This window comes from Ensifer sp. Root31, from assembly GCF_001424825.1.
Lineage (GTDB): Bacteria > Pseudomonadota > Alphaproteobacteria > Rhizobiales > Rhizobiaceae > Ensifer > Ensifer canadensis.
In genome coordinates this window covers 1-56,681 of the sequence record NZ_LMCO01000067.1, presented here as the reverse complement: position 1 = coordinate 56,681, position 56,681 = coordinate 1, and the positions used below count along the sequence as shown (strand labels likewise).

Sequence of the window (56,681 nt, the reverse complement as noted above, 5' to 3'; positions counted from 1 at the left end):
CCGGGTCAATACCCGCTGCTCCTTCGCCTCGAACGGCGTGACCGTGAACAGTTTCTGCATCACATCATCGGTGGGGTAGATGGCGGTGTCTTCGAGAACCGCCTTGTCCAGGAACTGCTGCGAGGCCTTGTTGCCGTTGGCGTAGAAGACATAGTTCGACGCCTTGGCGACGACCTCCGGCTTCATCATGTAGTTGAGGAATTCATGCGCTTCGGCGACATGCGGAGCGTCCGCCGGAATGGCGAGCATGTCGAACCACATCTGCGCGCCCTGCGACGGGATCGCATAATCGACGGTTACGCCAGCCTTGGCTTCGGCGGCGCGGTCACGGGCCTGAAAGACATCGCCGGAAAAGCCGACCGCGAGGCAGATATCGCCATTGGCAAGCGCGTTGATGTATTCCGACGAGTGAAACTTGCGGATATTCGGACGAACGCTGGCAAGCAGTTCGGCAGCCTTTTCAAGATCGGCCGCTTCGTGGCTATCAGGATTGAGGCCGAGATAGGTGAGCGCCGACGGCATCACATCCGTCGGGGAATCGAGAACATGGATGCCGCAATCCTTGAACTTGGCGGCTAGTTCCGGCTTGAAGATGACGTCCCAGTTGGGCTTCTCGTCGGTGCCGAGAATTTCCTTCATCTTGTCGACGTTGTAGCCGATGCCGGTGGTGCCCCACATGTAGTCGATGGCGTATTCGTTGCCCGGATCGTACTTGGCCGTACGCTCCATGATCACGTCCCACATATTGGTGAGGTTCGGGAGCTTGGACTTGTCGAGCTTCTGGAACACGCCGGCCGCGATCTGGCGCTGCAGGAAGGTCGCCGTCGGGACGACGACGTCGTAGCCCGAGCCGCCTGCGAGCAATTTGGTTTCGAGGATCTCGTTGGAATCGAAGACGTCGTAGACGACCTTGATGCCCGTTTCCTTGGTGAAGTCTTCCAGAATGCTGCTGTCGATATAATCCGACCAGTTATAGACGTTGACCACCCGCTCCTGCGCCGAAGCGAGCATGGTCGAACCGGCCAGTATGACCGTCGCCATGGTTGTAACGATGAATTTGGACATGCAGTTCCCTCGTTATTATCGGTCCGGACAAGGCCGCCCCGTGACACGGATCCAGGCCCATTCTGGATCGCTCCGGGGCGAGGTTAGGCATGTTTCTCGACAACCTCAAGCGGTTTTGTGCTGGAAAGAGGCGGACCTCTTCAGCCACCCCAGTTTTCGCAAGCCAAGGAAAATCGGGCACTTATGGCGAAGGGCGCGATCCCGCCATCGGCAGGTACCAAGCGGCCGACGTTAACCATGGCGGCAACCAGCCAGAACACGCGTTCGTTTACGATTGATTAACCATAAGGCGCATGCGATTTTTCCCCTCGGTTGTGTATCAGCGTCTGGGTAGTGTCATGAGTGGACGGAACCGCAGGATCGATCCGAGAGAGTTGAAGCGCCTTTCGATACTCGAGCCACAGAAATCCCTTGCGGCGATCGCGGTCGACTGGGCGATCATCGCCACCGCCATCGCCGTCAGCGAATATACCGGCAATATCCTCGTCTACCTCATGACCGTGATCGTGATTGCCGGTCGCATGCATGCGTTCGGTTGTCTCGTTCATGAGGCGGCGCACTACCGCATCATCAAGAACCGCAAGCTCAGCGACTGGATGAGCGACCTGTTGCTCGCCTGGCCGATGCTGGCGACCGTCGATGGCTACCGGCAGAACCACCTGGCACACCACCAGCATGCCAACACCGACGACGACCCGGACTGGACGGCAAAGCTCGGCATGGCGCAGTTCACCTTTCCGCAGAAGATCGCGCGTGGCGTGATGCAACTGCTCGGCTATCTCGTCGCCGTCAACTCGATCCGCGACATGGTGCACATGGCCAAGCGCATGTCGAAGAACGACCGGTCGACGCGGAGCTACAAGATGCTGCGCCTTTGCTTCTATATCGCTGCCGCCGCCATTTTCAGCCTTCTCGGCATCTGGCGCGAATTCGCGCTCTACTGGCTCGTGCCGTTCTTCACCTTCTTCTGCCTGTTCCTTTACGTGCGCAGCGTTGCGGAGCATTTCGGCAACATGGACTATAGCGACGAGCTGACGAGTTCACGCACGGTCTATCCGCATGCCTGGGAAAGACTGTTCTTTGCTCCGCACCACATCAACTATCATCTGGAGCACCACCTCTATCCCGGCGTGCCGTTCTATAACCTGCCCGAACTGCACGCGATCCTGATGCGCGACAAAGCCTATGCGGACAAGGCGCACATTACCCGCGGCTATACGACCGGACTACCGGCCGAATGCTTCGCCGCCAGTGCGCCGCTGCTGCCGAGCCATCACCCCGTCAGCTACTGAAAGTCCCAGCGCCTACTGAAAATCGAAGACGCTGAGGCCTGTTGCCATCTCGTCGAGCCCAAGCGGGCGCGTCACCGGAGGCTCGGCGCGCGCAAGACAGCCCTGCCGCTCGCAGAGCCGACAGGCCGCCCCGATCGCAACCGCGGGCGAGCGTAGCGTGCCATAGACCACCTCATCGGCAAAAGAGGCCTCACAACTGATCAGCAACGCGGTGCGGCGAACCCGCTCTTCAAAGCCCGCCTGCGGACCATCGAGCGTGCGCGACACGGTAAGGAACGCCAGTCCCTCTGTTGTCTCTACGCGGTCCACCAGGATTTGCCCCGGCACCGAGAAGGCGGCATGGATATTGAGCTTCGGACAGCCGCCGCCGAACCTCGCTTGCGGGAAACCCGATGCGCCGGAACGACGGAGCCGATGCCCGGCATTGTCGATCTCCATCAGGAAAAACGGAACGCCGGTCGCGCCGGGCCGCTGCAGCATGGTCAGCCGGTTGGCGACCTGCTCGAACGACACTTGGAAACGCGCCCTGAGCACGTCGATATCGTATCTCGCCCGGACGGCTGCCGCATGAAATGCCGCATAGGGCATCATCAATGCGTGGGCGGCATAGCGGGCGAGTTCGAAGCGGCCGATGCGGCGCGCTTCGGCGGTCGACAGGCGCAGCGTCTCCAACTCCCGGACGATCGCTTCGTGACAGGCAATCGAGGCAACCTCCATGGCGATCTCGCGCAACTGGTCATAGGGCGATAGGCGCTCGGAGATGAAGAGCCGCATGGAATGGCGATCGAAGCGGCGACGCAGATTGGGCATGGCATGAACGGGCAGATTGCGCACGACCAGGCCGTGTTCCTTCTTCAGCCAGGCTTTCAGTGCGCCGATCAGATCATCGCCCGGCGAAAGCGCCTCGTGAAAGGCCTCCGCCATTTCTTCGATCCGGGCGAAATGATTGGGTCTCGCCTCCAGCGTCTCGCGCACCTCGTCCATCGGTAGGCGGGTGCCCGACAGCGCCTCCATGTGCCCCTGCCCCGCCAGGAGGTCGGCAAGGTCCTTTAGCCGCGCCGCCTGCTCGCGATAGGCGCGGTAAAGCTTGACGACGCCGCCGGCGGCATTGGGCGCCGCTTCGGCAACTTCGATCAATTCCTGATCCCCCGGCAGTTCCGCCGCCAGCAGCGGATCGGCAAAGACCTCGCGCAATTGCGCCAGTCCACCGCCAGTTTCACCCTGCAGTTCCTCGAGGTCGACCTTGTAGACCGATGCGAGTTTCAGAAGCAGCTGGACGGTCAGCGGACGCTGATTGCGCTCGATCAGGTTGAGGTAGGACGGCGAGATGCCAAGCGCTTCGGCCATCGCCGTCTGCGTCAGCGAGAGCCCGTTGCGGATCCGCCGGACACGAGGACCGGCAAAGATCTTGTTCTCAGCCATTTGTCACTACCTTTACAACTCTGACGACGACCACACATTTACATAATTTACAAATTTACCGTGCACGCCTGTCAAAGGCAAGACAAGATAACCCTTTTGAAAGGCCATGAACTTCGATTTCCATAGCCCTATTGCGCAGCGCAATGTAAAAACTGTCACATCAACTAGAGACGAGGAAAGCCATACGACAAAAGTCGAATGGTGGATGAGTTCCAGCAGGAGGAAATGATGACTGATTTTTACAAGCTTGTTCCCAGTGCCCAGCAAGGCCGCTTTGATGGCATCGAACGCCCCTACACCGCTGAAACCGTGAAGCGGCTGCGTGGTTCGGTCGAGATCCGTTACTCCCTGGCCGAAATGGGTGCCAACCGCTTGTGGAAGCTCATTCACGAAGAGGACTTCGTCAACGCGCTCGGCGCGCTCTCGGGCAATCAGGCCATGCAGATGGTTCGCGCCGGCCTGAAAGCAATCTACCTCTCCGGCTGGCAGGTCGCGGCCGACGCCAACACCGCATCAGCGATGTATCCGGACCAATCGCTCTATCCGGCAAATGCCGCTCCGGAGCTGGCAAAGCGCATCAACCGCACGCTCCAGCGCGCCGACCAGATCGAGACCTCGGAAGGCAAGGGGCTATCGGTCGACACCTGGTTCGCACCGATCGTTGCCGACGCCGAAGCCGGTTTCGGCGGCCCGCTCAATGCCTTCGAGATCATGAAGGCCTTCATCGAGGCCGGAGCTGCGGGCGTTCACTACGAGGACCAGCTGGCGTCCGAAAAGAAGTGCGGCCATCTCGGCGGCAAGGTCCTGATCCCGACGGCCGCGCATATCCGCAATCTCAACGCGGCACGGCTTGCAGCCGACGTCATGGGTACGCCGACGCTCGTCATCGCCCGCACCGATGCGGAAGCGGCCAAGCTGTTGACGTCGGATATCGACGAACGCGATCGCCCCTTCGTCGATTATGACGCCGGACGCACGGTCGAAGGCTTCTACCAGGTGAAGAACGGCATCGAGCCGTGCATCGCGCGCGCCATCGCCTATGCGCCGCATTGCGACCTGATCTGGTGCGAAACCTCCAAGCCGGACCTGGAGCAGGCCCGCAAGTTTGCCGAGGGCGTGCACAAGGCGCATCCGGGCAAGCTGCTCGCCTACAACTGCTCGCCGTCGTTCAACTGGAAGAAAAACCTCGACGACGCGACGATCGCCAAGTTCCAGCGGGAACTCGGTGCGATGGGCTACAAGTTCCAGTTCATCACGCTTGCCGGCTTCCACCAGCTGAACTTCGGCATGTTCGAGTTGGCGCGCGGCTACAAGGCCCGGCAGATGGCGGCCTATTCGGAGCTTCAGGAGGCGGAGTTCGCCGCCGAGGTCAATGGCTACACCGCGACCAAGCACCAGCGCGAAGTCGGCACCGGCTATTTCGACGCCGTGTCGCTGGCCATCACCGGCGGCCAGTCATCGACGACAGCCATGAAGGAATCGACCGAGCACGACCAGTTCCGCCCGGCCGCAGAGTGAAGGACCGGGGAGCGTGGCAATCCCTGCCCGCCGCGCTCCCCATGCAATCGACGAGAAACCGCTGACACCAAGGAGAACTCCAATGACAGTTCAGACACGCGTCAAGGAAAGGGCCGAGGAACAGTCTTCGGCCATGACCCCGGATCAGCAGGCGGCGATCCGCATGGTCGCCAACGACCTGCACCGCCTTAACCAGGCCGTCATGAAAGCCGTCGACGCCGGCGTATCGGTCGAGCTGGTACGTTCGGCCCGCCATCATGGCGGCGAAGGCAACTGGGGCGACCTGTTGATCCCTGTTATCGTCACTCAGGGACGCGCGTGATGACGGTGCTGACGGCCGCAGCCTTGCTGCTTCTGGCGGCTTGGTCGAGCATACCCAAACCACAGACGGCAACCGCGACCGTCCGCCGCCCCGTTTAGCACCCCACAGACCGACAACCCTGACGCGAAAACGGCCGGCAGCAACGCCGGCCTGCCGCGTTTCACGCCGGTCTTGCAAGCAGATATACCATTTCAAGTTGCTTATTGCCGAGGCTCCTGCCTATACTAACTCGGTCTAGTGCGAGCGGGGGCACGCATGTTCCGGACAGGAACGGCGAATACGGAAGAACTGATCGATCTGATCTATGGCGCTGCGTTCGGCGAATGCAGCTGGGAGGATTTTCTGAGCCGGTTGGCGGGCACTGTGCCAAACGGTAAGTCCGCGCTCCACTATCATGACCTCGCGGCACCCGCGTCGCATGTCCCCTATGTCTCCGGATTTACGGCCGACGACCTCGATCAATTCAACAACCATTTCGCCGCGGTGAACCCGTGGATCCCGAGAACCGTTGTGGTACCCGTCGGCCGGGGCCTATGTGGCGAGCATATCGTTTCGCGGGAAGATCTGGTCAAATCCGAATTCTACAACGACTGGCTAAAGCGACAAACCGGATGCGAGACCAGCGTCGGCGTGACGATCATAAGAGATGCGACACGCACATTCATTCTATCGACATGTACGACATCAACCGACGCAGAGTTCAACCATCACGCCGCCGATCAATATACGAGCCTTGCACCGCATCTCAAACGCGCGTTCGAGTTTGTCCGGAAGCGCGATGTGATGACGGTCGAGCGCCAGCAAGGGCAATCTTTGCTCGATTCGATCGGCGTTGGCCTGATGTATGTCGGCGAGAATCTCCGTGTCCGCTCCATGAATGAACACGCGCAACGCATATCGGCGACAGGCGCGCCAATTCGTATCGCTACAGGCGGGCGCTTGACGTTAAGCTGTCCGCAGACAAGCGCAGCGCTGGAAGCGCTGACATTACGTGGCTGCACGGATACGCGCCCACATGTCTCCATTGTCAAGGGCGCCGGTGGGACGGCATATCGCATCACGCTCTTGAAGTTGAATTCCGATGCCTTCACCGAACTCCTTAGCGGCCCAACCGTTGCTGTCGTCATTGAACCGACCACGTCGCTGCTTCCGGAAGTGCGGAGCAGGCACTTGGAGGACATCTACGGATTGACTCCCGCCGAAATCAGAATCGCCTCCGGCCTCGCTGCAGGACTGTCGTTAAGGGAAATCGCCCTGGCGAACAGCGTCAGCTACGAAACGATCCGCACCCAGCTGAAGAGCATCTATTCCAGGACCCAGGTGAACTCGCAGGCGGCACTCGTCAGCCTCTTGATGCGCTGACCGCTTCAGCTGCGGCGGGGTCGTTTGCCGGCGAAGATGTCGGCGTGGCTTTTCAGTAATTTTGTCATGCGATCGACGACCGTGCGGATTTCCGTGCGATGGCGGTCCTCGTTGTTCATCACGATCCATTGCCGATGCATAAGCGCAGGGATCTCCTCGCCCGCCCGCTCCAGCAGAGGGTCGAGGTCGCCGACGAAACAGGGCAGCACGGCACAACCGGCTCCCGCCCGGGCGAGATCGAGCAACGAACGAGGGCGCGTTACGGTCGCTACGATACGTCCCGTCGCGTTCTCATGCGGCCAACGCAGATAGGACGAGATTGCATCCTCGTCGCCGACGGCGACCCATCGGCCGTTTACCGCCGGCGTTGCATTCTTCTGCCGGTAGACGGCATAGGCAACTTCTCCCACCGGGCGGGCTGCCAGATAGCCCTCTTCCGGCTCGAAAGCGCGGATGCCGATATCGCTCTCGCGATAGGCAAGGTTGGCGCGGGTCTCGCCTATGGTGATCGCAAGGCTGAAGCCATCGCGCTCGGTGCAGAGCGCCGGGAAATTTTCGGCAAGCAGCCAGGACACCCAGGTTCCGGCGGTGATGCGAACGACCGCCCCCTCGCCCTCCCGTCGCCAGCTCTCGACGCGGCGGGCCGCCGCCTCCATCTCCTCGAGCTGCTCGAACAGAACCTGCCCGTCGCCGGTCAGCTGGTAGCCGGTCTGGCTGCGCACGAACAGCGTGCGGCCGGTGCGTTCCTCGATCTCGAGCATGCGCCGGCCCAAGGTCGCCGGGCTGGAGCCCAGCGCCTGCGCGGCGCCCGTCAGTCCGCCGGTGCGCGCGACACTCATGAAGCAGCGATAAATGTCCCAATCCATGTCTTTCATCGGTGAAAAACATAGGCCGATATCTTGTGTATGTAAAATAGCCTTTGCTGCATAGAAGAGGGGATGCCATCCAATGAGGAGCATCACCATGGAAATACTGGCAATGGCCTATCTGGCCGATATGACGATGAAAAGCCGCCGCTGGGACGAACATTTCGACCCCAAGCCGCCGGGGTTGGTGAGGCGGATGTTTCGCCGCTGCATCGCTGCGTTTGCGGCGCATCAAGAGATACAAGCCGGCAAGAATAGCCTACAAACGACTTGCGCCGCGCAACCGGTGGGTCGCGCGGCGCGATGCTGAGGACGAAGCCGCTGTGGCCTTGGCCAATCAGGCGGCGCGGTAAGCGTGGATATCGGCGGCTTCCGGCTCGAGCCGGAACTGCTCGACCAGCATCATCAGCGTGTCGGCCTGGTTGGAGAGCGCCAGGCTCGTTGCCGTTGCCTCTTCGACCATCGAGGCGTTCTGCTGGGTCATCTGGTCCATCTGGTTGACCGATCCGTTGACCTCGTTGAGCGCCACCGCCTGGTCACGGCTGGCGGTCGCGATCATTTCGACATGCTGGCTGACAGTAACGATCTGGGCGCTGATCGAGGCCAGCACCGCGCCGGTCTCCTTGACCAGGTGCGAACCGGAATTGACCTCGTTGGTCGACTTGTTGATGAGGCCCTTGATCTCGCGGGCAGCTTCGGCTGAGCGTTGCGCCAGTTCGCGAACCTCCTGTGCCACCACCGCGAAGCCCTTGCCGGCTTCGCCGGCACGTGCCGCCTCGATGCCGGCATTCAGCGCCAAGAGGTTGGTCTGGAACGCAATGTCGTCGATCACCTCGATGATCTGCTCGATCTGGCGTGAGGCCTCTTCGATGCGGCCCATGGCGGCGATCGCATTGGTGACGACGGTTGCCGAGCTGTCGGCGCTCTTCTTCGTCTGCGTGACGGCGACGTTAGCCTCGTTCGCGCGCTCCGCCGACGAGCGGACCGTCACGGTGATCTGGTCGACCGCAGCGGCCGTCTCTTCGAGCGAGGCTGCCTGGGCCTCCGTCCGCTTCGACAGCGAGTCAGCGGCATGATGCATGTCCGAGCCGCTCTGCTGGATCGCCTGTGCATTGGCGCGGATCTGGGCCAGCGTATCCTGCAGGCGGATCAGCGAGCCGTTGAAGTCCGTGCGCAGCTGTTCGAGGCGGCCATGGAACGGAATGTCGATCTGGCGCGACAGGTCGCCCTGCGCCAGACGGCCGAGGCCGGCGGCGAGTTCGCTGACGGCAAGATCGATCTGGCGATCGAGCTCGCGCTTCTCGGCGTCGTTGCGGCTTCGCTCGATCTCGGCGCGGGCGCGCTGTTCTTCGCTTTCTGCCTCGATGCGCACCTTGGAAAGCGCGTTTTCCTTGAAGACGCCCAAGGCGCGGGCCATGTCGCCGATCTCGTCCTGACGGGCGTCGCCGTCAATGGAGGTATCGAGGCGGCCGTCTGCCAGGCGACGCATGGCGGCGGTGATCTGACCGATCGGCTTCTTCAGCGTCAGCGTCAGGGCGATGCCGGCAAGCAGGGCGATGACGACGCCTGCAACAGTCGCGGCCACGGAGATCTGGTTTGCTTCCTGGCGCTCGGTGCCGGCGGCAACCTTCTGCTGTTCGGCAAAACCGGTCAGGTCGCTCCAGATCTGGTTGATCGACTGGCCGGCGGCGTCGAAATCGGCGGTCCGCTTCACGGTGATTTCAACCAGAGACGCGGCGTCCTTTTTCATTACGGTGATGATCGGCATCAGCGTGTCGGCAATGGCGTCGAAGGAGGCACCTTCGCTTGCAACACCGCGCAGCGTTGCCATGTTCTGCTGAACTGCAAGGAACTTGTCGAGCAGCTTCTGGCGGTTGCTTTCCGTCGTCGACCCCATGAAGGTTGCGGCGGAGATCTGGATGTCGGTGATCGAGCTCGAAAGCCGGCGCGTGGCCGTCAGAACGGATTCGGTGCTGACGATAAGCTGATCGAGTTCGGCGAAAATCCGGGTGGCATCGCGCATCTTGCCGACAGAAGCCGCTTCGAGACGGAAGCTCGCGGTGCGGAAACGGTCGACATACTTCGAGATACCGGCAAGCGTTTCAGGACCGGCGGGCGCCTTCAAAAGCGCACCGATCTCGCTCGATGCGGAGGTGATCGTCTCGGTCAGCGACTTCTCGTCTTTCGGCAACAGCCGGAAGATGTCGCGCTCGGTGCGGCCGATCATCGGGAAGCGTTCCTTGACGGCCTTGAGCTTATCCTCGACCGTCGTCGCCTTGCTGACTTCGGTGCCGAACTCGTTGAAGAAGCGGCTGGCGCGCATCAGCTTTTCGGCTTCGCGCAGCATGGTCTTGGCGGCATTCTCGTTCTTGCGCACGGCATATTGCAGCCGGTTCGACTCGTCGTTGATCTTGGCGCGTTCGACCAAGAGAGCATCGAGGTTCGCCGTCATCGTTGCGCGCATCTCCTGCTCGCCGACATGCAGCTTCCAGAGCCCGTCGATGCGGGCTTCGATGTCGGCGGTCGCGGCGATAGCGGCCGTCAACTCGTCCTGGCGGCTCTGGCCGGCAACCTGTGCGGCGGTCTCGGCGAGAATTTCCTTCTGCGCAGTGATCTTGCCCTGCACGGCGTCGCGGGTTTCCTCGGTGGTCGAGTGCAGGAAGTTGTTCATCCCCGCATAGACATCCTTGAAGCCGCTCAGCGTCTGCAGGACGCTGTTCGAAATCTCCATCCGGCCCTGAAGCAGGCCGGACGCATAAAGGCCGGTAATGCCGACGGCACAGATGCTGACGACGAAGGGCAGAATGAAGAACAGCACCTTCGTCTGGATCTTGAAACGGGCAAGAATTCTATCGATGAACATGGAAAACACCTTGGCTCGCAGCTCGCATTCGCCTCCCCCGGCGGCTCGAAACATGTCCCGCCTTCCGCGTAACCGCGAAAAGGACGAAACGATCGAGAGCCACCCGATGCGCAAACAGGCTGATGTTTTTCGGAAAAATCATGCGGCGCACACCGCCAGTCCGTCAGCAATCATTGCGGGACCGCGCCACCTCCCCGGTAGCGAAGTCCTGACGGAACTCACTTCGTCGCAATATTCATTTTGAACGATTAAAAATTGTATAAGCGCGGAGCACTCGCCAACGAATTTCCGAAGGCGTTGGGCTCATGAGGCGCTCGAGGTCCGGCCGTTAGCGGCCGGCTGGCAGCATCAGAGCCAATAAGCCGGCAGCGTTGCGAGGGCAGCAACGGCAAAGAACGCGATCAGAGCAATGCGGGTCAACGCTACTCTCTGGACGCGGCTCTCGTCGGTGCGAGCGATCGCGATGGCGCGGGGACGACGGCGTGGCTGGTTCATGACATCCTGTCCTTCTCACTGACCGGCAACGTTCGGCCCGGATAAACCGGCTTGCCAGTCCAGACCATATTGCAGCCATGCCGTGGCAGAGAAAAGCCCTAAAAATGGAAACAGTGTGATTTCCGTTTGCGGAACAGTTCTTTCTGACCAACCGCCGGCTGTGCCGACACCAAAGAGGTTCCGGCATATCCGTTAACAATGGCTGAAGCCAAATGCCGCAAAACCAGGGATCAGACGTCCTGGCCGGCTGCGAAGCCCGATGCCCAGGCCCATTGGAAATTGTAGCCGCCGAGCCAGCCGGTCACGTCGACGCATTCGCCGACGAAATAGAGACCGGGAACAGCCTTCGCCTGCATCGTCTTTGAATCGAGACCATTGGTGTCGACGCCGCCGAGCGTCACCTCGGCAGTGCGATAGCCTTCGGAACCGGCGGGCTTGATCGCCCAAGCCTGGATCGATGCCGATAGCGCATCGATGGTCTTGTCCGAGAGGTCGGCGAGCTGCCGTCCCGTCAGCTTGGCGCCATCGGCAAAGAATTGCGCAAGCCGGCGTGGCAGAATATCGCCGAGCGCCGTCTGGACGGCCTGCTTGCCATTGGTGCGGCGCAAACCTTTTAGGATCGAGGCGATGTCGATATCGGGCATCAACCTCAGAACGATGTCCTGCCCCTCGCGCCAGTAGGACGATATCTGCAGGATCGCCGGGCCACTGAGGCCGCGATGGGTGATCAGCACCGCCTCGCGAAACGCCGTCTTACCGGAGCGCGCCTCGGCGTCGGCGGCGACGCCGGCTAGTTCGCCGATCGTCTCAAGCTGCACCGGATCGAGCGTCAGCGGCACAAGCCCGGGACGGGTTTCGACCAGGGCCAATCCGAACTGCTCTGCGATTTTATAGGCAAGCCCCGTTGCGCCCATTTTCGGGATCGACTTGCCGCCGCTGGCCACCACCAGCGACTGGGCATCGACCGGTCCGTCGCCGGTCATCACCCGGAAGCCGGCACCATGGCGCTCGACACTCGCGACCGTCGTCTCAAGCCGAAGCTCGGCGGCCGCATCGCGCATCTCGGCGAGCAACATCCTGATGATGTCCTTGGCCGAATGATCGCAGAACAATTGCCCCAAAGTCTTCTCGTGCCAGGCGATGCCGTGTTTTTCGACCAGCGCCAGGAAGTCTCGCGCGCCGTAGCGCGCGAGCGCCGATTTGCAGAAATGCGGATTGGCCGAGAGGAAGTTCTTCGGCCCGGCATGGATGTTGGTGAAGTTGCAGCGGCCGCCGCCGGAGATGCGGATCTTCTCGCCCGGCGCCTTTGCATGGTCGATGACCAGCACCCGCCGGCCGCGCTTGCCGGCCTCGATGGCGCACATCATGCCGGCCGCACCGGCGCCAATGATCACCACATCCTTCTTCTCAGCCACGAAACACCTTTGAGCTCTTTGCGCATTCCATTCCGGTCACGGCGGGGAAAGTCAATCGTCACGCTCTAGCCAATTGCCAATCTCTGGTTATGATGCGCTATCCGAAGCCAAAACCGGTGATTTATGCCCTCCAAGAGAAGTGCTGCCCAACAAACAACGAAAATCAGCAAAACCTCGAAAATACCCGCCGCCCTGCATTCCCTCCGAGGCGTCAAGACCTGGAAGGAAGCAACGGATTGGCTGAAGATCCGCGGGATCGAAGACATCGAATGCATCACGCCCGACCTTGCCGGCGTTCCCCGCGGCAAGATGATGCCCACCTCCAAGTTCACCTCCAACACCTCGCTTGCACTGCCTTCCGCCGTCTACCGCCACACGATCTCAGGCGAATATCCTGACGAGACCGGACAATTCCGCTACGATTCGCGCGACAGCGACATCAAGCTCGTCCCTGATCTTTCGACGCTTTCGGTCGTCCCCTGGGAAACCGACCCAACGGCGCAGGTGATCTGCGACATCGTCGGCTCCGAAGGCGAACAGATCAGCTACACGCCGCGCAACGTCTTGAAGCGCGTGGTCGACCTCTATCGCCAGAAGGGCTGGAAGCCGGTCGTTGCGCCCGAAATCGAGTTCTACCTCGTCGCCACCAATGACGATCCCGACTATCCGCTGCATCCGCCGAAGGGCCGCTCCGGCCGGTCGATCCTTGGCGGCCAGGGCTATTCGATCGCCGGCATCAACGAATTCGACGAGCTGATTGACGACATCTATCACTTCTCCGAGAAGCAGGGTCTGGAGATTGACACGCTGATCCACGAGGAGGGACCAGCGCAGCTCGAAATCAACCTTCGTCACGGCGATCCGATCGAGCTTGCCGACCAGGTGTTCCTGTTCAAGCGCACCATCCGCGAGGCGGCGCTGAAGCACGGCATCTACGCGACCTTCATGGCCAAGCCGATGCAGGGTCAGCCGGGTTCGGCCATGCACATCCACCAGTCGGTGATCGAGATCAACACCGGCCGCAATCTGTTCTCCAATCCGGACGGCTCTGCCTCCAAGGAGTTCTTCAACTTCATCGGCGGCATGCAACACTATGTGCCGCGCACGTTGGTGATGATGGCGCCCTACGTGAACTCCTTCCGCCGGCTGACGCCCGATATGTCGGCGCCGGTGAATACGGCTTGGGGCTACGACAACCGCACGACCGCGTTCCGCATTCCGGTTTCCGAACCGGTTGCCCGGCGGATCGAGAACCGGCTGCCGAGTTCGGATGCCAACCCCTATCTGGCGCTCGCCGCCTCGCTTGCCTGCGGCTATCTCGGCATCATCGAAGGCCGCGATCCGACGGCACCGACGGAAGACACGGCCAACGAAGGCGAAATCGATCTGCCGCGCGGGCTGCTCGAGGCCGTCGCCCTGCTCGAGTCGGCGCCGTCGCTTGCCGAGGTGCTGAGCCCCGAATTCATCGCCATCTATGCCGGCGTGAAACGTGGCGAGTTCGAAACCTTTATGCAGGTTATCAGCCCGTGGGAACGCGAGTTCCTGCTGCTGAACGTCTGACCTGAAAGGCAGTCCAATGCCCTGGCAAAGCCCGATCTCGCCCGGTTTCTCCTGGTATGAGGCAACCGTTCCCGATCGACCCGAATATCCGCAGATGCCGGGATCGAGGAAGGCGGATGTCGCCATTATCGGCGGCGGCTATACCGGGCTTCAGGCGGCCTACAACCTTGCTCGGCAAGGCGTCGATGTCACGCTCATCGACGCCTGCCGCTTCGGCGACGGCGCGTCGGGGCGCAACGGTGGCCAGTTCGGCACCGGCCAGCGCGCCTGGGCCGACGAGACCGAGGAAACGCTTGGCCAGGAACGGGCACAACTGCTGTTCGATATGGCAGAGAACGCCAAGCGGCACGTGCTCGACTTCGCCAGCCAACACGACATCGATATCGAGTTCATGCCGGGGCAGCTCTCCGTCGGCCACAAGAAGAGCCTGGAGAAGGATTATCGCGACCACGTCGAGGCGATGGCGACCCGCTTCGGCTATCCGCATCTCTCGTTCATGGAACGGGAGGAGACGGCGAGCCGGCTCGGATCGTCTCGCTATCACTTCGGCATCCGCGATGTCGGCACCGGACATATCCATCCGATGAAGCTGCTGCTCGGACTGGCGAAGCAGGCGGCCCTTGCCGGCGCCAATCTGTTCGAGCAGACCAAGGCGCAGAAGATCGAGCGCAAGGGAACGGCTGTTGTCATCACTACCGATCGCGGCACGATCACCACTGAGCGGGTGCTTGTCGCGTGCAATGCCTATATCGGCAATCTCGAGCCGGTCAGCGCCAGCCATGTGATGCCCATCCGCTCCTTCATCGGCGCGACCGAAGTTCTTTCCGCTCACCCCAACGTGCTTCCCGGCGGTGAATCGGTCGACGATTCGCGCTTTGTCGTGCGCTACTTCCGCAAATCGAAAGACGGGCGGCTGCTATTCGGCGGGCGCGAAGCCTACACCGCCGACAATCCGCGCGACATTTCCACCCATATCCGCCGGCAGATCAGCGAGATCTATCCGGAACTCGGCAATGTCGAGATCACCCACGCCTGGGGCGGTTCCGTTGGCATCACCTTGCCGCGGACGCCCTTCTGTCGCGAGGTGATGCCGGGCGTCACCTCGATCGGCGGCTATTCCGGCCACGGGGTCATGCTTTCCAACTATTGTGGCAAGCTCTACGCTGACCTTGTGCTGGGCAAACCGACGGAACTCGACCTGTTGAAAGCCTTGAAAATACCGGCTTTTCCGGGCGGAACACGCTTCCGATCGGCGCTTCTGTTCCTGGCGCTCAGCTGGTATGCGCTGCGCGACAGGCTCTAAGGCACGTTGTGTCAGGATGGTGTCACACTATGTGCATTAGATCTTTGTTTCCGTGCATGTCGTCGCCCCGAAACCGCGGCATATTTTCGGGCGACATGCATGAGAAAGCGTGTGCGACAGCATTTTATTGCGTCGCACCCTAGCGCGTTTAAATCGATTAGATTATATGTGTCCCTGACCTGAACAAGATCGAGATTATCCCATGAGCAGCCAGATCATTCCCGTCGAACCATTTGATTATGTCGTGTTCGGCGGCACCGGCGATCTCGCGGAGCGCAAGCTGCTGCCAGCGCTCTATCACCGCCAGATGGAAGGCCAGATTACCGAGCCGACCCGCATCATCGGCGCCTCGCGCGCCGCGTTGACGCATGAAGAATATCGCAAGTTCGCCGCCGATGCGCTGAAGGAACACCTGAGGCCGGCGGAATACAATGAAGAGGAAGTGGCGAAGTTTACCGCCCGCCTCTTTTACGTTTCCGTCGATGCCAAGTCCGACCAGGGCTGGGATACGCTGAAGAAGATCCTGGAAGAAGGCAAAGACCGTATCCGCGCCTTCTATCTCGCCGTCGGACCGGCGATCTTCGGCGATATTTCCGAGAAGATCCGCGATCACAAGCTGATCACCAAGACCACCCGCATCGTCGTCGAAAAGCCGATCGGCCGCGATCTGGCGTCGGCGACCGAGCTCAACGACACGATCGGCAAGGTCTTCCGCGAAGAGCAGATCTTCCGCATCGACCACTATCTCGGCAAGGAGACGGTGCAGAACCTGATGGCGCTGCGTTTCGCCAATGCGCTCTACGAGCCGCTGTGGAACTCCGCCCATATCGACCACGTGCAGATCACCGTTTCGGAAGCCGTAGGCCTCGAAAACCGGGCCGGCTACTACGACAAGGCCGGTGCGCTGCGCGACATGGTGCAGAACCACATCCTGCAGCTCGTCTGCTTTGTCGCAATGGAAGCCCCGACCTCAATGGACGCGGAAGCCGTGCGCGATGAAAAGCTTAAAGTTCTGCGCGCGCTGAAGCCGGTCAATGCATCCAATGTCGAGCAGGTGACGGTGCGCGGCCAGTACCGCGCGGGCGCCTCTGCCGGCGGCCCGGTCAAGGGCTACCTGGAAGAGCTCGAAGGTGGCGTTTCGAACACAGAGACCTTCGTAGCGATCAAGGCCGAAGTCAGCAACTGGCGCTGGGCCGGCGTGCCGTTCTACATCCGCACCGGCAAGCGGCTTGCTGGCCGCATGTCGGAAATCGTTATTACCTTCAAGCAGATCCCGCACTCGATCTTCGACAACAGTGCCGGTCGCATTTCCGCCAACCAGCTCGTCATCCGCCTGCAGCCGAACGAAGGCGTCAAACAGTCGCTGATGATCAAGGACCCCGGTCCAGGCGGCATGCGCCTTCGCAACGTTTCGCTCGACATGAGCTTCGCCGAGGCTTTCGACGTGCGCAATGCCGACGCCTACGAGCGGCTGCTGTTCGACGTCGTGCGCAACAACCAGACGCTGTTCGTACGCCGCGACGAGGTCGAGGCCGCATGGAAGTGGGTCGATCCGATCCTGAAAGCCTGGGAAGAGACCGGACAGCAGGTGCAGGGCTACACCGCCGGCACCTGGGGTCCGAGCCAGTCGATCGCACTCATCGAGCGTGACGGCCGCACCTGGCACGATGCGATATAGGTAAGGCAATGAGCACGACGCTTCACACATTCGACAATGGCGCCGCCCTGGCAGAGGGCTTGGCGGACGCCGTCAGCGCCGCACTTGCCACCGGCATTGCCACCCGTGGCACAGCAAGCATCGCCGTTTCCGGCGGCTCGACGCCCAAGGCATTCTTCCAGGCGCTCGCCAGGAAGGATATCGCCTGGGACAAGGTGACGGTCACGCTGGTGGACGAACGCTTCGTTCCACCGGAGAGCGATCGCTCCAACCACGCGTTGGTCACGGCCAATTTGCTGCAAGGCCCTGCGGCGAAAGCGCATTTCCTACCGCTTTACCACGCCGCCGCTTCGGCAGAAGATGCGGCCGGGCTCTCCAGCAAGGCGACGGCAAAGATCGGCACGCCCTTCGACGTCGTCGTGCTCGGCATGGGAACGGATGGCCATACCGCGTCGTTCTTCCCGGGCGGCACGCAACTTTCAAGGGCGATCGACGCGACGACGCCGCGCGGCGTGATCACCATGGAAGCCGAAGGTGCTGGCGAACCGCGCCTGACCTTTACCTTCTCCAGCCTTCACGATGCCAGGCTGCTGGTCCTGCACATCGAAGGCGAGGGCAAGAAGGTGGTGCTTGCCAAGGCGGAAGGTCCCGGCGACGAAGCCGAGATGCCGATCCGCACCATGCTGCGCCGTGCGGCCTCGCCGCTGCAAATATACTGGGCGCCATAACGGCCGGATCACCGGCCGGTTCAGGACGCTTTCAACCGGTGGCGCCCCACCGGAACGCGAAGGCGTTGAAAGAGCTCATACCGGGGCGTGGCCTGCACGTTCTCCCAAGCAGGCAACGCTCCGGATCGATGACTGGATGAAGATGAGGAGTCTCAAGACTCCGGAACAGGATTTGCCATGTCCGCCGATTCCCGCATTGCCGCAATCACCGCCCGCATCGTCGAGCGCTCGAAGCCGCACCGAGAGCCTTATCTCGATCGGGTGCGTCGTGCGGCGTCCAGCGGCCCACATCGCAGCGTTCTTGGCTGCGGCAACCTCGCGCACGGGTTTGCCGTCTGTTCCCCCGCCGAGAAGGTGGCGCTCGCCGGGGATCGCGTCGCCAACCTAGGCATCATTACCTCCTATAACGACATGCTTTCGGCGCATCAGCCGTTCGAAACCTATCCGGCGCTGATCCGCGAAGCCGCGCACGAGGCAGGCGGCGTCGCCCAGGTTGCCGGCGGCGTGCCCGCCATGTGCGACGGCGTCACCCAGGGCCAGCCGGGCATGGAACTGTCGCTGTTTTCGCGCGACCTGATCGCCATGGCCGCCGGTGTCGGCCTGTCGCACAACATGTTCGATTCCACCGTCTATCTCGGCGTCTGCGACAAGATCGTGCCGGGCCTTGTCATCGCGGCCCTGACCTTCGGTCACCTGCCGGCAGTCTTCGTGCCGGCCGGGCCGATGACGACGGGCCTGCCGAACGACGAGAAGGCGCGCGTGCGCCAGCTCTTCGCCGAAGGCAAGGTTGGCCGCGAAGAGTTGCTCGAAGCGGAATCCAAGTCCTATCACGGACCCGGCACCTGCACCTTCTATGGCACCGCCAATTCCAACCAGATGCTGATGGAGATCATGGGCTTCCACCTGCCCGGCGCCTCCTTCATCAATCCCGGCACGCCGCTGCGCGACGCGCTGACGAAGGAAGCGACGAAGCGGGCGCTGGCGATCACCGCCATGGGCAACGAGTTCACGCCATCAGGTGAAATGATCGACGAGCGCTCGATCGTCAACGGTGTCGTCGGGCTGCACGCCACCGGTGGCTCGACCAACCACACCATGCATCTCGTCGCCATGGCGCGCGCCGCCGGCATCCTGCTCACCTGGCAGGATATTTCCGAACTTTCGGACATCGTGCCGCTGCTTGCGCGCGTCTACCCGAACGGCCTTGCCGACGTGAACCACTTCCATGCCGCCGGCGGCATGGGCTTTCTGATCAGCCAGTTGCTTCGGGGCGGCCTGCTGCACGACGATGTGCGCACCGTCGTCGGCCAGGGCCTGGAGGCCTACAAGATCGACGTCCGCCTCGGTGCCGACGGCGGTGTCGAGCGCCGGCCGACGCCGGCCGAAAGCGCCGATCCGAAGGTACTCTCCACCATCGACCAGCCGTTCCAGCACTCGGGCGGCCTCAAGATGCTGACCGGCAATCTCGGCAAGGCGGTCATCAAGATTTCCGCCGTCAAGCCGGACCGCCACGTCATCGAGGCACCGGCAAAGATCTTTCATGACCAGGGCGAGTTGAACGCCGCCTTCAAGGCCGGCAAACTCGAAGGCGACTTCGTCGCCGTCGTGCGCTTCCAGGGCCCGAAGGCGAACGGCATGCCGGAACTGCACAAGCTGACGACCGTGCTCGGCATCCTGCAGGACCGCGGCCAGCGCGTGGCGATCCTCACCGACGGCCGCATGTCGGGCGCCTCGGGCAAGGTGCCTGCCGCCATCCACGTTACGCCGGAAGCCAAGGATGGCGGGCCGATCGCCCGCATTCAGGAAGGCGACATCGTGCGCATCGATGCCGTCACCGGCACGATCGAAGTGCTTGTCGAGGATATCGCGCTCAAGACGCGCATTCCCGCCCATGCCGATCTCTCGGACAACGAGTTCGGCATGGGGCGCGAGCTGTTCGCACCGTTCCGCGCCATTGCCGGCTCGGCCGACCACGGAGCAAGCGTGCTGTTCAACTGAGCCGAACCTCGGCGTCACCGCGGAGGATTTGTCTTCCATCGAGCTATCGCTGCCGGCCCTCGCCGCCGGTAGCGGGCCGCGCTTGCGAAGACGAGCGCTACTTCAGCGGCCCCGGATACATGTCGTTTCGACCGTCGTAACGCTCGACCTCCAGCGTGAAGATGTCGATATCCTCGATGCAGCGCGCATTGAGCGAGACGCGATTGTTCGGGTAGCCGCTGCGCATGATCGCCACACTGCAGGTCGGGCAGAAGTGATGACCTTCAGTCACGCCGCGCCAGACATAGGTGGAAAGGCGACGCTTCTCGGTGATCAACCGGATCTTGCTGCCGTCAATCTTCCAGTGGAGGAAGCCGGTGCGCCGGCATGTCGAGCAGTTGCACTCGACCAGCCCCGAGAGCTCCTCATCGACTTCGATGCAGATATCGCCGCAGTGGCAGGAAAGGCGGTAGGGTCGTTTCATCGATCGGTTGCCTCGCTTCTGGCGTGCAGGCGACAACAATCCAACGCCCACACTCCATGTCAAGCATAGTTTGGAGGCCTCGAAATACGGTGTCCCTGGCCGCAAAGGCGCATCGCCCGCCAGTCCGTCTCGGCCGGACGGGGCACCCGCACGAACGCTTGCCGGTTCAGCGGTAGATGTCGAGTGTGCGGTTCCGGTGGTTCGGATGGGTGCTGTAGACGAAGATGCGATTGAGGTCGCGATCGGTCAGGAGCCGCAGGAAGCGCGCTTCGACGATGTTGTTGGCGTGCACGCGCTTGAGCAGGCAGCCGACCATCTGGATGCGGGCGCTTGGAATGTCGAGGTAGAAATTCTGCGGCAGCTGGTACTTGGTCAGGATACCCAGAACCGCGCCGCTTTTCGACAGCTTGATGATTTCGCAGCGGCGGGAGCTCAGCTGCGTCATGCCCTTTTCGGTATATTCGATCCGCGCCTCGTTCCTCGTGTCCTCCATCGGGAACGTGGTTTCGCGATCGTACATGAAAGATTCTTCCTTGTTCAGGAAGTGTTGCTGCATCACCGGTGCCGCGGTCGTCATTCTACAGGCCCCTTAGTATCCCCTGCCCGTCAGGCTAGAGGAAGAAATTTAACAGAGGGTAGATTGAGGGCCTTCGCAAAGAAAAACCCGTCCGAAAATCGGACGGGTTGAAGACAAACGATGGTGGTCTTTGTCAGACGCGGTAGCTCTTGCCGCCGGCTTCGAACAGATGCAGCTTGTTCTTATCGGCCGTGAACCGGACTTTTTCGCCGCGATGAACGGGCAGGATGCCCGGGATCTTGGCGATGATCGGCTCCTTCTCCACCAGTCCCTCGATATAGAGCAGCGTCACCTCGCCGAGCGCCTCGACGATGGCGACCGTTCCTTCGAACAGGAAGTCCTCGCCGCTGGCCGTCTGGAGATCTTCAGGACGCACGCCGAAGCTCGCCGTCTTGCCGTTTTCCGACGCGTTCGTGGCGATATCGAGTGTCACCGACTTGCCGCCAGAAAGCTTCACCGTCGTCTGCGGGCCGGTGGCGGTGATCGTCGCGGGGATGACGTTCATCGCTGGCGAACCGATGAAGCGGGCGACGAACAGGTTCGCCGGGCGCTCGTAAAGCTCGAGCGGCGGGCCGACCTGCTCGATATGGCCGGCCGACAGCACGACGATACGATCGGCAAGCGTCATCGCCTCGACCTGGTCGTGGGTAACGTAGATCATCGTCGTGTCCGCCATCTGCTCGTTGAGCTTGGCGATCTCGATGCGGGTGGCAACGCGAAGCGCCGCGTCGAGGTTCGACAAAGGCTCGTCGAACAGGAAGACCTTGGGATCGCGGCAGATCGCCCGGCCGATCGCCACGCGCTGGCGCTGGCCGCCCGAAAGCGCCTTCGGCAGACGATCGAGGTACTTGGTGAGCTGCAGGATATCGGCTGCCGCGCGCACGCGCCGGTCGATCTCCTCCTTCGTCTCCTTGGCGATCCGCATGCCGAAGGCCATGTTGTCGTAGACGGTCATATGCGGATAGAGCGCATAGGACTGGAACACCATGGCGATCCCGCGCTTGGACGGCGGCACGTCGTTGACGCGCTCGCCATCGATGAACATGTCGCCGCCGGTAATCTCCTCCAGACCCGCGATCATGCGCAGCAATGTCGACTTGCCGCAGCCGGACGGACCGACAAACACGACGAACTCGCCCTGCTTGATGTCGAGATTGATGCCGTGAATGACATCGACCGCACCGTAGGACTTGCGGATATCTTTAAGCGTCAGACCTGTCATCGCACCCTCCCCTTCGTCTCTTTTGTCTGTCGTTGTCTCAAACCAGCCGCGCGAAGAATGCGCTCCAGGCTGGAAGATTGACCTTGTCGTTCTTGATCTCGGCCGTAAAACCATGGCCGTCAAGCGCTTCCACTGGCTCCTTCGGCAAATCAACCGTAGCGGCCGTACCGCTCATGTTGAATGCGCAGAAGAGCTTCTCGTTGCCGTGGCTGCGCACGAAGGCAAGCACGGGCGCATCGGTGCTGCGGAACTCGATCTCGCCTTTGGCAAAGGCCGGATGCGCCTTTCTGAACTGCAGGAAGCGTCGATAGTGCTCCATGACCGAAGCGGTGTCATCCTTCTGCGCGGAGACCGCCCGGTTCAGGTGTTCGGCCGGCACCGGCAGCCAGGGTTTGGCATCGCCGAAGCCGCCATTGGCAGCAGTGCTATCCCAGACCATCGGCGTGCGGCAGCCGTCGCGCCCCTTGAAGTCGGGCCAGAACTGAATGCCGTAGGGATCCTTCAGATCCTCGAAGGCAAGCTCGGCTTCGGTGAGAGCCAATTCCTCGCCCTGATAGATGCAGACCGAGCCGCGCAGCGACATCAGCAGGCTTGCCAGCAGCTTGGCGTGCGCGTCGCGATCGGCAACGCCATCGCCCCAGCGACTGACATGGCGAACGACGTCGTGGTTGGAAAAGGCCCAGCAGGCCCAGCCCTCCGGCGCCGCCTTGTGAAAGTCGCGCAGAACCTCGGCGACACGCGCCGGTGTCAGAGCGTCGGGCGCCAGGAACTCGAAGGCGTAGCACATGTGCATCTTGTCGCCGCCGGAGGTGTACTCGCCGGCGATCTCGAGACCACGCTGGCTGTCGCCGACTTCGCCGACCGCCGCGATTGCCGGAAACTCGTCCATGACAGCACGGAACCGCTTCAGGAACGCAAGGTTCTCCGGCTGGTTCTTGTCGTAGAGATGTTCCTGATAATTATACGGGTTGACCGCCGGTGCAGTGGAGGCGTTGCGCCGCTCCGGCGCCAGCGCCGGATTGTCGCGCAGCTGTTTGTCGTGGAAATAGAAGTTGATGGTGTCGAGGCGGAAGCCATCGACGCCGCGCTCCAGCCAGAAGCGCTCGACGCCCAAAAGCGCCTCCTGCACATCAGGATTGTGCAGGTTGAGGTCCGGCTGCGAGGTCAGGAAGTTGTGCAAGTAATATTGCAGCCGCGTCGGATCCCAGGCCCAGGCCGAGCCGCCGAAGATCGACAGCCAGTTGTTCGGCGGCGTTCCATCGGGTTTCGAGTCTGCCCAGACGTACCAGTCCGCCTTGGCGTTCGCCCGGCTGGCGCGGCTCTCGACGAACCAGGGATGCTGGTCCGAGGTATGGGACAGAACGAGGTCGATCATCACCCGGATACCGAGCCGATGCGCCTCGGCGATCAGCGCATCGAAATCGGCGAGATTGCCGAAGATCCCGTCGACGTCGGTATAGTTCGAAACGTCGTAGCCGAAATCCTTCATCGGCGAGGTGAAGAAGGGCGATATCCAGATAGCATCGGCGCCGAGCGAGGCGACATGCGGCAGGCGGGCGGTGATGCCCTTCAAATCGCCGATGCCGTCGCCGTTGGAGTCCTGGTAGGAGCGCGGATAGATCTGATAGATCACCGCGCCTCGCCACCAATCCTTGTCGGCCTGCAAAATGGATTCGCTCATTTCAGTCATGCTCATTCCGTTCAGAAGTCCCTGTGAGGTCAACCACCCTTGACCGATCCCGCCAGCAGGCCGCGCACGAGGTAGCGCTGCAGGCTGAAGAACACGATCAGGGGGACGACGATGGTGATGAAGGCGGAGGCGGTCAGGATTTCCCAATTGCCGCCGCGAGAACCCAAGAGATTGACCAGCCGGCCGGTGAGGACCAGTTCATCCTGGCCGGCGCCGAGGAAGACGATGGCGACGAGCAGGTCGTTCCAGGTCCACAGGAACTGGAAGATCGCGAAGGACGCCAGCGCCGGGAACGACAGCGGCAGGATGATCTTGACGAAGATGTCGAAGTCGCTGGCGCCGTCGACGCGTGCGGATTCCATGATCTCGCGCGGCAGGCCGGCCATGTAATTGCGCAGGAGATAGATCGCCAGCGGCAGGCCGAAACCGGTATGGGCGAGCCAGATGCCGACATAGGTCTTGGCCGGCACGCCGAAGAAGGCGCCGACGCCGTTATAGAGTTTCAGAAGCGGGATCAGCGACATCTGCAGTGGCACGACGAGCAGGCCGACGACGACCGCAATCAGGATCGCGCGCCCCGGAAACGGCATCCAGGCGAGCGCATAGGCGGCGAAGGCCGCAATCAGGATCGGGATGATCGTCGAAGGAATGGCGACCGTCAGCGAGTTGATGAAGGAAGCGCCGATGCCTTCGGCGCTCAGCACTTCGACGTAATTGTCGAAGGTGAAGCGCGGCGGAACGGCGGCGGTGAAGAAGATGCGCTGGCCGCGCGAGCCTTCCATCTTCGCGTCCGAGACGATCTCGAAGCTACCATCGGCCTGGACGGTCAGCTTCTCGCCGTCGTTGAGCTCAGCAGTTTCGCCAGGCTTGAAGGCGGTCGGCTTTTGGCTCGAAAAGCCGAAGGCGGAAACCTCACCGGCAGAGGTGCCTTCAAGCACGTCGCCCGAGATCACGAACTTGCCGTCGCGTTCGACCTGGGTATCGGCACCCGGCGCGCGGGCGACGATATTCTGGGTCGAAGTCGACAGTGCCGTCCACCAGCCGGAAACCGCGAGCTGATCCTTGTCGCGCAGCGACGAGATCAACAGGCCGGCGGTCGGCAGCGTCCAGAGGGCGACCAGGAGAAGAACAGATAGATGTACGGCCCAGGTGAGAGGGGAGCGTGTCGCCGGGTTCATCTCAGTGCCCCTTCATTTCTTTGGCCGCATTGCGGATGTTCCAGATCATGATCGGGATGACGAGGACCATGATGACGACGGCGATCGCCGCACCGCGCCCAAAGTCGCCGCCGCCGCGGAACATCCAGTCGAACATGAGATTGGCGAGCACCTGGCTCTGCCATTGCCCGTTGGTCATCGCCAGAACGATATCGAACACCTTGAGGACCAGAATAGTGATCGTCGTCCAGACGACGGCGATCGTGCCCCAGATCTGCGGCACCATGATCTTGAAGAAGATCTGCCAGCCGTTGGCGCCGTCGATCACGGCGGCCTCGACCGTCTCTTCCGGGATACCGCGCAGGGCGGCCGAGAGGATCACCATGGCGAAGCCGGTCTGGATCCAGACCAGGATGGCCATGAGGAAGAAGTTGTTCCAGAAAGGCAGCGTGATCCAGGCCTGAGGATCGCCACCGAAGGCAACGACGATCGCGTTCAGGAGGCCGATCTGCTCCGTGCCCTCGGCGCGATAATCATAGATGAACTTCCAGATGACGGCGGCGCCGACGAAGGAGATCGCCATCGGCATGAAGATCAGCGTCTTGGCGATGTTGCCCCACCAGATGCGGTCGGTCAAAGCGGCGATGACCAGCCCGAAGAAGGTCGCGAGCGCCGGCACCACCAGCAGCCAGAGGAAGTTGTTGAAGATCGACTGGCGAAACTCTCCGTCGTTCAGCATCCAGACGTAGTTACTGGCACCGACGAAGTTTTGTCCGGCGCGGTCATGCAGGCTGAACCAGACCGACATGATCACGGGGTAGATGAGGTAGATCGTCAACGCGAACAGCGCCGGGGCGAGAAACAGCCATGGCCGGATGGCATTGGTGATGCGCAGGTTGCGCGACGCCTCGACACCAGATCTCCCCTTCGATGGGAAAATCAGATCGAGAATGAAGCTGGTTCCCCAGAAGTAGGCGGCGCAGCCGAGAACCCCGGCCACCATCGTTCCTACGGCAAAGACGAGCTGTTGCATGACATGTCCCTCCCCCTGAAATGCACTTTGCGTGCAGGGCATGGCGATTGTCGCCGTTCTCGTTGGGGCCCTGCCGCGCCAAGCGTTCAACGGACCCAAGGACAGGACGGGCGGCGCAATCGCCGCCCGTCGTCCATTTTTACTTGATGGCGTCCCAGGCCTTCTGAACGCTGTCGGCAACGTCGGAAGCGGACTTGCCGCCGACGAAATCGACCATGCCGGTCCAGAAGGCGCCCGCGCCGATCTTGCCGGGCATCAGGTCGGAGCCGTCGAAGCGGAAGGTCGTCGCATTCAGCAGGATCTCGCCCTGCTTCTTCAGCGGCGGGTTGCCGTAGGCATCGACGTTGACGCTCTTGTAGGGCGTCAGGAAGCTCGTCTGCGCCATCCAGACTTCATGCGCGATCGGTGTCTTCAGGAACTCGATGAAGGCGCGTGCCGCCGGCGTGTCCTTGGTGATCATCGCCAGCGTGCCGGCACCGAGAACCGGATTGCCGAGATCCTTCTTGCTGTCATAAGGCGGCATGTAGAAGAAGTCGGCATCCTCGCCGATCACCGTGCCCTCAGGGAAGAACGACGGAATGAACGAAGCCTGGTGATGCAGGTAGCACTTCGGCGGCGACGCGAAGAGCCCCTTCGGGCTGTCGCGGAAGTCGGAGGACGCGACCGCTGCCGCGCCGCCGTCGACGAACTTGTCGTTCTTGGCAAACCAGCCGAACTCGTCGATCGCGCCGACGACTGCCGGATCGTTGAACGGGATCTCGTTCTTGACCCACTTGTCGTAGACATCGGCCGGCTGCGTGCGCAGCATCATGTCTTCCACCCAGTCGGTGGCCGGCCAACCGGTCGCGCCGCCCGAGCCGAGGCCAATGCACCAGGGCTTCTGGCCATCAGCGGCGATCTTCTCGGTAAGCGCCTTCAGCTCTTCCATGGTCTTCGGCACTTCGTAGCCGGCGTCCTCGAAGTTCTCAGGCGAATACCAGACCAGCGACTTCACGTCGATCTTGTAGGGGAAGGCATAGAGGGCGGCGTTACCGTCCTTGCCCTTGTAGGTCGAGAGATCGACCCAGGACTGGCCGGCCGCATAATTGTCGAGCAGCCACTTCTGAGTATCATCGCCGAGCGGCGTCAGGTAGCCCTTGGACGCCAAGTCGCCAATCAGGCCCGGCTGCGGCAGGATGGAAATATCGGACGGGCTGCCGGCCTGGGTGTCGATGACGATCTGCTGTTCGTAGTTTTCAGAGGACGAATATTTGAGCTCGACGCCGGTCGCCTCGACGAAATAGGCATAGACGCTCTTGAAGAGCGCTTCGTCCTCGCCGCGCCAGGGTCCGAAGATCGTCAGCGTCTGCCCCTTGAGGTCGTGACCCTTCTTGAATTCCTCGAAGCTCGCCCAGTTGAATTTGGAATCTTCGCCAGGCTTGAACTTCAGATCCGCAGCGCCGGCAGCGCCCGCAAACAGCGCCAGCGCAGCCACGCTCAACAGAAATGATCTCTTCACGGTGTTCTCCTCCCAAGATGAACCCGGATCCCGCCGGGCAGATCATCAACGCGCAAAATTCAAAGCGCTTTGAGTTTGCTAACAAACCATTTCGACACTCCAGGAGTCAAGAGCTTTCGATTCACCGGCCTTCTGCCGACAGTATTTTGCTTTGCGGCAACTTTTTGCAGCGCGAAGTCGGCTAATTCCGCTTTGTATGATGAAAAACGAGTGTTACAGAATTCGAGGGCGCTGGATCAAACCATAAAAATCATACGGATATTCAAAGCGCTTTGGGAGGGAAATTGACCATGGCGGTCAATCTCAAGCAGCTCGCGGAACTGCTCGGCCTGTCGCAGACGACAGTCAGCCGGGCGCTGAACGGCTACCCGGAAGTCAATGCGGAAACCCGCCAACGCGTGCTGCAGGCCGTGCGCGAAACGGGCTATCGGCCGAACCGGGCCGCCCAGCGCCTCGCTACCGGCAAGGCCTATTCGATCGGCATGGTCATGCCGATAGCGGCCGGCATCGATTCCGACGTGCATTTCGGCGAATTCCTCGCGGGCCTCGGCGAGGAAGCGGTCAAGCACGACTTCCATTTCGTGCTCAATCCGAGCGCGCCGGAAGACGAGGAGGCGACCTTCCAGCGCCTGGCCGCCAGCGGCAACGTCGACGCACTGTTCCTCGCCTATATGCGCGCCAACGACCCGCGCATCGCGATGCTCAAATCGCTGTCGATGCCCTTTGTCGTCCATGGGCGCTCGATCGGCGAGGCACGGGACTATCCTTTCCTCGACATCGACAACACCGGCGCCTTCTATGACGCGACACGGCTGCTGATCCAGCTCGGGCATCAGCGGATTGCGCTGATCAACGGACCCGACTACCTGACCTTTTCCATCCGCCGCCATAAGGGCATGGCCCGGGCGCTGGCCGAGCATGGGCTCAACCTCGACGAAACCCTCGTCCACCACTCGCTTATGACCGACGAACACGGATATCGCAGCATGCAGCGCTTCCTGCAGCAGCCCGACGCGCCGACCGCGGTGCTCTGTTCAAGCACCGTGCTGGCGCTTGGCGCCGTCAGGGCGATCAACCAGGCGGGACTGGCGATGGGCCGCGACATCTCGCTGATCGCGCATGACGATGTGCTGCCGATGCTGAAGCCGGAGAATTTCAGCGTGCCGCTGACGACGACGCGGTCGTCGCTCCGGGCAGCCGGCGGGCGCATCGCGACCCGACTGATTGCAGGCATCCTCAAGAGCGGCGATTATCCCGACCAGGAACTCTGGCGCGCCGAATTGATCGTCCGCGCCTCGACTGGCCCCGCTCCGCAGAAATGAAAACGCGCCGCAGAGGCGGCGCGTCAGATATCGACGGATACCAATTTGCGCTGATCAGAAGCGCGGCGGCTTGCGACCCGCCTTGCGATAGGCAGCGATGACGGTGTTTGCCATCAGCATGGCGATGGTCATCGGACCGACGCCGCCCGGTACCGGCGTGATGACGCCCGCGACCTTTTCCACTTCGGAAAATGCAACGTCACCGACGAGCTTGGATTTGCCTTCGCCCTTTTCCGGCGCGGACACGCGATTGATGCCGACATCGATGACGGTGGCGCCGGGCTTGACCCAATCCGCCTTGACCATTTCCGCACGACCGACAGCCGCCACGAGAATATCGGCATTGCGGCAGACTGCCGGCAGATCCCTGGTGCGCGAATGGGCCGTCGTTACGGTCGCATTGGCGGCAAGAAGCAGGGCCGCCATCGGTTTGCCGAAAAGGTTCGAGCGGCCGATAACCACCGCATTCAGGCCCGAAAGGTCTTCGCCATGGGTCTGGCGCACGAATACCATCGCGCCGGCGGGCGTGCAGGAAACCAGACCGCCTTCGAGATCGCCGGTCGCAAGCTTGCCGGCGTTGACGACGTGCAGGCCGTCCACGTCCTTTTCCGGCAGGATCGACTGGATGATCGGTTCGGAGTTCAGATGCTTCGGTAGCGGCAGCTGGACCAGAATGCCGTGGATGGCGGCGTCCGCATTGAGCTTGGCAACCAACGCCGCCAGATCTTCCTGGGTCGTTTCTTCAGGCAAGGTGTGCTGGACCGACTGAAAACCGCATTCCTTGGCCATCTTGCTCTTCGAAGAGACATAGGCATGGCTTGCCGGATCATTGCCGACGATCACGACCGCGAGACCGGGGCGCACGCCCGCATCAGTTTCGAGCGCCTGTGTCGCGGATTTCACGGCCTCGATAACCGAAGCGGCAACCTGCTTGCCATCAATCACAGTCGTCACGGCATTCCTCCTGGCTTCCTGTTCGCGGGACACTCTAATTCGCCTCGGGAAAGGCGATTGCCTCAAAGCGCCCTATGCTGTCCCAAACGCATAAATGCAAGGGGTCGGCATGGCCAGATGCACGTTTGCAGCGCAGGCCGCGACATTTCCTCTCATCACTGAAAGGCTGCCTGCTCGTTCTTCGCAGATGCTGAGGTTCAGCGACGCGCGACCTTCTGGCGGGAGTAGCTCTCGACGCGCGACCTGAGCGCGCGAAGATCGTCCTGCACCTTGGCGATGCCGAGATCGTCCTCGGGCTCGATAGCCAGGGGCGACGGCCTTGTCGGGGAAGCCTGGCTTGCCAGCTCGCGCGAAGCGAGATAGGCGGCAGCCAGCGACTGCGCATGGTGGGCTGCTGGCGAGAATGGCGGCGGCAGATCCGGTTCGCGCGCCTTCATTTCTTGCTCATTGCGCGCGCCAGGCCCCGGTTCCGGGTCGGTGCCCGGCTCTGGCGGATCCGGGTCGACAGTCTCCGGCGGCGCACCCCTCGGGCCGACAAACAACCCGTTCAGGCTGCGATAGATGCCGAGCAGGATACCGAGACCGAAACCGGCGAAAAAGCCCGCAAGCGTTGCGCCGATGACGATGATCTTGCGCGACGGCCCCTTGGGCTGCAACGCAGGCTCCGCCCGCGAAACGACGCGGATGTTCTTGGCCGTCAGCTTTTCTTCCTCGCGCGTTTCGCTGGCGCGCTTCAGGAAGGACTCGTAGATTTCGCGGGTCGCGGCAGCATTTCGCTCCAGTTCGCGCAGCTCGACCATCTCGCCGGACGAATTGATCTGGCGGGCCTTCTGCGCTGCGAACTGCCGGACCAGATCCCGCTCCGCACTCTCGGCACGATCGAGTTCGGTCTGGGCGGTGGCCGCAATGCGCCGCAGCTCATTGGCGATCTCGGCGCGGGAGGATTCAAGCGACTGTACGGCGGCAATGCGCTGCGGGTGACGGGGACCGAGGCTTGCATCGAGCGAGCTCAACTGCGCCCTGGTCGCCGCATATTGCTTGCGCAGCTCGGCGAGCGCCATCGAGCTGACTTCCTCCGGAAAGGCGCCGGTCAGCACGTCATCGAGCCGGACCTTGCCGGACACGTCGGCCTTCGCCTTTGCTTCGGCGATCCGGTTGCGCGCAGCAGCGACCTGATCGCTGAGGCTGAGCAGTTGTTTGTCGGCGATCAGCTCGCCGCCGGCGCCGACGATATCGTTGCGCGCCTTGTATTCCTCGATCGCCTTTTCAGCGGTATCGAGTTCGGCCTTGAGTTCGGAGATACGCTGATCGAGCGCCGCGGTGGTCTTCTGGAAGAAGCCGGACTGTGCCGCCGTCTCCTCGCCCAGAAAGGTTTCGACCAGGCGGTTGACGATCAGCGCCGATCTCTCCGGGCTTCGGCTCTGCGCTTCGACGATGACGATGAAGGTCTTGGGATCGCGCCAGACGCGGATGGCGTCGCTCAGTTTCTGCAGGGTGCGCGGCGAGACTTCGCCTTCCGCCGCGCCAGTTCCTGAAAACTCGGCATCGTTCTGCAGATCGAGATCACGTGCGACCTTCTCCATCACGGTGCGCGAGCGCAGAACCTCGAGCTGGCTGTCGACAAGCGCAAGAATGGCTTCCGTCGCCAGCGACTGCTTGGAGAGATCGGAATCCGTCAGCCGCACCTCGCGCGGGTCGATATAGAGCCTGCTCTCCGAGAGATAGATGCTGGGTGTCGACAGGGCGATCGCGACGCCGGCGACGGCGCCGAGTATCGTCGTGGCGGCAATGACGAAACGAACCTGCCAGACGGAGCGAAGCACGGCCTTGATGTCGACGAGCGGTCTGTCACCGGGTGGCAGCAATGCATCTCCACCCGAACCGTCGGAGGCGTCGTCCGCATCCCGACCGGCCAGCCACCGGGCAATCTTGCCGTCCGCACCGCCAAGGCCACGCTGCGGCCGAGTAGCCGGACCGCTCAGTGCCGACGGTATCTTGGGTTGGGGTGTCGCGCGAGCTGCATGCCGCGACGCGGCATAGCCCGGCTGTGTAGCCGCTTGATCGGCCTCGACAAAGCGGTCGAGCAACGACGAGCCGGCGGATCCTCGGCCTTTGGCGTCGGGCTTTTGCGCGCGCGCCGAGACCCGCGGGCCCCCTGCTGCGATATCGAGCAACGATGCACGCGGAACCGGGCGTTTTTCGTCGTCGACGTTGAACATGACTTATCCCGCGGCTGCCGAGATGGCGAATTCCGAATAGTGAATTCAACCTAAGGAAACAGGGAAAACAAATGGTTAATTTTGGAGAAAGAACCAACCCCAGAAACGGGCGATCTCACGCCTTATTAAGCTTTCCCGCCTATGACGGGAGAGACTCCTGGAAGTTCGATCGTGCACCACCGCATCAAAGCGCTTTATCTTCGCCACAGGGCGCTTGTTCACGCCTATCTCTCGATGACGGGGGGTTCGGCGGGGCGGCTCGTGTTGTCGCTTGCGTATTTTATCGCTGTTGCCAACACGCTTTCCATCGCCGATTTCGGTCTCTTTGCCACGGCGTCCGCCGCCGGCATCATGATCTCGCGCGCACTTGCCTTCGGCTTCATGTCGCCGCTCTACCGCGTGGCGACGGTGAAACCGCTGCTGGTGGGTACCTATAGCGCCGGGTTTCTCGTCGGCGCGCTGCTTTCCCTGCCGGTGATCGCACTGATCTGCGTCGGCACCTTCATCGCGCTTTTTTCACGCGACATGTCGGCCGGCACCTTTGCGGCCTTCATGGCGGCCGAGATCATCTGTTGGCGCGGGCTCGAAACGGCGGTCATCGTTCTCAACGGCCTCGGCCGCTTCGGCCGCGGCGCTCTGCTCGTGGTCATCGCCACGGCAATCCGCACGGCGGCGGCGCTGCTGTTTGCGCTGCTTCAGGTCAACACGCTTGGCGCCTGGTCGCAGTTCTATCTCGCCGCCAACGCCATCAGCCTCGTCATCGCTCTCGTACTGTTTTACCCAAGGGTGCGTCTTCGCTGGCAGCCCCGGCTCTACTTCCGCCGCTGGGGCGATTCGGTCTCGGTCGCAGGCGCCGAAATCCTCTTCTACATTCAGTCGGAGTTTGACAAGATCGCCGTGCTGGCGATCGGCGGCCCGGCCGTATCCGGCATCTATGCGATCCTGATGCGGCTTGCCGATCTGACCGCCCTGCCGGTGCGCTCGTTCAACACGCTGCTCGTCCAGCGGATCATGCGCACACCCGATGCGATCGCCCGCTGGCCCGTTCGCCTATCGATCGAGTTTGCCGTGGCTGCCGCCTCGTTTGTCGCCATCGCTGCAATGGCCGTTTATCTTTACGTTTTCCCGAACGGTCTGGGCCATAACGTTTCGGCTGCAGCACCGATCGTGGCGATGATCCTGCTGGTACCATCGTTCCGCAATCTGATCGAGTATCATTCGGAACTGCTCTATGCGACCGGCCGCACCGTGCGGCGCATGGCCAACCTGCTGGTCGCGGGCGTGGTGAAAGTGGGGTTGCTTGCGATGCTGCTGACGACGACCACGGATGTTGCCGAGTGGGCGCCATCGCTCAACCTGATCTTCCTGGTTTTGTATTTGCTATCCTTCGGCCTGACCTATACCGCGCTGAGCAAGCCGGCCAACCGGGTCATCTGACGCGAGTTCGACCACAGCCTTGCGGATATCGTCGAGATCGTGGCCGACGAACGACTGGACGCCGATGCCGATCTGGTGCGGGGCCATATCCCTTAGGAAATCCCTGAGGCCGGCAATGCCCTGCCGATAACTGTCGTCGAACCAGAGCACGTGGCAAAGTGCATCGGATGAGGGCTTGTGCCCCTGCCCGCCCATAACCTCGTCGACGAAGCGGCCATAGATCGTGCATTCGGAAAAGGCGCGTGTTTTTGTCACCGCTCGAACCCAGTTGCGGCCATGCAGCGCTTCGACATGGTCGACGAGCTTGCGGCATGTGTCGTTGCGCCAGGCGATCAACGTATTGATGTAATCGTTGGCCGGCAGCGCATAGGGGCCGATACCGAGAAGCCGATCGGAATGCGCAAGCCATGCCAGATGATTGGAGCGCATATTTGCGTCAATCGCCGCATCCTTGCGGTAAAGCGTCAGTCGGCCGTCCCGCCAGAGTGTGGCGGGGTCGAAGTCGCGAAGGAAGACGACATCGGAATCGACCGCGAACATCGCCGCCTCATCGATATGGCGGGCAAGCGCCAGACGTCGAAGCTGCTGAACGTGCCAGCCGCGCAGTGGTAGGCCAAAGGGGCTCAGCCAGATCTTGCGGCGCCCGCCCGAGAGCGGGTCGGTGACGGGACGCAGCCACCAGGGCAGAAGATCGCGCTCGTCGATGACCTGCCGCCGCGATCCTTCGAGTTGCCGGAAAAGCGTGACGTCGAAATCGGCGACGAGCAGATAGTGCACCCAATCGCCCTGCAGCCGCCGATCCATGCTTTCGCACATCAGGCGGCAGCGCTCGAAATCATTGGCGTAGGACGCAGTGACAACAGCGGTTCGCCTGGAGGGCTCGGTCAGCATTTTCGCGCTCCGAGGCTGGAGTTGCCGACGCTTTTTCGAGCGCGGCCCGTCAGCTTGTGCAGGAATACACGCAGCAGGAACAGCGGGTTGCCGAGGACATAGCGGCGCCACATGCGCTTCGGCTCAAGAGCCAGCCGGTAGAACCATTCGAGCCGCAGCTTGCGCAGAAGCTTCGGCGCACGCGGGAACTCCTGAGCGACGAAATCGAACAATGCGCCGACGGTGATCACCAGCCGTGCATCCTGCGGGCCGACATAGGTATCGACCCATTTCTCCTGCATCGGGCTGCCCATTGCCACGAGAAGAATATCGGCTCTCAGAGCCCGCACGTCGGCGAGCAGTTCGCGCGACCGGCTGCGATCGAAGAAACCGTCCGAAACAGGCAGGAATTCGTGCCAAGGCGCGTGTTTGCGAAAGTTCTCGGCCGCGCGCGCCAATACGTCCGGCCGCGCGCCGATCATCGCGATCCGCATCGGCCGATCGAGGTAGGTCAGCAAGGCCGGAACGAAATCGGTGCCGTTGAGATTGGCCGGGAACATGCCTCCATGGAACAAATAGGAAGCGATATCGACGCCGTGGCCATCGGGAAATACGATCTGGCGGCGCAGCACATCCCGATATTCGGTGTCCTTCAACATCAGGTTGGCGTTGTTCGCATTGAGAAAGGCAAGACTCACCTGTCCACTGCTGCGAGAAACCGCGTCGTTGGCAAAGGCGAAAGCGCTCGCCCAGCCGAGATCGGCGACCGGCATGCCCAGGATCATGCGCTGCGATACCGCAACGTTCGAGGCGGCGACAGATATGGTCACGACCGGCCTCCGTCGTGGACCTTCAATCGTGGTCGAACCTGGGCGCTTGCGTCATTTGCGGCAAGGCCGGGCAACACATCCAGCATGACCTGCATCATCCTGGCCTTTTGAGTCCGGTGGAACGCTGCGCCGTCCAGGCGCTGCGAAAGGCCGGCGCGCGCGTGGGCGACCTTTTCCACCAGCAGGCGGGCAAACTCCCGGGGATCGTCGGTCGGCGTGCAATTTTCCGGGATCGTCTCGATGCCACGCAACGAAGCCTGCGTGGCAACCGACGGCATGCCGAGCTCGAACGTCTCGATACTTTTCAGCTGTACCCCCGTGCCGCCACGGCTGATCAGCGGCACGACGGCACTGGCCGCAACGAAGGCGCGGGCGTCCGGCACGCGACCAACGAAACGAATGCCCGGATGCGAAACGACAGGCGCTCCATCCAGTTGCCCGGCGATCGCGATCGACATGTCCTGGGGAAGATGGGGCACGACCTGATCCAGGAACCAGTCCAGGCCGAGCCGGTTCGGCCGCCAGCTCCAGGTGCCGATCAAGCCGAGGTCGTGCTGGCGCTGCACATCAGGCACAATCGGCGCGTCCCAGCCGGTAACCAGCGGCAGCACGAATGCCCGGTCGTAAACAGCACGACCGAAACCGAGACGATCCGCCTCGGCGAAGGTCCACAATCCGACGGCATTCTGCGCCAGTTGCTGTTCGTAGCGTTCGAGATACAACGCCTCGCGCCGAAAGAGGAAGCGCTCCAAAAGGCCCTTGGCACGCTCGGCATTTTCCAGGGCGGAATCGGCCTCGACATTGTGAGCGACATAGATCGACGGATAGGACCTGAAAACTTGAGCGAACGCCGCGGGCAGTTGCACGGAATTGAGGACCAGACCGTCGAAGGGTGCAAGCCCGTCGAGGATCGACTGGATCCGGCCCGCCGATACGCCAAGCATCTTGGCTGACGACACCGAGGTGCGATTGAGAAAAGCGGTCGCAAGCCAGCTCAGCTTTTGCAGGCGGCCAGCCTTGGAATTGGTCACTTCCAGTTCGCCAAGCAGGTGCATCTCGCAGTCGGGCGCCGGGCGCCGCCCGGGCTGCAGAAATCCGATGACACTGACCCGATGGCCAAGCGCGAGCAGACCGTCAAGCACCGCACGATTGGCGATATCGAAACCGGAGGCGGGATTGTCTACGGGAACGAGTGAGGAAACCAGGACCAGATGCATTTTGCCACACGTCATGGATGGAGCATTGCGCCTTTCTTTAGCAGCGCGGGGTGAAGGACCGCTTAAAGCATTCATTCAAAAGTCGTTTTGCCGGTTCAGCATCTGTTTAGGAAGATTTGCTTTAGTGCTTGCCAGCAATCCGCTTGCACAGGTTTCACGATGACGTCTATCGGCCAGGATATTTCCGTCTATTTCCGGACCGAGTTGGAAGACGCCGGTGACATCGAACTCGTCGTGGTGCTACCGACCTTTCGGCGCCCGGAACATGTCATCAAGACGCTGAAAACCATTGTTTCCCAACGGCCTGACGTTGCCTTTGCCACGGTCGTCATCGAGAACGACGATGAAGGTCTGGCAGGTGCTGCGGCGGCGAAGGACTTCTTCCTCGGGCACCCGTCCGACTCCATCGTCATCATCGCCCACCAGCGTGGAAACTGCTACGCCTACAACGCCGGCTGGGCGATGGCGCTCGAAACCTATCCCAACCTGCGCGCCATTGCCATCATCGACGACGACGAGATCGCCTCACCCGAATGGCTCGATTGCCTCGTCACGGCACAGCAAGCGACCCAGGCGGACATGGTCGGCGGTCCACAGCTGCCGGTTTTCGAGGATATGAGCGGGCAGAAGTGGAAGCGGCACCCGGTGTTTACGCCCCATTATGAGACGACAGGACCTGTGCCTATCCTGTTTTCTTCGGGTAACGTGCTGGTGACGCGCCGGGTTCTCGACGCCATGCCGCGCCCGTTTCTGGACCCGGCTTTCAACTTCATCGGTGGCGGCGACGCCGACTTCTACAGCCGCAGCAAGGAGAAGGGGTTTTCGTTCGCCTGGACCAAGGAGGCCTGGGTGGCGGAAACGGTGCCGGCACGGCGCACCAACGCATCATGGATCCGTGCGCGAAGCCTCAGAAACGGGGCAATTTCGACGATGCTCGAGCACCGCCGGGATCCGAGCTTTGGCGGACGGGTGAAGACCTTCGGCAAATCGCTTGCGCTGCTTGGCGCCGCTATCCCGCGCGGCATCAAACTATGGAGAAAAACCGGTCTTGCCGCCGCCGGTCTCTACCACTTCTATGTGGCTGGCGGGCGGCTGATGGCGGAGTTCGGCCTGGTCAACGAACAATACCGCAACCCCGAAAAGAACTGAGCGCCGCTGAGTGGCGATCAGTGGGTGCTGGCGTTGATGCTGCCTTCCGGCAACTTGTCGTTGGCGACGTTGCCGTTCTTGTCGACGATGGCGACCGGCTTCTGACGCGGGACGTTCTGGCCGTTGGCCACGCGCTTGACGTCGTCCTTGGTCAGATATTCGAGCTGTTCGACGAGGACCTCGGTGATCACCTCGCCGCCAAGCTTCTTGTTGAGCCCATCCTTGACCGTCGACTTGAAGGTCGGCAGGTCGAACGTGCCTGTGTCGCCGACATCGATGAACCTCGAACCGACCAGCATGTCGTAGAGTTCGTCGGTGACCATCTGGCGAAGCGGCGCGCGCAGATTGTTGATGCCTTCCTTCGTCGCCGAGAAGGAAAGCTTGGTCAGGAAATAGCCCTGTACGGCGCCGTCCTTGATGACGGGAACCGTGATCATTTCTCCCGGAACATATTGCTCCGATGCACGCCGCGTTGCTTCCGCATCCGAGACGACGGGCGCCGAGGCGCTCTGCATCGAATAATAGACGGATCCGAGCGTGACGGCGCAGACCCAAACCCCGGTGAGAACGAGCTTGAGCATTCAGAAATCGCTATAGCGGAACTGCGCTTCGGAATAGATGCCGTCGGCATCTGCATCCTGGGCGGCGGTCTTCAGCAGATCGACGACGGATCGCACTGCGTCGAGGTGGGCTTCGACCTTTTGCGAGTTGATCTCGAGCTTGTCGCGCAGGTGACGGGTCTGCGACGCGAAGGCCGGCGAAAACTCGCCCGGCAGCGTATCGCGGTGCAGCATCGTCAGTTCGTAGAGGCAACGGCTCTTGTGCGCGTTCGACGTCTTGATATCGAACTCCGGATCGACGCCGATACGGCTGTTCTCATTGTCGATGATCATTTCCAGCCGGCCGAGCACGTTCTGGATCCGGACGTCGTTGGATGCCACAGCTTCCATAAATGAACTCCCAATTAAGCTTGTTTGTTTTTATCGTCTTCAGTCGTGTAGCCAGTGAGCGTCTTGCGCTCGTATTCCTGCACGAGGCTTGCGGCCAGGTTTCGGCTGTTGCCATCGAGCGAGGCATTGACACGTTCGCGCGCATCGCCGGCAGCCAACTGGTCGGCAATGCCGATGCCGCCGCTCTTGGAAATGACATCGCCGATCTGCTCGGCCATCATGCTTTTCCAGATGTCGCCGGACGTGCCCTTTCCGAAAACATTCTCGCTGTCGTTCGGAAGCATGGATTTCACGAAATTCTGCAGGATCATCGCTTCGAACTTGCGATAGGTCTCGGGAACCTTCTTCTGCTCGACCCGGTTGTTGATATCGCCGAGGCCGCTCGATCCCTCCGAAGAGTTGAGGACGTTGACGGCGGCGGCGAAACCGTTGCCGTTTTCGGCGAGGCTCGTCGCCTGGAAGGCGGCGCGATTGGCCTTCAGCCGGGCCTGCGCTTCCTGCACCTCGGCCGGATCGGCCGCGCGCACGACGTCCATCACCAGATCGCTGGGCGGAGAGATAGCCATGACAAATCCTCTCGACAACGGCATCGCAGCGACCCCGACCGGGCCGACGCAATCGCGCGTTCAACATCTCGACCGAACGTCCCACCACACGGGGGTGGAGCGTTCCGGATGTCGCACTATCGCCCGTCAACCTTACCGGAAGCTGGCGCTTGGCGGGCAACGTGTTGATCGATCAGGTCATAGATCGAATTGTCGGCCTCTTCCCGGTCTTCCGATTGCCGGGCATCCTTCATGTTTTCCTCGAGCCGGTCGGCCTTGGCCCGCTCCTTCAGCATGCGCGCTTCGTGCGTCTGCTGGATGCCGAACAGCATCTGGTCCTTCTGCACGAGGCGCCCGACCTGCGAGGAATAGTGGCCGGAAAACATGCGATGCATCGGATGGGCCGAGCCCATGGCATCGACGACGACATCAATCGTCTCGGCCAGGGCCTCGCGCTGCCGCACCATCTCGACAAAGTCAGCCTCGGCCATCTGCTCGAGATGCCGTTGGACTGCGACCAGGCGCTTGAGCTTCTGCGACCGCGTCTTCATGTGGCTATACCCCTTGCATGACCGGCGCAAAGCCGTCGCCGAACAGGCGCAGCATGGCGGCGATACCGAGATAGAGCAGGAACATGCCGCCCATGATCAGATAGGGCTGCGAGATGAAGTAGATCGGGATCTGCGGCGCCAGCTTGTTGACCATGCCGATGGCGACGTTGAACAAAAGGCCATAGATCAGGAAGGGGCTCGCGAGCCTCAGCATGATCATGAAGGTCTGCTCGAGCGAATCCGTCAGGGTGATGAGCACGCCCTGCGGATCGAAGACGCTGCCGACCGGCATGACCCGATAGGACTGGGCGATCGCCTCGAACATCACGTGGTGGAAATCGAGCATGAACAGGATCATCAAGCCGGCAAAACTGATCATGCTGGTGAGCTGGTTTTCCGCCGTGTCTTCGATCACGTCCGACGACGGCGGCGGGCTGAAGCCCATCAGCATCGTTATCGTCGTGCCAGCGAACTGAAGGCCGAGCACATAGTAGCGGGCAACCAGGCCGATGACCGCGCCGACGGCGGTTTCGGCAGCGATCAGGTAGATATAGGTGTGTCCCTTGCCGGTCACCTGCGGATAGATATCGGTCCACATGACGGGTAGGATCGCCATGGAGATGGCGACCGCGATGAACAGCCGGATCTGCATGGGAATGCGCGCGGTCGAGAACCCCGGCATGATCATGATACACGCCCCGATCCGGCAGAATGCCGCAAACAGTGCGAGCACCGTGCCCTCGGGGTCGGTTATCATGAAATAGAGCCGATGATCTTGATCTCGAGGCCCTTGGCAAGCTCGACATGCGAGAGCACGGGCAAAGTGGCAAAAAGACGCTCGATGATCATGCGGACATAAGAACGGGATTCGGGCGAACTTACCAGTACGAAGGGCATGCCGCGATCGAGATGTTCACGGATAACTTTCGTCGCCTGCTCGCTGAACTCTTCGAGATGGCGCGGATCGATGTCGAACTCGACGACTTCACCCTTTGCGTCGCGCTTCAGCGCCTGGTGGAACACCATATCCCATTTGTTGCCGAGGCGCAGGACGCGCAGGACGCCGTTGTCGGCAAGGTCGCCGCACAGCTGCTGCGACATGCGCACACGCACGTGCTCGACGATCTGCTCCGTCTTGCGGACATGCGGCGCGAGTTCGGCCACCGCTTCGAGGATCAGGTGCAGGTTGCGGATCGATACCCGCTCCGCCAAGAGCAGCTTCAAGACTGCCTGCAGGCCGGAATAGGACATGTGCGAAGTGCAGATTTCGTCGGCCAGCTTGCGGTATTCCGGGTCCAGCCGATCGATCAGTACCTTCACATCCTTGTAGGACAAGAGATGCGGCAGGTTGTTGCGGATCACTTCGGACAGATGCGTCAGCACCACCGAGACGTTGTCGATCGGGTGGAAGCCTTCGCGCTTCAGGTCTTCGGTGAATGTCTCGAGGATCGAGACCGCCGGCATGCCGAAGGCGGGCTCACGGATCTCGTCTCCCGGCACGCTCGGACGGCGGCCGCCGCCTGTGACCACCAGAACTTCACCGACACGCACCGTGTTGGAGGCGATCGTAGTGCCGTGGATGCGCACGTGATAGGCCTTGTCCGGGATGCTGATGTCGTCGGAAACCTTGATCTCCGGAATGACGAGACCGTATTGACCGGCGAACTTGCGGCGCATCTTGCCGACGCGGAAGGCCAGTTCCTGGTGCGCGCCGAGCAGTCGGGTCGACACCTGCTTGCCGAGCAGCAATTCGATCTCCGCCGTCTTCAGCACCGATTTGACCGAGTCCGCCTCACCGTCCTTAGCCTGCTGGGCCGTCGCGGCTTCCTCCATCCGGCGCGCCGCATTTTCCGCCTCGATCTGCCGCGGAATGACCCAGCTCAGGAACGCCATGCCGCCGCCAAGGAACGCAAACGGCAGAAACGGCAGTCCCGGAACCAGCGCAAGCAGGATGATCAGACCGGAGGCAACCATCAAAGCGCGGGGATAACCACCGAGCTGCCCGACAACGGCCTGGTCGGTCGAGCCGGCGGTTCCGCCACGCGACACGAGGAGGCCGGCGGCGAGCGAGACGATCAGCGCGGGGATCTGTGAGACCAGACCGTCACCGACGGAAAGCTTGACGAAGACGTCGGCCGCTTCGCCGATCGGCATGTCATGGCGCAGATAGCCGATGATGATGCCGCCAAAAATATTGATCGCGGTGATGATCAGGCCGGCGATCGCATCGCCGCGCACGAACTTCGACGCGCCGTCCATTGCGCCGAAGAATGAGCTTTCCTGCTCCAGTTCGCGACGACGATGCTGCGCTTCCTTTTCGTCGATCAGACCGGCCGAAAGGTCGGCGTCGATCGCCATCTGCTTGCCGGGAATGGCATCGAGGGTGAAGCGCGCGCCGACTTCGGCGATACGCGTCGCACCCTTGGTGATGACGATGAAGTTCACCGTGATCAGGATCAGGAAGACGATCAGACCGATGACGAAATCGCCGGACATGACGAGGCTGGCGAAACCGGAAATGACGCCGCCGGCGGCGCCGTGGCCTTCGTGACCGTGGGAAAGGATGACGCGCGTCGTTGCGATATTCAACGCCAGGCGAACCATGGTCGAAATCAAAAGGATCGTCGGAAAGGACGAGAATTCGAGCGGCCGCTGGATCCACAGCGCCACCATCAGGATCAGGACCGAGAAGGCGATCGAGAAAGCCAGCCCCATGTCGATCAGGAACGGCGGGATCGGCAGGAAGAGAATTGCCAGGATCATGACGATCCCGAGCGCAAAGCCGATGTCCCGGCCCTTTGGTGCTACTTTCGGGATGATCAACGCCGCTTGCTGTGCCATGTCTCTTCCGTCTCTTCATGAGAGGTCGGGCAGCATTCACACGCGCTGCCCCAATCTTAAGACTGGAGATAGAGGCCCAAGCTTGCGCGAAGGTGGTAGCGCGACAGCGCCGCGCGTCAAATATGACGCGCAAAGGACGCTGTATCGCTTTAAACTTGCTGCATAATTTCATTCTTAAATCGGATCCGATTTAAGAATGAAATTATGCCGTAAGGCGCGCTCAGAATCCGGACTGGATTCGGGAGAAGACGATGTCGGTGAAGATCGAGATCTGGGCGCCGATGAAAGGCGCGGAAACAGCGACCGTGATCATCACGGCAAGGATCTTCGGTACGAAGGTCAGGGTCATTTCCTGAACCTGGGTCAGCGCCTGAATGAAGGCGATGACGACGCCGACGATCATCGCGGCGAGAACGGCGGGCCCCGAGGCAACGATCACGGTCCAGATCGCAGCCTGCACGATATCGAGGGCATCCGCCTCATTCATAGGGGTATCACTTTACCTTGACGCCTGGGCCGATAACGAGCTCCTTGCCGTTATCCAGCACTGCAATGATTCCGTCAGAGTATAGTTTGACTTCCTTGACAACGCCAGTGACTGTGCCGTCGGCATTGGTGACAGTCTTGCCGATCACCGCGTCCGCCTCGCTGAGCGACGTGCGCTGCAGCAGGCTTTCGAGATTCTTGTTGGTCTTGATCGTCTGTTCGACCTGCGAGAAGGTCGCGAGCTGCGCGATCTGCTGCGTGGCGTCCATCGGCTGCGTCGGGTCCTGATTCTTCATCTGGGCCACGAGCAGCTTGAGGAAGCTCTCGTAGTTCAGCGACGCCTTGCTGGCGTCGTTGCCAGAGTCGGCACCCGAGACGATCGGGGTGTAGTCATTGTTGCTGACGCCGCTTACCGCCATGGTGCGATCTCCTTGCGAATCTGCTCGACCGTGGCCGGCGTGATTTCCTGCGTGTTGAGGATGCGGTCTTCGATGGCGTAGAGCCCACGGATCGCCTTCAGCGCTTCGAAGGCGCGGCCGTTGGTGACCAGGCCGTCGACCCGCTTCAGTTCGGCCAGGATCTCTTCGTTCTTGAAGCAGTTAAGCAGCATGACGACCGACTTGCGGAACATTGCGGTCGATTGCTCGGCGCCTTCCGGGTTGATCAGGATCATCTGGGCGATGAAGTAGAGCTGCTTCAACGGCGTCGTCGCGTCTTCCGGCTGAAGCACGTGGTTTTCCAGAAGGAAGGTCACGTCATTCAGGAATTCGACGGCGACCTTGCGGTCAACGCGAAGCACCGCGCCGTTTACAAAAATTCTTTCGCCCGACTTCAGCGAGATACGCAGTGTGCTCTTCATTTCAGTCCATCCCTGATGATGGTGGTAATGTCAATTATGCCCTGGAAGTTGGAGGATTCGCGTTTGCGGATCTTTTCCGTCTCGTTGAGTATCCAGATGGCGATCGAAATCAGATTGGCGCGCAGCTCTTCGTTGAGCTGGTTTTCCGGAGCGCGAAGATCCTCGATGAAGCGGATCCAGACGCGCCGGGTGAAATAGATCGCCTCGATGGCTTCTCTCGAATACCCGTTCTGCTGTCTTGCGGCTTCAAGGAGCGCAATCGAGCGATCGAGTACCTGCCGCTCTCGATTCTTGGAGTCGGCAACGCCATCCTCCATGATCTCGGCATAGGAAAATTGGTACATTCAGACATCCTTCATGTTTGTCCGGTCGCCTCTTCTCAGAGGTAGTTGAGCAAGCTCATCTGCTGCAGTCTCGACGTCAGCGCGTAGGATGTATCGAGCTGGGTCTTCAACATATTCACGCGCGTTGCGTTTTCTTCCTGATCGATGCCGTTGACGTCGATGATGTGGGTCTTGATGAGCTTCTCCTGCGCCTCGATCGAAGTCGTCGCCTTCTTGACGCGCGACTCCGAGATACCGAGCGAGCTGCGTTCCCCGTTCAGGCCGGCAATAGCCTGCTCCATGTAGCCGAATGCGGCGTTGTTGAGCGTGTTGCGGACCTGCGAATCGACGTTCTTGTCCATCAGTTCCGACGAGATCACGCTGGCAAGCGCGAACATCCGGAAGCTCTTGGTATTGGCGTTGGTCGAGCTCTCGATGACCTCGCTGGCGCTGATCCGGCTCGTCATGTTCTGGCTCGAGGCATCAGACCAGTTGGCATCCCAATCCGTGCCCATGAACATCGGTTCGAGCTTGGTCGTGATGAAGTCCTGCATCTGTGCCGGCGTGAACTGGCTCATGTCGGTCAGGCTGTTTGTCGACATGTAGCTGCTGAGCGCCGTATCGAATGCGGCCTTGGCCGCAGACGGAGGCACGGAGTTGTAGTCCGCGAGCGGCTTGACGTCTGAGTTGATGCCCGAAAACAGGAACTCACCGTTGAAAGAGGTGTTCGCCGCCGATGTGAAGATCTGAAGCGCGCCATTCACTTCGGACTTCAGGATCTTCATCGCGTCGACGCTGTCGTTGCCCTTGTAGGTCACAAGCGTGTCGCGCACCTTCTCGGCGGCCTTCTGCATCGTCTCAAGCGCGCCCTGGGAGGCGGAAAGCCTCTGCGTGACCACGGCGTTGGTGCCCTTCAGGGAGCCCATCCTGTCCAGCTCGCGCTGCAGATTGAGCGATCGCGACGTCGACGCCCCAAGCGTTAGGCCGATGTCGTAGTGAATGCCGCTCGTGCTTTCCTGGGTGCGTCGCAGCAACTCGGCCTGAGTCTGCTGGATCGTCAGGCGCATGGCGGTCTGAATCGCCAGGTTCGAAACGAAGGATGTCTTCATGATTACCTCACAGCTTCCATAAGGGCCGCCATCATGGCGTCCACGGTGCTGACCAGCTTGGCCGATGCTTTGTAGGATTGTTCGAGATCGAGCAGCAGCGACAGTTCTTCGTCGATGCTGACGCCAGTCTGCTTGCTCAGCGCTTCCGCCGTGCGCGACAGCAGAGCCGACTTGTTGTCGTCGGCTGTCGATGCCGTCTTGCGGAACTGCTCCAACCAGCCGACGGAGCTGGTGGCGAAATTCAGAATGTTGCTGTTGCTGTCGAGGCCGGACGCTGGGTCGAACGCCATGTTCTCACCCATTGCGTTGATGAAGCCGTCCAGCAGGGCGGTATAGCCTGCATTGCCGGTGGGGTTGTTCGACGTACCGTCGAAACCACCGTCGCGCAGCATCAGCGGGTCTGCCTTGGCAAGCGCGTTGACCGTGATCTTCGATGCCATGCCAGGCACGATGCCGACTGGCGGAATACCCGCCGTTCCCCAGGTAAACAGGCCGGGCTGGCCGCCTTCCTGGAACATCGTCACCAGGCCGCGGGCGATTTCGTCGAGCTGCGACTGGAATTTCGGCCCGACGTCGTCGCGCAGCTGTACGAGTGCTGCTAGCTTGCCCTTCGCCGTCGTATCGGCGCCGGTTCCCGCGGCAATCGGCACGCCGTCGACATAGATCTTGTTGCCGACTGTCGTCGCGTCGTAAACGTTTTGCGAGGCGAAGGTGACCGAGCGCGGAATCGTCTCGAACAGCACGGTCCCGTCGGTGGTGAAGATCACAGTGTCGTTGTTGGCGCGCGTCGTCGTCGAAATGCCGACGATCTCGGAGACCTGCTTCAAAATCTTGTCGCGCTGATCGAGCGCGTCGTTCGGGTCCGACCCTTGCGCCGTTGCCGCCTTGACGGCGTTGTTGGCCTTTTCGAATTCCGCCAACAGGCCATTCAGCTTGTCGACCTCCAGCGCGATTTCCTTGTCGGCATTCTCGCGCATGTCCTGGACGGACTTGGAGGCCTTGTTGAGCGAATCCGCCAGGTCCCCGGCATCAGAAACCGCCGTTGCGGCGATCGTCTTGTTGCCAGGGGTCGCGGCAAAGGTCTGAAGGCTGTTGCGGAAATCGGCCAGCAGCTTGGAAGGCGCCGTCTCGTAGCTGTTGCCACCGAGCGCCGACTTCATCAGTTCCAGCCCTTCCCGCAGCCTTGCCTGGCCCGAGGCCTCGCCCATGCCGGCGATGCTCTGTTTGAGCAGCGCCTCGTTCTGGGCACGGTAGATGGATACGACCTGCGCGCCATTCGCCGTGCTTCCGAGCAAAGCAAGCCGACGCGAGTAGTCCGCGTTGCCCGCGTTCGCGATGTTCTTCGACACGATCGCGGTTTGCTGCGCCGTGTTGCTGAAAGCCTGTTGTGCGATGGATATTGCGGAGGACAGCGACATAACGCGGACCGTATCTCTTTCAATTACCGTTTCAGGTTGACCAGAACTTCAAGCAGGTCCGATGCGGTCTGGAACACCTTGGAGTTTGCCGTGTAGTTGCGTTGCGCCTCGATCATCGAGGTCAGCTCGTTGGCGATATCGACGTTGGAGTTCTCGAGCGCCTTGGACTGGATGTTGCCGAACGCACCGGAGCCGGCAAAACCGGTGACGATGACGCCGGAATCGGTGCCCTGCGAGTAGACGTTGCCAGACTGCGGCAAGAGCCTGTCCGGGCTCTGGACGGTGGCAAGCGCGATGCGGAACTTCGGAATGAGGTTACCGTCGCCGTACTTGACGTAGACCACGCCTTCCTTGTCGATCTCGAAGCCCGACATCTTGCTCGGCTTGCTGCCGTCGATGCCGCCGCCGGTGCTGGTGAAATCGCCACCGAGCTGCGACGTCTTTGTCGTGTCGATCGTCAGGGCGCCGAGATTGGCGCCTGTGCCCGGCAGGTTGTTGATAGGCGTCGTCGTCAGCGTGGCGGGCGTGGCCGAAATGCGCTTGCCGGCCGCGTCAAACGTCATGCTCTGCGAGCCGATCACGCCCGTTGCCGGCGGGCCTGCCGTGTATGTCGAACGGTCCCGTATCTCAAGCGACCACTGGTTCACGCCGGTTTTCTTGTAGACGAAGTCGAGGATGCGGGTGTTACCCTGGCTGTCGTAGACGACAAGCGACGTCGGCTTTTCGTCGCCGACGGCAGCACCTGACGGCAGGTTCGCTTCCATCGTGCCCTTGGTCGAGCCCGACGCCACCAGGCCTTCGTCCTTGAGCTTGACTTCCGTCAGGCCGTCGAAGCCGTTGACCACGACCGTCGGGTCGGCGCCAGCCTTGTATTCGTAGCCCATCAGCTTGAAGCCGGCGGTGTTGACGAGGTTGCCGTCCTTATCGGGAACGAAGGAGCCGGCACGGGTCAGGAAATTCTCGCCGCCGTTGCCCTGCACGATGAAGAAGCCGCCGCCGTTGATCGCGAGGTCGCTCGAGGACGTCGTGTAGCTTGTGCCGCCCTGCTGCGAAATGCTGTAGCGCACCTGGGTCTCGACGCCGCCGGAATTGTAGTTGCCGCCGCCCGAAGGCAGGATCATCGATGAGAACTCTGTCGAGGCGCGCTTGTAGCCCGTCGTGTTCGCATTCGCGATGTTTTCGGCGACAGTGCCGAGACGGTTCGACTGAGCGTTCATACCGGAGACGCCCGTTCTCATGCTGCCATAGAGACTCATATCGGATCCTCATTTCCACGTTGCAGCGACACTAGGAAGCGGGCCTTGCGTGAACCTGTCTTAGGTACGCCCTGACCCGCCTAGCCGCGCCTTAGTTCCAGTCGATGCAGTAGCCAAGGAACCGCTTGGAATCGATCGGGTCGAAGCCCAACTTCTTGCGCAGTTTCTTGCGCAGCTTGCTGATGTGGCTTTCGACGACGTTCTCCTCGACGTCTTCATCGAAGATGCCGTAAATCGCGTTGAAAATCTGAGACTTGGAGACTCGGCGCCCGCGGTTGGAGACCAGATATTCGAGAATGCGGCGCTCGCGGCGTGGCAATGCGAACACGTCGCCGTTGATCTCCGGATCGCGGCCATCTGCAAAGACGCGGATCGGGCCGATGTCGGTGTAGTTGTTGATGGCTTTCAGGCGGCGACGGATCGCCGCAACGCGTGCCAGGATCTCGCGGGGGTGAACCGGCTTGCGAACGACGTCGTCGACGCCGCAGTCGAACAACGCCAGGGTGTTTTCGAGCGAAGGCGTATCGCTGACCGCAATGACGGGCGCCATCGACCGGTCGCGGATCGCGCGCGGCAAGGCAAAGGTGCTGTCACCCTGGCCGATCAGAAACGCTTCGACCGCGTCGATATCCGAATCTGCCGCCGCATTCACCCACTCGCCGAACTCCTTGGGATCAAAGCCCGTCGAGGGAATTCCTTCACGCCCGAAAAGCGACGTGTAGCCGTCTTTCACGAGTTCTCTATCGTCAACCACTACGATCATTCGTCCGCCTCCGAATCAGTATGGCACCGCACTGATTGAGAGGTACGAATCGAGGGATTCATGAACAACTAGAGGAAGTTAATGGGTGGAATTAATAATTGATTAACCATATCGCGCCGATTTGATCTACATCTAGTGGCTAAGCGTTAACGGTCACACTAAAATAATGTGGAAAAGTTAACGGCTTGCGACAAAACCACTTGCCGTCACATTCTCCACGCATTGTCGCCACAATGCAGAATGACCCGTAATCAAACAATCATTGGTTGCTTATTGACAGAACTGCGTGGCATTCGGCGTCCACTTGCCGTAGCCCGTCGCGACCAGATTCGCGATCACCCGGCAGACATATTTCTTCTGCGCCGGGTCGTTGTTCGGGCCGGCATGATACCGTGCGACGGCCATTGTCCAGCTCTCATGCTTCGCTCGAAGGTTGGACAGGAAGCGCGCGGCATATTCGACATTCTTGCGAGGGTCAAGCATCTCCGTCGGCGATGCGAACTGATCGCCATGGAAGTGGTAATTTATCTGCATGCAACCGAGATCGATGAGCTTGGCACCCTGCGCCTGAGCGTTGGCAAATCGAACGAGAACATCCTGCGTGCTGGTGCCGAAATAGGCCTTACCTTCGATATTCATTGCGTAGGGTTGCAGCGACCCCTTGCGGCCGGTTTCCGTCAATCCGACGGAGTAGAGTATGCCGGCCGGAATGCCGTATTTGGATGCTGCCGAGATGATTTCACGTTCGCAGATTCCAGTGTCGGCACCGGCGAATGCGCTACATGTAGACGTGACCAGTGCGAGAACGCTCAGTGCCGGCAACCGCATCATCCGTACCGCCATTGCCAACCCGCCTTTCCGCCACTGAACCCTGGCTGTCGCCATCCTGTCGCTGCCGCCCCTGCCCGCTACCGTCCTCGGCGCGATCGCGGCCCTGCTGGCCCGCCTGGGCCTGCGGCTGCGAGCTGCCGCCGCCCGTCGATGTATCGCTGCCCGAATTGAACACGACGTTGATCTGATCGACCGCGAAGCCCTGGGCTCGCAGCGCCTTGACCATTTCGCTCTGGTCGTCGCGCAGCTGGCGGAAGGCTTCGCCGTTCTCCACCTTCAGCTCGACCTGCAGCTCGTCGTCCTTCAACCGCAACGTTGCGGTGACGAGGCCAAGCTCGATCGGATGCATCTGGATCTTGAGCGTGTTCAAGGTCTTGCCGGCCTGCGTCCAGGCACCCGGCTGGCCGAGGGCAGCACTCGGCTGCAACGACTGGGCAAAGCCCGCGTCGCCGGCGATCGCGTTGGCGACATTGGTGGAATTGCTGTTCATCGAAATGCCGAGATAACGGCGAGCTTCGAGCACGGTGACGTTCTCAGCCTTGGCATTTGACCGCGCGGCGTCAACCGTCGCCCGTTCGCCGTCCTTCGATATGCTCATCGAAATCGCCTGCCCCTTGCCATCGGCGCGGGCGAAGCGGAACAACCGGTCGGTGCCCTGTTCGCCATCGGCACCTTCGGCACTCGCACCATGGGCATCGATCATCTCGCCATGCCCAGCGCCCTTGGCGCCGCGTTCACCGAGGGCATGGACGCCAGCGGCGCCGGCCGAGCCACCTTGGGCATCAGCACGCGTCGACGGCATGGCGTTGCCGCCGAGCAGCGTCAGCAGGTCGTCTACGCTGGCGCTTGGGGAAGTCTTGGCATCTGAAGCCGCGGCCGCATCAGTTGGCTCGCCGTCTGCACCCTGCGCGCCGTTTGCCTGGCCCCTACCCAAGCCGCGCGACAAACCCGCTATGCCGGCGGCCAATTCGTCGGCGTCGGCGGCAACCGTCTCATTCGCCTGTTCGCGCGCCCGCGCCGCCTTGGCAGCAACACGCTTGGCGTCTCGTCCACGCTCCGCTAGCGAGAACCGCTCGTTCTGAGCATTGTGATTGTCGAGCAACGGATCTTCCGGATCCCCAGGTGCACGATTGTGCGCCTGCTTGGAGATCGAGATCTTGGCGTCGCCGCCTTTAATGCCGCCATTGCCAATCAAGGTCGCAGCTCCAGAGTTTTCGCCTTCGGCCGCCTCGCCGTTGCCGGCGGACGAACCTTGTCCGCCCTGACCGTTCGCCTTCTGGCGCCCAGCGGTTGCGACGGCGTCCTCGAAGGCGCCGGGGGCTTGCTCCTTGCCGCCCGCACGTGCGCCCGGCTTGCCCGTCTGGGACTGAGGTGGTGCGCGCAGGCTTTCGTCGAGAGCTCTCATTTGCCTTCCCCCCTTAGCAGCGCATCGATCTCCTCCAACTTGGACCGCCCCTTGGCCACGAAACCGTCGTGAGCAGGATCGGAGGCGTCGGCAGTCTCAGCGCTGGCCTGTGTCGTCTCGCCAGCTTCTGGGGCGCTGGCATCAGCCGCCGGGCTACCGAACGGGCTCATGCCGCTTCCCGTTTCCGCACCTTCGATCTGCTCGACTGGCGTGGCTGGTCTAACCGGTCTAGCGGAGAACGCTTGCGTGAGGCTTTCATCGTCCGGTGGTCTGACAACGGCCTCTGCAACTGCCTTTGCCGCGTCACGCAGGGCTCGGTCACGCGGAGAAAGCTCAGCGTCCGGGATCGCGGCGATGCTCTGTGTTGCGGCAAAGACGTCAGACGACGGTACCGACGCCAGCCCGGCGTAAAAATTGGCGAGCACACGCGGCTCGGACGCACCGTCGGCTGCGAGCTGCTCGGCCCGTTCCGAGGCAAGCTTTGCCAAGGATTGCTTTCCGCTGATAGCCGCACGTCGTGCGACGCGAAGATAGACCTCGCGCTGGCGCGGCGCATCCATGAAAGTCAGGATTTCGGAAATCCGTTCGTGCGCCGCCTCGTCGAAATGCCCGACGGCCAGCTCGACGAAGACGTCGGCGAATTGGCTGGCATAGGGCGACGTCAGGTATCGGCGGGCGTAGTTCAGGGCATAACGAAATCCCTTGTCAGGCATGTTCGCCTGCACAGCAAGGAAGACCGAGCGACGAAGCGCCGCCTCCTCGATAATCGTTCCCGGAGCAGTCAATCGCGCCCAGTCGTAGAACTTCATCGCCCCGACCGGGTCCTGCTGAGATGTGGCATTGCCGAGGATCAGGAACAGGTAGGGACCAACACGGGAATTGCGGTACTCGGGCGCCGCCTTCGACAGGCTCTCGACGATCAGGCCACCCTTGCCGCCGAGATATTGCCTAAGCGCGTCAGTAACGCGCGAATCGAAATTGCCATCGACATCATGGTCGGCGAGATAGTTGAGTGTTTCCGGATTACCGCCGCTCATGGCGTAGACAAGTGCCGCATCGACATTGCGCGGATCGCGGAACACGGACGCATCCGCAGCCCTGAGCCGCTTGTCGATCGCACCCAGCATGAAGCGCTGCATCTCGATGGCAGAATGATCGCCGAGCACCACCGAGTCCTGCACGTATTGCAGCGACCGGATCATCTTGAAGGGTGCAAGCTCCTCGAGGTCGTTGGCATCCGCCATTCCCGCCGAAAGCGGGATGGCCAGTGCCGACATCATCAAGGCGGATCGCAAGCGTCGCAGCATCGGTTCTAACCCTTAGCCGACTGCAGCAGGATTTCGATACGGCGGTTGCCGGGCGCATAGGGATCGCCAGGGATCTGTAGCCGCCGGTCGGCAAAGCCGCTGATCTGGCTGACGCGATCTTCCTTGAGACCACCGCGAACGAGCATGTAGTAGGCGCTCTGGGCGCGCGCAGCCGACAGGCGCCAGTTGTCATAGGTGCCGTCCTTGAACGGACGACCATCGGTGTGGCCACGGATGGCGACAACGCCCTGGCGCTCAGACAGCAGCCGGCCGATCTTCTCCATGGCCATGACAAGTTCCTTCTGCGGCACGGCCGAGCCGACGGCAAACATCTGGGAATCCGTCTGTTCGCTGATCGTCAACAGCAGACCGCCTTCAGCCGGCGTCACGACGAGGCCCTCTGCCAGTTTGCCGGCATCGCCTCCGAGCTCCCTCTTGATCTCGGCCTTCAATTCCTCGGCCTGCGCTGCGGCATCCGGTTTGGCAAGTTCTGCCTCTTCGGCATCAGTCTTACCGGCGTCGGCCGGCTTCCCTTCGGCCTTTTGTTCTTCGGCGGTCTTCTGCAATGGCGCTGCGCCGCTCGCCATCGCCGCCTTGGACGCCAAGGCGACGTCCTTCTCGGTGGTGTTGCCGGCATCCTTGACTTCGACCTGTTTGGTCCAGAAGTCCGGGTCGAATGGATCGCGAAAGGCCTCGCCGCCTTCCGCCCCGGTCGACGGCCCGGACTGCGCCGCACCGCCGTCACCCTTGACGCTGATGTTTGCCTGCTGGCCGACTTCCTGCGCGATTTCCGAAAGCACCGAATAGGGATTCTCGAAGAAATCGGCGTCGGAGTATTTCGTTTCCTCGCCCGAGGTTGCGGTCAGCTGGTCGCCGGTCTTGGCCGAGCCGCCCGATTTTTCCTGCTCGCCGTCGACCTTCGATCGCTGCTGTGTCTCTTCGCCCTGCGCATCCTTGGCAGGATCCTTCAAGCCACGCTCAGCGGGCTTCTGGTCGGTCAGCTGCACCGGGTTGAAATAGGAGGCGATGGCCGCCTTCGTCTCCTCGTTGGCGGCATTGATCAGCCACATGACGAGGAAGAAGGCCATCATCGCCGTCATGAAGTCGGCGTAGGCAATCTTCCAGCCGCCGCCGTGATGCTCGCCATGACCGCCACTCACTCGTTTGACGATGATGATTTCGTTCTTGCCGTTGTGATGGCTTTCGTCGCTCATGCGAGGACCTTCCGGACAGTGTCGGCCCAAGCCGCCATTCTTGTAACGAGGATCGTCTCATCCATTTCGATGGCGAGGTCGATGTCGTTGGTTTCAACGTGGCGGAACACCGGCATGTCGTCGCCGAGGCTGCTCTTCAATGCTTCGAACAGGGGAAGCGGACCCTTGATGGTGATCGCACAGCCTTCGCCAGCGATAATTCCCTGCCGGATCATCTGCGCCATATCGGCAACGGCGCGCTGCGCGAGCGCCTCCTCCATGACAGGTGCAAGCACCCGGGCGGTCTGGTCACCCAGCGAAACCGCCAGATGCTCGGTCATCTCCTGAAACCGTCCGGCCATGCGACTTGCGGCCTCGTCCTCGAGGCGCCTGGTCAGGGCCTCGATTTCGGCCGCGTGGGCCGCCTGGAGATCGGCGATCTGATTGCCGTGTTCGAAGGCAAGCTCCGCCGACGCTTCGGCGCGGCCCTGCTCGAAAGCCTCGCGCCGTTCGGCTTCGACATCGATCTGCGGCGCAGCCGCTCGCGACGTGTGCCGGTCGCCATCGGAGTAGTCTGTATCCAGATCGGGGAAGTATTTCTGCGGCATCATCGACAATTCGACTTTCGGCGCACTGAAATCCTTGAGATAGCGGGACAGCATCGCGCTCATGGCTGGAACCTCGATGCGCGCAGCACGATAGAAGGCGATCCCCGTCTGCCCGACAGGCGCCGCCCTACGGCGCAGAATTCCCATGATCCTGACACTGCTGAAATGTCTCCCTCGGGTCCGGTCACCGATAGCGGCGAACCCTGCATTCTTTGACTTACAGCGGCCGGGCACGGGAATTTTCATTCCGGCGGCAGACCGATGCAGGCGGCGGCGCAAATCTCATATTGGCCGGCAGTCATCCGACAGGACTGCGAGGGAACGCTATTCGGTCAAACTTGTGCGAAAATGAATGTGTTGGACCGCGCCAGGGCAATTAGCGCGGTCCAACCGTTTCCACCGGGTGCCGTGACCGACGACGTGGCAGAACTCAACTCGATTCGATATCCGCCTTCTCGGCGGGCACGGACGGGCGGTCCCAAACCGGCGGAACCAAGGCGCCACCGGCTGGAAAACCTTACTGCTGGAAGAGGCGCAGGATGTTTTCGGAGTTGGTATTGGCGATCGACAGCGCCTGAATGCCGAGCTGCTGCTGCGTCTGCAGCGCCTTCAAGCGCGTCGATTCCTCATTCATGTCGGCATCGACCAGACGACCGACGCCCTTGTCGATCGTATCCATCAGGTTGGCGACAAAGCTTTCCTGCATGTCGATACGCTTGGTGATCGCGCCGAGTGTCGAACCGGCGTCCGTCAGCTGCCCGAGGATCTTGTCGACGACGCGGATCATCGCGTCCATTTCCGTGGGCGCGGTCGTCGCAGTCAGCTTGATTTCGGTGCCGGTCGGCGGCGCAGCCGGCGGGGCGACGATCAGATAGTACGGTGCGGCGGTGCCGGTCGGCGTCTGCTGCAGCTGGTCGGCATCATAGGCCCTGGTCAGCAGGCCGCGCGCCGCGCTGCCCGTGTCGATCAGCATCGATTGCGCCGTGTCGAAATCGAGCGTCGTGATGGAAACATTGCCGTTTCCGTCGCGGTTGAAGGAAGCGACGACCGACTTCGTGCCGACGGCGGCTGTATTGGTATTGTAGAGCCAGTTCTCGCTCGAGAACGACGCCGATTGTGCGGCGGACATGAGCTGGTTCTTCAGCTCGGTGATTTCCTTGTTGATCTTGAGCTTGTCGACGCCGGGCTCGCGCGCGGCGACGAGCTTGGTCTTGATTTCGGTGACGACGTCGATCGACGCCTTCATCGCCGCATAGGCAGTGTCGACCTTCGCCGCACCGAGACCAAGCGCATCCTGAACGGTGGAGAGTGCGGCGTTGTCCGAGCGCATGGTGGTCGCGATCGACCAATAGGCGGCGTTGTCGGCTGCTGTCTGCACGCGGTAGCCGGACGAGATTCGCTCCTGCACTTCGGCCATATTGGTGTTGATCGAACGCAACGTCTGAAGTGCGGCCATGGCGGCCGTGTTGGTCATGATGCTGGTCATTGGTCACTTGCCCCGAAAGATTTTCTGAGAACATTCCGGAGTGATTGACCGGCAGCGACGGGACCAGCGTCATGCGAACCGCCCCTGTTTTGCCCTGGGGGCGACCCTTCGCTCTTAACGAATGTGTAACGATTGTTTGGTTAACAAACGGTTAACGCCATTCATAAGTCAGTAACGAAGGTGAACAAAAATAAGGGAATATGAAGCAGGCGTTAACGGCAAAAGACAACGCCCCGGTAACGCAAAAACCGCGCCGTCCTTTCGGGCGGCGCGGCTTCCTGGAGGTCATGATCATGACGGGCGCAGATGCGTCCGTCATACCTATGCGCTGATTAACGGAACAGCGACAGGATGTTCTGCGAGTTGGTGTTGGCAATCGTCAGGGCCTGGATGCCGAGCTGCTGCTGCGTCTGCAGAGCCTTCAGGCGGGTCGACTCTTCGTTCATGTCGGCGTCAACCAGCTTGCCGACGCCCGATTCGATCGAGTCCATCAGGTTGTCGACGAAGTCCTTCTGGAGNCTTCAGGCGGGTCGACTCTTCGTTCATGTCGGCGTCAACCAGCTTGCCGACGCCCGATTCGATCGAGTCCATCAGGTTGTCGACGAAGTCCTTCTGGAGGTCGACGCGCTTGTTGACCGCACCGAGGTCTGCAGCAGAGTCAGTCATGCTCTTCAGGACGGTGTCAACGCCGCTGAGGTAATTGGCCAGTGTCGTTGCCGTTACGCCAGTGCTGATGTCGAGGGTCAGAACGCTGACGCCGGCGATGGCCGTGCCAGTGGAGTCCTTGAGTGCGTCTGTGAGCAGGCCGTTTGCTGTTGCTGCNGCCAGTGCTGATGTCGAGGGTCAGAACGCTGACGCCGGCGATGGCCGTGCCAGTGGAGTCCTTGAGTGCGTCTGTGAGCAGGCCGTTTGCTGTTGCTGCTTCGTCGATCAGCATGGTCTTGGTCGTGTCGACGTCGAGCGTCGTCAGGCTGACATTGCCGTTGGAGTCACGGTTGAACGAACCGACGATCGACTTCGTGCCCGGAGCAGTTGCGCCGGAAGCGGTGTAGAGCCAGTTTTCGCCGGAGAACGAAGCGGACTTGACGACGCTCTTAAGCTGTTCCTGAAGCTGCGTGATTTCCTTCTGGACCTTGGACTTGTCAACGCCCGGCTCGCTGGCAGCAACCAGCTTTGCCTTGATTTCGTCGACGACCGAGATCGCGGCTTTCATGCCGGTGTAAGCAACGTCGGTCTTGGCAGCGCC

The 56,681-nt window shown here is 61.4% G+C and carries 53 protein-coding genes and 3 pseudogenes (1 of these 56 running past the window's edge); 15 read left to right on the top strand and 41 right to left on the bottom strand.

The features are described from left to right. On the bottom strand, positions 1 to 1,065 hold the 5' portion of the coding sequence (locus tag ASD00_RS37205; RefSeq protein ID WP_057211556.1) for a polyamine ABC transporter substrate-binding protein. Its footprint begins 30 nt before the window's first position; the window shows 1,065 of its 1,095 coding nt (coding positions 1-1,065); it begins with the start codon at positions 1,063 to 1,065; its stop codon lies beyond the left edge, outside the window. An 89-nt stretch (positions 1,066 to 1,154) separates the two neighbouring features. On the opposite strand from ASD00_RS37205, the gene ASD00_RS40675 reads away from it, so the two are divergent. Then, positions 1,155 to 1,343 carry a hypothetical protein gene (locus ASD00_RS40675; RefSeq protein WP_128090405.1) on the top strand — a complete coding sequence of 63 codons (189 nt, stop codon included), beginning with the start codon at positions 1,155 to 1,157 and terminating at the stop codon, positions 1,341 to 1,343. 60 nt (positions 1,344 to 1,403) lie between these two features. Next, positions 1,404 to 2,357, top strand: a complete 954-nt coding sequence (locus ASD00_RS37200) for a fatty acid desaturase family protein (protein WP_158071690.1) — start codon at positions 1,404 to 1,406, stop codon at positions 2,355 to 2,357. 12 nt (positions 2,358 to 2,369) lie between these two features. Here ASD00_RS37200 and ASD00_RS37195 read toward each other — a convergent pair whose 3' ends face one another. Beyond that, a complete protein-coding gene (locus ASD00_RS37195) occupies positions 2,370 to 3,779 on the bottom strand; it encodes an XRE family transcriptional regulator (protein WP_025425979.1) in 1,410 nt (469 codons plus the stop codon). A 228-nt stretch (positions 3,780 to 4,007) separates the two neighbouring features. On the opposite strand from ASD00_RS37195, the gene aceA reads away from it, so the two are divergent. The 3 genes from aceA (at position 4,008) to ASD00_RS37180 (ending at position 6,981) form a co-directional block, all read left to right on the top strand. Next, positions 4,008 to 5,297, top strand: coding sequence for an isocitrate lyase (gene aceA, locus ASD00_RS37190; protein WP_025425978.1), 1,290 nt, complete (start codon positions 4,008 to 4,010; stop codon positions 5,295 to 5,297). An 82-nt stretch (positions 5,298 to 5,379) separates the two neighbouring features. Continuing rightward, the gene (locus ASD00_RS37185) at positions 5,380 to 5,619 is read left to right on the top strand and encodes a hypothetical protein (protein WP_025425977.1); all 240 of its coding nucleotides are present in this window, start codon (positions 5,380 to 5,382) and stop codon (positions 5,617 to 5,619) included. Between the two features lie 255 nt (positions 5,620 to 5,874). Beyond that, complete coding sequence (locus tag ASD00_RS37180) at positions 5,875 to 6,981, top strand: helix-turn-helix transcriptional regulator (protein ID WP_057211552.1); 1,107 nt, start codon at positions 5,875 to 5,877, stop codon at positions 6,979 to 6,981. A gap of 5 nt (positions 6,982 to 6,986) precedes the next feature. Here ASD00_RS37180 and ASD00_RS37175 read toward each other — a convergent pair whose 3' ends face one another. Then, positions 6,987 to 7,856, bottom strand: a complete 870-nt coding sequence (locus tag ASD00_RS37175; RefSeq protein ID WP_057211594.1) for a LysR family transcriptional regulator — start codon at positions 7,854 to 7,856, stop codon at positions 6,987 to 6,989. An 88-nt stretch (positions 7,857 to 7,944) separates the two neighbouring features. Here ASD00_RS37175 and ASD00_RS37170 point away from each other — a divergent pair, with 88 nt between their 5' ends. Further along, complete coding sequence (locus tag ASD00_RS37170; protein ID WP_057211550.1) at positions 7,945 to 8,157, top strand: hypothetical protein; 213 nt, start codon at positions 7,945 to 7,947, stop codon at positions 8,155 to 8,157. A gap of 27 nt (positions 8,158 to 8,184) precedes the next feature. On the opposite strand, the gene ASD00_RS37165 is transcribed toward ASD00_RS37170, so the two are convergent. Then, a complete protein-coding gene (locus tag ASD00_RS37165) occupies positions 8,185 to 10,710 on the bottom strand; it encodes a methyl-accepting chemotaxis protein (RefSeq protein ID WP_057211592.1) in 2,526 nt (841 codons plus the stop codon). Between ASD00_RS37165 and ASD00_RS40670 the strand changes: the two genes are divergently transcribed. Further along, positions 10,703 to 10,954, top strand: a complete 252-nt coding sequence (locus ASD00_RS40670; RefSeq protein ID WP_146160867.1) for a hypothetical protein — start codon at positions 10,703 to 10,705, stop codon at positions 10,952 to 10,954. The genes ASD00_RS37165 and ASD00_RS40670 overlap by 8 nt on opposite strands. A 104-nt stretch (positions 10,955 to 11,058) precedes the next feature. Here the strand turns inward: ASD00_RS40670 and ASD00_RS41110 are convergent, their stop codons facing one another. Together ASD00_RS41110 and ASD00_RS37160 are read right to left on the bottom strand one after the other, a co-directional pair. After that, positions 11,059 to 11,205, bottom strand: a complete 147-nt coding sequence (locus ASD00_RS41110) for a hypothetical protein (protein ID WP_164474899.1) — start codon at positions 11,203 to 11,205, stop codon at positions 11,059 to 11,061. 230 nt (positions 11,206 to 11,435) lie between these two features. Further along, the gene (locus ASD00_RS37160; RefSeq protein ID WP_025425972.1) at positions 11,436 to 12,620 is read right to left on the bottom strand and encodes an NAD(P)/FAD-dependent oxidoreductase; all 1,185 of its coding nucleotides are present in this window, start codon (positions 12,618 to 12,620) and stop codon (positions 11,436 to 11,438) included. A 123-nt stretch (positions 12,621 to 12,743) separates the two neighbouring features. Here ASD00_RS37160 and ASD00_RS37155 point away from each other — a divergent pair, with 123 nt between their 5' ends. From ASD00_RS37155 to edd, 5 genes are all read left to right on the top strand, one after another. Next, positions 12,744 to 14,180 carry a glutamine synthetase family protein gene (locus ASD00_RS37155; protein ID WP_025425971.1) on the top strand — a complete coding sequence of 479 codons (1,437 nt, stop codon included), beginning with the start codon at positions 12,744 to 12,746 and terminating at the stop codon, positions 14,178 to 14,180. Between the two features lie 16 nt (positions 14,181 to 14,196). After that, the gene (locus tag ASD00_RS37150; protein WP_025425970.1) at positions 14,197 to 15,483 is read left to right on the top strand and encodes an FAD-binding oxidoreductase; all 1,287 of its coding nucleotides are present in this window, start codon (positions 14,197 to 14,199) and stop codon (positions 15,481 to 15,483) included. Positions 15,484 to 15,685: 202 nt separating this feature from the next. Continuing rightward, entirely contained in the window at positions 15,686 to 17,161 is a 1,476-nt protein-coding gene (gene zwf / locus ASD00_RS37145; RefSeq protein WP_025425969.1) for a glucose-6-phosphate dehydrogenase, read from the top strand. An 8-nt stretch (positions 17,162 to 17,169) separates the two neighbouring features. Continuing rightward, entirely contained in the window at positions 17,170 to 17,868 is a 699-nt protein-coding gene (gene pgl / locus ASD00_RS37140; RefSeq protein WP_025425968.1) for a 6-phosphogluconolactonase, read from the top strand. Positions 17,869 to 18,045: 177 nt separating this feature from the next. Further along, the gene (gene edd, locus ASD00_RS37135) at positions 18,046 to 19,866 is read left to right on the top strand and encodes a phosphogluconate dehydratase (RefSeq protein WP_025425967.1); all 1,821 of its coding nucleotides are present in this window, start codon (positions 18,046 to 18,048) and stop codon (positions 19,864 to 19,866) included. 97 nt (positions 19,867 to 19,963) lie between these two features. Here edd and ASD00_RS37130 read toward each other — a convergent pair whose 3' ends face one another. The 7 genes from ASD00_RS37130 to ASD00_RS37100 all read right to left on the bottom strand — a co-directional run bounded on the left by ASD00_RS37130 (position 19,964) and on the right by ASD00_RS37100 (position 27,506). Then, positions 19,964 to 20,329, bottom strand: a complete 366-nt coding sequence (locus tag ASD00_RS37130) for a GFA family protein (RefSeq protein WP_025425966.1) — start codon at positions 20,327 to 20,329, stop codon at positions 19,964 to 19,966. 166 nt (positions 20,330 to 20,495) lie between these two features. Continuing rightward, positions 20,496 to 20,906, bottom strand: a complete 411-nt coding sequence (locus ASD00_RS37125) for a hypothetical protein (RefSeq protein ID WP_025425965.1) — start codon at positions 20,904 to 20,906, stop codon at positions 20,496 to 20,498. Between the two features lie 133 nt (positions 20,907 to 21,039). Continuing rightward, positions 21,040 to 22,128, bottom strand: a complete 1,089-nt coding sequence (gene ugpC, locus ASD00_RS37120; RefSeq protein ID WP_057211548.1) for a sn-glycerol-3-phosphate ABC transporter ATP-binding protein UgpC — start codon at positions 22,126 to 22,128, stop codon at positions 21,040 to 21,042. Positions 22,129 to 22,165: 37 nt separating this feature from the next. Continuing rightward, positions 22,166 to 23,824 carry an alpha-glucosidase family protein gene (locus tag ASD00_RS37115; protein WP_107026830.1) on the bottom strand — a complete coding sequence of 553 codons (1,659 nt, stop codon included), beginning with the start codon at positions 23,822 to 23,824 and terminating at the stop codon, positions 22,166 to 22,168. A 23-nt stretch (positions 23,825 to 23,847) separates the two neighbouring features. Continuing rightward, positions 23,848 to 24,996: a carbohydrate ABC transporter permease gene (locus tag ASD00_RS37110; RefSeq protein ID WP_057211547.1), complete on the bottom strand. Its 1,149-nt coding sequence runs from the start codon at positions 24,994 to 24,996 to the stop codon at positions 23,848 to 23,850. Position 24,997: 1 nt separating this feature from the next. After that, on the bottom strand, positions 24,998 to 26,008 hold the full coding sequence (locus tag ASD00_RS37105; RefSeq protein WP_025425961.1) for a sugar ABC transporter permease: 1,011 nt from the start codon (positions 26,006 to 26,008) through the stop codon (positions 24,998 to 25,000). 139 nt (positions 26,009 to 26,147) lie between these two features. Next, positions 26,148 to 27,506, bottom strand: coding sequence for an ABC transporter substrate-binding protein (locus ASD00_RS37100; RefSeq protein ID WP_025425960.1), 1,359 nt, complete (start codon positions 27,504 to 27,506; stop codon positions 26,148 to 26,150). A gap of 290 nt (positions 27,507 to 27,796) precedes the next feature. On the opposite strand from ASD00_RS37100, the gene ASD00_RS37095 reads away from it, so the two are divergent. Next, complete coding sequence (locus ASD00_RS37095) at positions 27,797 to 28,828, top strand: substrate-binding domain-containing protein (RefSeq protein WP_025425959.1); 1,032 nt, start codon at positions 27,797 to 27,799, stop codon at positions 28,826 to 28,828. Between the two features lie 54 nt (positions 28,829 to 28,882). On the opposite strand, the gene folD is transcribed toward ASD00_RS37095, so the two are convergent. Continuing rightward, complete coding sequence (folD, locus tag ASD00_RS37090) at positions 28,883 to 29,782, bottom strand: bifunctional methylenetetrahydrofolate dehydrogenase/methenyltetrahydrofolate cyclohydrolase FolD (protein WP_025425958.1); 900 nt, start codon at positions 29,780 to 29,782, stop codon at positions 28,883 to 28,885. Positions 29,783 to 29,979: 197 nt separating this feature from the next. Next, positions 29,980 to 32,001, bottom strand: a complete 2,022-nt coding sequence (locus tag ASD00_RS37085; RefSeq protein WP_025425957.1) for a GumC family protein — start codon at positions 31,999 to 32,001, stop codon at positions 29,980 to 29,982. A gap of 171 nt (positions 32,002 to 32,172) precedes the next feature. Here ASD00_RS37085 and ASD00_RS37080 point away from each other — a divergent pair, with 171 nt between their 5' ends. Then, positions 32,173 to 33,438: a transporter gene (locus tag ASD00_RS37080; RefSeq protein ID WP_038575893.1), complete on the top strand. Its 1,266-nt coding sequence runs from the start codon at positions 32,173 to 32,175 to the stop codon at positions 33,436 to 33,438. Here ASD00_RS37080 and ASD00_RS37075 read toward each other — a convergent pair. Genes ASD00_RS37075 through ASD00_RS37065 form a run of 3 tightly spaced genes read right to left on the bottom strand, consistent with a single transcriptional unit; the run spans position 33,382 to position 36,355 of the window. After that, complete coding sequence (locus ASD00_RS37075) at positions 33,382 to 34,329, bottom strand: DUF6492 family protein (protein WP_025425955.1); 948 nt, start codon at positions 34,327 to 34,329, stop codon at positions 33,382 to 33,384. The genes ASD00_RS37080 and ASD00_RS37075 overlap by 57 nt on opposite strands. Continuing rightward, positions 34,323 to 35,138, bottom strand: coding sequence for a WecB/TagA/CpsF family glycosyltransferase (locus tag ASD00_RS37070; protein WP_239637564.1), 816 nt, complete (start codon positions 35,136 to 35,138; stop codon positions 34,323 to 34,325). Before ASD00_RS37070 ends, ASD00_RS37075 begins: the two co-directional genes overlap by 7 nt. Continuing rightward, positions 35,135 to 36,355, bottom strand: coding sequence for a glycosyltransferase family 4 protein (locus ASD00_RS37065; RefSeq protein ID WP_063963381.1), 1,221 nt, complete (start codon positions 36,353 to 36,355; stop codon positions 35,135 to 35,137). Before ASD00_RS37065 ends, ASD00_RS37070 begins: the two co-directional genes overlap by 4 nt. A gap of 159 nt (positions 36,356 to 36,514) precedes the next feature. Here ASD00_RS37065 and ASD00_RS37060 point away from each other — a divergent pair, with 159 nt between their 5' ends. Continuing rightward, positions 36,515 to 37,504, top strand: a complete 990-nt coding sequence (locus tag ASD00_RS37060; protein ID WP_057211545.1) for a glycosyltransferase — start codon at positions 36,515 to 36,517, stop codon at positions 37,502 to 37,504. Positions 37,505 to 37,521: 17 nt separating this feature from the next. Here ASD00_RS37060 and ASD00_RS37055 read toward each other — a convergent pair whose 3' ends face one another. The 23 genes and pseudogenes from ASD00_RS37055 to ASD00_RS36950 form a co-directional block, all read right to left on the bottom strand. Beyond that, positions 37,522 to 38,085 (bottom strand): hypothetical protein, encoded by a 564-nt coding sequence (locus ASD00_RS37055; protein WP_025425951.1) that lies wholly within the window; start codon positions 38,083 to 38,085, stop codon positions 37,522 to 37,524. Next, positions 38,086 to 38,454 (bottom strand): hypothetical protein, encoded by a 369-nt coding sequence (locus ASD00_RS37050; RefSeq protein ID WP_025425950.1) that lies wholly within the window; start codon positions 38,452 to 38,454, stop codon positions 38,086 to 38,088. It abuts the gene before it with no gap. Between the two features lie 14 nt (positions 38,455 to 38,468). After that, the gene (locus tag ASD00_RS37045) at positions 38,469 to 39,020 is read right to left on the bottom strand and encodes a rod-binding protein (protein ID WP_025425949.1); all 552 of its coding nucleotides are present in this window, start codon (positions 39,018 to 39,020) and stop codon (positions 38,469 to 38,471) included. A 116-nt stretch (positions 39,021 to 39,136) separates the two neighbouring features. Next, positions 39,137 to 39,550 (bottom strand): hypothetical protein, encoded by a 414-nt coding sequence (locus ASD00_RS37040; protein WP_025425948.1) that lies wholly within the window; start codon positions 39,548 to 39,550, stop codon positions 39,137 to 39,139. Between the two features lie 4 nt (positions 39,551 to 39,554). Further along, positions 39,555 to 40,307: a flagellar biosynthetic protein FliR gene (fliR, locus tag ASD00_RS37035; RefSeq protein WP_057211542.1), complete on the bottom strand. Its 753-nt coding sequence runs from the start codon at positions 40,305 to 40,307 to the stop codon at positions 39,555 to 39,557. After that, positions 40,304 to 42,391, bottom strand: coding sequence for a flagellar biosynthesis protein FlhA (gene flhA / locus ASD00_RS37030; RefSeq protein WP_025425946.1), 2,088 nt, complete (start codon positions 42,389 to 42,391; stop codon positions 40,304 to 40,306). Before flhA ends, fliR begins: the two co-directional genes overlap by 4 nt. Before the next feature lie 220 nt (positions 42,392 to 42,611). Continuing rightward, positions 42,612 to 42,878 carry a flagellar biosynthesis protein FliQ gene (gene fliQ / locus ASD00_RS37025; RefSeq protein WP_025425945.1) on the bottom strand — a complete coding sequence of 89 codons (267 nt, stop codon included), beginning with the start codon at positions 42,876 to 42,878 and terminating at the stop codon, positions 42,612 to 42,614. A gap of 7 nt (positions 42,879 to 42,885) precedes the next feature. Then, on the bottom strand, positions 42,886 to 43,296 hold the full coding sequence (flgD, locus tag ASD00_RS37020; protein WP_025425944.1) for a flagellar hook assembly protein FlgD: 411 nt from the start codon (positions 43,294 to 43,296) through the stop codon (positions 42,886 to 42,888). Continuing rightward, on the bottom strand, positions 43,287 to 43,736 hold the full coding sequence (gene flbT / locus ASD00_RS37015) for a flagellar biosynthesis repressor FlbT (RefSeq protein WP_025425943.1): 450 nt from the start codon (positions 43,734 to 43,736) through the stop codon (positions 43,287 to 43,289). Before flbT ends, flgD begins: the two co-directional genes overlap by 10 nt. Beyond that, the gene (flaF, locus tag ASD00_RS37010; RefSeq protein ID WP_025425942.1) at positions 43,733 to 44,080 is read right to left on the bottom strand and encodes a flagellar biosynthesis regulator FlaF; all 348 of its coding nucleotides are present in this window, start codon (positions 44,078 to 44,080) and stop codon (positions 43,733 to 43,735) included. The genes flbT and flaF overlap by 4 nt, the downstream gene beginning before the upstream one ends. A 35-nt stretch (positions 44,081 to 44,115) precedes the next feature. Continuing rightward, positions 44,116 to 45,168: a flagellar hook-associated family protein gene (locus ASD00_RS37005; protein WP_057211540.1), complete on the bottom strand. Its 1,053-nt coding sequence runs from the start codon at positions 45,166 to 45,168 to the stop codon at positions 44,116 to 44,118. A 2-nt stretch (positions 45,169 to 45,170) separates the two neighbouring features. Further along, positions 45,171 to 46,586 carry a flagellar hook-associated protein FlgK gene (gene flgK, locus ASD00_RS37000; protein WP_025425940.1) on the bottom strand — a complete coding sequence of 472 codons (1,416 nt, stop codon included), beginning with the start codon at positions 46,584 to 46,586 and terminating at the stop codon, positions 45,171 to 45,173. Between the two features lie 23 nt (positions 46,587 to 46,609). Continuing rightward, entirely contained in the window at positions 46,610 to 47,842 is a 1,233-nt protein-coding gene (locus tag ASD00_RS36995) for a flagellar hook protein FlgE (RefSeq protein WP_025425939.1), read from the bottom strand. A 91-nt stretch (positions 47,843 to 47,933) separates the two neighbouring features. Then, the gene (locus ASD00_RS36990) at positions 47,934 to 48,605 is read right to left on the bottom strand and encodes a response regulator transcription factor (protein ID WP_025425938.1); all 672 of its coding nucleotides are present in this window, start codon (positions 48,603 to 48,605) and stop codon (positions 47,934 to 47,936) included. Positions 48,606 to 48,875: 270 nt separating this feature from the next. Beyond that, complete coding sequence (locus ASD00_RS36985; protein WP_025425937.1) at positions 48,876 to 49,433, bottom strand: transglycosylase SLT domain-containing protein; 558 nt, start codon at positions 49,431 to 49,433, stop codon at positions 48,876 to 48,878. Beyond that, positions 49,384 to 50,841, bottom strand: a complete 1,458-nt coding sequence (locus ASD00_RS36980; RefSeq protein ID WP_025425936.1) for a flagellar hook-length control protein FliK — start codon at positions 50,839 to 50,841, stop codon at positions 49,384 to 49,386. The genes ASD00_RS36985 and ASD00_RS36980 overlap by 50 nt, the downstream gene beginning before the upstream one ends. Next, complete coding sequence (gene motC / locus ASD00_RS36975; RefSeq protein WP_025425935.1) at positions 50,838 to 52,148, bottom strand: chemotaxis protein MotC; 1,311 nt, start codon at positions 52,146 to 52,148, stop codon at positions 50,838 to 50,840. The genes ASD00_RS36980 and motC overlap by 4 nt, the downstream gene beginning before the upstream one ends. Before the next feature lie 5 nt (positions 52,149 to 52,153). After that, entirely contained in the window at positions 52,154 to 53,362 is a 1,209-nt protein-coding gene (locus ASD00_RS36970) for a MotB family protein (protein WP_025425934.1), read from the bottom strand. Then, positions 53,359 to 54,012 (bottom strand): hypothetical protein, encoded by a 654-nt coding sequence (locus tag ASD00_RS36965; protein WP_025425933.1) that lies wholly within the window; start codon positions 54,010 to 54,012, stop codon positions 53,359 to 53,361. Before ASD00_RS36965 ends, ASD00_RS36970 begins: the two co-directional genes overlap by 4 nt. Before the next feature lie 454 nt (positions 54,013 to 54,466). Further along, positions 54,467 to 55,435: a flagellin gene (locus ASD00_RS36960; protein ID WP_025425932.1), complete on the bottom strand. Its 969-nt coding sequence runs from the start codon at positions 55,433 to 55,435 to the stop codon at positions 54,467 to 54,469. 332 nt (positions 55,436 to 55,767) lie between these two features. After that, a pseudogene (locus ASD00_RS40665) lies at positions 55,768 to 55,953 on the bottom strand (flagellin); the annotation flags it as partial. A gap of 1 nt (position 55,954) precedes the next feature. Next, a pseudogene (locus tag ASD00_RS40660) lies at positions 55,955 to 56,257 on the bottom strand (flagellin); the annotation flags it as partial. Position 56,258: 1 nt separating this feature from the next. Beyond that, positions 56,259 to 56,681, bottom strand: a pseudogene (locus ASD00_RS36950) (flagellin); the annotation flags it as partial.

Coding starts and splice junctions, on each gene's coding strand:
- ASD00_RS40675 (WP_128090405.1), top strand. CDS start 1,155: ATGTTTCTCGACAACCTCAAGCGGTTTTGTGCTGGAAAGAGGCGGACC.
- ASD00_RS37200 (WP_158071690.1), top strand. CDS start 1,404: ATGAGTGGACGGAACCGCAGGATCGATCCGAGAGAGTTGAAGCGCCTT.
- ASD00_RS37195 (WP_025425979.1), bottom strand. CDS start 3,779: ATGGCTGAGAACAAGATCTTTGCCGGTCCTCGTGTCCGGCGGATCCGC.
- aceA (WP_025425978.1), top strand. CDS start 4,008: ATGACTGATTTTTACAAGCTTGTTCCCAGTGCCCAGCAAGGCCGCTTT.
- ASD00_RS37185 (WP_025425977.1), top strand. CDS start 5,380: ATGACAGTTCAGACACGCGTCAAGGAAAGGGCCGAGGAACAGTCTTCG.
- ASD00_RS37180 (WP_057211552.1), top strand. CDS start 5,875: ATGTTCCGGACAGGAACGGCGAATACGGAAGAACTGATCGATCTGATC.
- ASD00_RS37175 (WP_057211594.1), bottom strand. CDS start 7,856: ATGAAAGACATGGATTGGGACATTTATCGCTGCTTCATGAGTGTCGCG.
- ASD00_RS37170 (WP_057211550.1), top strand. CDS start 7,945: ATGGAAATACTGGCAATGGCCTATCTGGCCGATATGACGATGAAAAGC.
- ASD00_RS40670 (WP_146160867.1), top strand. CDS start 10,703: ATGAACATGGAAAACACCTTGGCTCGCAGCTCGCATTCGCCTCCCCCG.
- ASD00_RS37165 (WP_057211592.1), bottom strand. CDS start 10,710: ATGTTCATCGATAGAATTCTTGCCCGTTTCAAGATCCAGACGAAGGTG.
- ASD00_RS41110 (WP_164474899.1), bottom strand. CDS start 11,205: ATGAACCAGCCACGCCGTCGTCCCCGCGCCATCGCGATCGCTCGCACC.
- ASD00_RS37155 (WP_025425971.1), top strand. CDS start 12,744: ATGCCCTCCAAGAGAAGTGCTGCCCAACAAACAACGAAAATCAGCAAA.
- ASD00_RS37150 (WP_025425970.1), top strand. CDS start 14,197: ATGCCCTGGCAAAGCCCGATCTCGCCCGGTTTCTCCTGGTATGAGGCA.
- zwf (WP_025425969.1), top strand. CDS start 15,686: ATGAGCAGCCAGATCATTCCCGTCGAACCATTTGATTATGTCGTGTTC.
- pgl (WP_025425968.1), top strand. CDS start 17,170: ATGAGCACGACGCTTCACACATTCGACAATGGCGCCGCCCTGGCAGAG.
- edd (WP_025425967.1), top strand. CDS start 18,046: ATGTCCGCCGATTCCCGCATTGCCGCAATCACCGCCCGCATCGTCGAG.
- ASD00_RS37130 (WP_025425966.1), bottom strand. CDS start 20,329: ATGAAACGACCCTACCGCCTTTCCTGCCACTGCGGCGATATCTGCATC.
- ASD00_RS37125 (WP_025425965.1), bottom strand. CDS start 20,906: ATGACGACCGCGGCACCGGTGATGCAGCAACACTTCCTGAACAAGGAA.
- ugpC (WP_057211548.1), bottom strand. CDS start 22,128: ATGACAGGTCTGACGCTTAAAGATATCCGCAAGTCCTACGGTGCGGTC.
- ASD00_RS37115 (WP_107026830.1), bottom strand. CDS start 23,824: ATGAGCATGACTGAAATGAGCGAATCCATTTTGCAGGCCGACAAGGAT.
- ASD00_RS37110 (WP_057211547.1), bottom strand. CDS start 24,996: ATGAACCCGGCGACACGCTCCCCTCTCACCTGGGCCGTACATCTATCT.
- ASD00_RS37105 (WP_025425961.1), bottom strand. CDS start 26,008: ATGCAACAGCTCGTCTTTGCCGTAGGAACGATGGTGGCCGGGGTTCTC.
- ASD00_RS37095 (WP_025425959.1), top strand. CDS start 27,797: ATGGCGGTCAATCTCAAGCAGCTCGCGGAACTGCTCGGCCTGTCGCAG.
- ASD00_RS37085 (WP_025425957.1), bottom strand. CDS start 32,001: ATGTTCAACGTCGACGACGAAAAACGCCCGGTTCCGCGTGCATCGTTG.
- ASD00_RS37075 (WP_025425955.1), bottom strand. CDS start 34,329: ATGCTGACCGAGCCCTCCAGGCGAACCGCTGTTGTCACTGCGTCCTAC.
- ASD00_RS37065 (WP_063963381.1), bottom strand. CDS start 36,355: ATGCATCTGGTCCTGGTTTCCTCACTCGTTCCCGTAGACAATCCCGCC.
- ASD00_RS37060 (WP_057211545.1), top strand. CDS start 36,515: ATGACGTCTATCGGCCAGGATATTTCCGTCTATTTCCGGACCGAGTTG.
- ASD00_RS37055 (WP_025425951.1), bottom strand. CDS start 38,085: ATGCTCAAGCTCGTTCTCACCGGGGTTTGGGTCTGCGCCGTCACGCTC.
- ASD00_RS37050 (WP_025425950.1), bottom strand. CDS start 38,454: ATGGAAGCTGTGGCATCCAACGACGTCCGGATCCAGAACGTGCTCGGC.
- ASD00_RS37045 (WP_025425949.1), bottom strand. CDS start 39,020: ATGGCTATCTCTCCGCCCAGCGATCTGGTGATGGACGTCGTGCGCGCG.
- ASD00_RS37040 (WP_025425948.1), bottom strand. CDS start 39,550: ATGAAGACGCGGTCGCAGAAGCTCAAGCGCCTGGTCGCAGTCCAACGG.
- fliR (WP_057211542.1), bottom strand. CDS start 40,307: ATGATAACCGACCCCGAGGGCACGGTGCTCGCACTGTTTGCGGCATTC.
- flhA (WP_025425946.1), bottom strand. CDS start 42,391: ATGGCACAGCAAGCGGCGTTGATCATCCCGAAAGTAGCACCAAAGGGC.
- fliQ (WP_025425945.1), bottom strand. CDS start 42,878: ATGAATGAGGCGGATGCCCTCGATATCGTGCAGGCTGCGATCTGGACC.
- flgD (WP_025425944.1), bottom strand. CDS start 43,296: ATGGCGGTAAGCGGCGTCAGCAACAATGACTACACCCCGATCGTCTCG.
- flbT (WP_025425943.1), bottom strand. CDS start 43,736: ATGAAGAGCACACTGCGTATCTCGCTGAAGTCGGGCGAAAGAATTTTT.
- flaF (WP_025425942.1), bottom strand. CDS start 44,080: ATGTACCAATTTTCCTATGCCGAGATCATGGAGGATGGCGTTGCCGAC.
- ASD00_RS37005 (WP_057211540.1), bottom strand. CDS start 45,168: ATGAAGACATCCTTCGTTTCGAACCTGGCGATTCAGACCGCCATGCGC.
- flgK (WP_025425940.1), bottom strand. CDS start 46,586: ATGTCGCTGTCCTCCGCAATATCCATCGCACAACAGGCTTTCAGCAAC.
- ASD00_RS36995 (WP_025425939.1), bottom strand. CDS start 47,842: ATGAGTCTCTATGGCAGCATGAGAACGGGCGTCTCCGGTATGAACGCT.
- ASD00_RS36990 (WP_025425938.1), bottom strand. CDS start 48,605: ATGATCGTAGTGGTTGACGATAGAGAACTCGTGAAAGACGGCTACACG.
- ASD00_RS36985 (WP_025425937.1), bottom strand. CDS start 49,433: ATGCGGTTGCCGGCACTGAGCGTTCTCGCACTGGTCACGTCTACATGT.
- ASD00_RS36980 (WP_025425936.1), bottom strand. CDS start 50,841: ATGAGAGCTCTCGACGAAAGCCTGCGCGCACCACCTCAGTCCCAGACG.
- motC (WP_025425935.1), bottom strand. CDS start 52,148: ATGCTGCGACGCTTGCGATCCGCCTTGATGATGTCGGCACTGGCCATC.
- ASD00_RS36970 (WP_025425934.1), bottom strand. CDS start 53,362: ATGAGCGACGAAAGCCATCACAACGGCAAGAACGAAATCATCATCGTC.
- ASD00_RS36965 (WP_025425933.1), bottom strand. CDS start 54,012: ATGAGCGCGATGCTGTCCCGCTATCTCAAGGATTTCAGTGCGCCGAAA.
- ASD00_RS36960 (WP_025425932.1), bottom strand. CDS start 55,435: ATGACCAGCATCATGACCAACACGGCCGCCATGGCCGCACTTCAGACG.